Consider the following 50,383-nt stretch of genomic DNA (forward strand, 5'->3'; position numbering starts at 1 on the left):
GCCGATGGTACTGCACCCGGGAGGGTGTGGGAGAGTAGGACGCCGCCGGACAACCATTTGATTGAAGCCCACCCCACACGGGGTGGGCTTCAATCATTTCCAGACCCAGAACACACCCACACAGCCGGACCGGCTGCGCCGGCACCCAGAACACACCCGCACAGCCCGTCCCGGGATTCGTCGATCCAGGGAATACCCCCCAGGGGTTGTATGCTGGGTGGCGTGACGAGTTCTCCGACCCCGCCTCCGGTTCGTGGCTACACCGCGAGCAAGGACCAGCTGCTGGCGCGGTTGCGCCGGGTGGAGGGCCAGGTCCGCGGTGTCGAACGCATGGTCGACGACGACCGCTACTGCATCGACGTACTGACCCAGATCTCGGCGATCCAGGCCGCCCTGGACAAGGTGGCGCTGGGACTGCTCGACGGACACGCCCGGCACTGCATGCGCGAAGGCGCCGAGGCCGGCCGGGCCGAGGAGATGGCCGACGAGATGATGGGCGCCGTCGGGCGGCTCATGCGCCGCAGCTGACCCTGGCACCGGCCGAAGGTCGACATCATCCGCATGACCCCCGGTGCCCGGGGTACCTGCCTACAAGATCCGTTCAACCGGAAGGGCAGGAATGCAATGAGGATTGGCGTCATTGGTGCGGGAAACATCGGCGGGACGCTCACCCAGCGGCTGACAGCGCTGGGACACGAGGTGACCGTGGCGAACTCGCGTGGACCGGCAACCCTGACCGAGCTGGCGGAGCGGACCGGGGCGACCCCGGCCGGCGTGACCGACGCCGTCCGCCACGCCGAACTGGTTGTGCTGGCGGTGCCGCTGCGGGCCGTACCGGATCTGCCGGCGACGGACTTCGGGGGCCGCGTCGTGGTCGACGCCAACAACTACTACCCGGAACGCGACGGGGACCTGCCGGAGGTCGCCGACCGCAGCATCACCTCCAGCCGCTGGGTCGCCGACCATCTGCCTGGCGCGCGGGTCGTGAAGGCGTTCAACACCATCGCGGCGGAGCAGTTGCGCGACGGTGGCGTCCCGGCCGGCAGCCCGCAGCGCATCGCCGTGCCCGTCGCCGGCGACGATCCCGAGGCGACCCGTGTCGTACGCGACGTGGTGGAACAGCTCGGCTTCGACGCCGTGGAGGCCGGCACTCTCGACGAGAGCTGGCGGCAGCAGCCGCAGACCCCCGTCTACGGCACCGACCTGGACGCCGCGGGCGTACTCGCGGGACTGGGCGCCGCCCGGCCGTGAGCGCCAGCGCCGCCATGGCCCGTCGTGGCCAGTGCGCAGGTGGGAACGAGACAGGGGCCCTTCGGACGTGGCGTCCGGTGGGCCCCTGTCGGGTTGTGCGGGGTTCAGGACCTGGACTTGGGACGGCAGATGTAGCGGGGCTCGGCGTCGTAGGTCCAGCTGAACCGTTCCCGCTTCACCTCCTTGCCGTTCTGGACGAAGATGCGCCAGGCATCCTGGCTGAAGCCCTGGGTGCCGTTCGTCGCGAGGCAGGACGGGCCGTCCTCCAGGTGCACGGTCCTGGGATTGCTGATGTTGCGTTTCGGGCCCCACTCGGTGGTGACCTTGTCGTAGACCTTCGTGCCCCAGACCGTGACGGTGATCGAGCTGTCGTTGTACGAGGTGTCCAGCACGATGCCGTTCGGGGTGTTGTTGCGGAACTTGAAGTCCAGCGACGGGTAGAAGATGGTCGACTCGATCACCGACGGGTAGCGGCTGTACCAGTAGGAGTGCGGCTGGTGGAAGACGTCCTCGAGCCCGGCGTAGTAGATGGCGTTGAAGAGTGTGGTGGTGAACTGGGAAATGCCACCGCCGACCGCCGGGACGAGCTTGCCGTTGAGGATGACCGGGGCGTCCTTGTAGCCCTGGGCGTAGCCGCGCTCCCCGGTGAACCCGTTGAGGGAGAAGACCTCTCCGGGTTTGATCACGACGCCGTCCACGGTGTCGGCGACCACGGCGATGTTGTGGTTGCGCGGCAGCGCTATGCCACCGGTGAAGTAGGTGGTGAAGCCGGCGACCTTCTCCCGGATGCCGAGCTTCGCGACGTCCTTGGCGGTGGTCTTCGCCTGGACCGGGCGGAACCCGGCGGACACGGTGCGGTCGTCGGTGCGCGCCAGTACGGCGATCAGGTCGCCGGCCAGGGTGCTGACGTCGAGGCGCCGGCCGGCCCGGTCCGGGACCACCTTCGGTTTGCCGCCGGCGATGGTGACGGTGGCGTCCTTCGCCTCCCGTTCTACTTTGGGCAGTTCGTCGACGAGTGCGTCCCGCAGGCGCTTGGCGTCCACCTGGCCGGTCAGCCGGCGGGAGTCGTCAAGCGTGAAGGTCAGGCTCGCCGCGATCGCCCGCGGCGAGATGGTGATCTTGCCGCCGTCGGTCTTGACCGTGACCGGCGCGGCGACGGCGGGACGGGCCAGTCCTTCGGCCAGTTCGTCGACCTCGGCCCGGCTCATCTCCGGGTACTGCTCGACCAACGGCGCCTCCACCGGCCCTCGCGTCAGCCAGGAGTCCTGGATCTTCTGGGCGGTGGTGGCGGTGTCGAGGACCAGGCCCGGCTCGGGGTGGACAACCTTGACGGTGGTGCCGCGGTAGGAAATGGCCGGCTGGGTCATCGCCCGCCCCTGCTTGCGCGCCACGGGCTGCAGCAGGGCGTCGAGCTTCTCGGTGTCCAGGCGTACGACGGGAGGCACCTCGTGGGAGCCGAAGAGCCGGCCCAGCAGGGACGGCTCGGAGCCGGCGGCCTCGTCGACGGTGGCGGCGACGTCGATGTGCAGGCCGATCTCCTGTGGTGCGACGGTCACGTTGCCCTCGCCGATGCGTACGTCGATCGGGGCATTGAGCTCCGGGGCCCGGCGGGTCAGTTCCCCTTGCAGGGCCGCTTCGGCCGCGGCGCGGCTCTTGCCGCCGACCTCGACGCCGAGCACCTGTGTGCCGCGGGGAATGTCGCCGGAGTAGGCGTAGGAGCCGGCGCCGGCGATCCCGGCAACGACGACGGTGGTCACGGCCGCGGCGAGCACGGCGAGCCGCCGCCCCCGCCGGGCGGGCTGTGGTTCGGGTGGGGACGCCACCGCCGGCTGCGATTCGGTGCCGGGTGCGGGCTGCGGTTCGGCGCCGGGCGCGGCGACGGGCCATGTGACAGCGGTGATCTGCACCGTCGGACGATCGTCGGCGCCGGGCCGCTCTTCGCCGGGGAGACTCACAGGCAACCTCGCTCGGGGACATCGCGCGGATCGGCGCCTTCGCCGGCCGCACCAGCACGACTGTGACCGCCTACGGTAGCCAATGACGGGGCCGTCGATGCAGGGGCACACCGCCCGGCCCAACCGTTGATCACATGATTCCGGTCGATCGGGTGATTCGATGCCATCCGTCCGGAGGTGGGCAACGTCGGTTGTCGATCTGCCGAAACCTCTGGGTAATCTTCCGTTACCAAAACGTAATGATTCGGGTCGTGGTTACCTGCGGTTAAGTTTTGCAGACCTGCCGGGTTTTTTGACGAGTTCCACGCGCTCCCGGGCCTGGCTGAAGGTTAACCGAGGGTAACTTTCCTTGTGCTTTCGTAACGCTGCAGTTACCCGTCGGTAGCATTGCCGCTTGTGACCTGGGTCGCTTCGCGGGAGTATCCAGATGCTGCCTGCGTCCTACGTCACAGCCGACGACCGCCGCAGGAGCTTGTCGCTCCGAGCCGGATGGGTGCTCGGGAAATCGAGGAGGACCCCGTTGAAGGATTCTGAAGAGCGCGTGGTACGCGGCGGTACCCGCTGGCGTCGCTTCGCCGCGCTGATGGTGCCTGCTGCCGCTGCCGCCGGCGCCGTCGTCTTCGGCATGGCGAACGGTGCGATCGCCGCGTCGTTCAGTGTCTCCGGTCAGACGTTCAAGGTCTCCGCCAGTGAGCTGAACGGCACCGGCTTCACCCAGTACGGCGGGCAGGTCAAGGACAAGAACGGCAAGGTCACGCCGGTCGCGATCTCCGGGATCAAGAAGGCCGACCTGCACAACCTGTGCCAGTCGGTCCGCGTCCCCAACTCCGACATCGTGCTGACCATCAAGGCCGGCGGCGACGGCAACCCGGCGAAGGCGACCGACCTGCTGCTGGCGATGGACTCGCTGCAGGGCGACGCGACCTTCACCAACATCGCCATCGGCCGCGACGCCTCCGACATCGCGAGTTCGACCCCCTCGGACGGCTTCGGTGTCGGCCACGCCGCCCCCGGTTCGTTCGGCCAGAACTCCGACAAAGTCGACATCGTCGGCCTCAAGCAGGTAGCCCGGAGCACCACCGCCGGCACCTTCGCCCTGACCGGCCTGAACATGAGCCTGAACTTCTCGGGCCAGGAGTGCTTCTAGCACGCTGAACCGGGGCCCGGGAATGACCTTCCAGGGCCCCGGTTCCCCCCACCGTTGCGCGAGAGAACCGTTCTCCCGTGCTTCCGGAGACCCGCCAGGAGGAGTACGTGACAACCGCCAATCCGCAGCACGCCCGGGACGGGGGGCTCACCGGCGCGTGGCGCGGCTTTCGGCGCTGGCGGCGGCGCAGGCCCTTCTGGGGCGGGCTGCTGACAACCATCGCCGGCGCGGAAATCTTTCTCACCACCCAGGCCAGCCTCGGTGACCTCACCTTTCAGATGGGGCCCACCGGATACCTGTCCTGGCTGATCCCCGCCGTGCTCATCGCCTGCGGCATGCTGATGTGGTTCACCCCGCAGCAGCGCATGTTCTACGCGGTGGTCGCAGTGGTGACCGCCGTCTTCTCCCTGATCGGCGTGAACCTCGGCGGATTCTTCATCGGAATGCTGCTCGGTCTCGTCGGCGGTGCGCTCGGCTTTGCCTGGGTGCCCCCGAGAGTGGCCGAGATTCCGGTCGTCGACGAGGAAGCCGAGCCGGACGCCGCCGCACCGACGGCAGAGGACGACACCCTCGTCTCCGAGATCGTGGGCGAGGACGAGACCGGCCGGATCACGGCGGCGCCGCAGCCGCGCGACGAGCCGGCCGAACGGCCGGTACGGGCGGCGAACGCCTCCCACGACCCGCGGATGCTCGCGGGCGTACTGGTGCTCGGTCTTGCCGCCACCGCACTGCTGGCGCTGCCGGTCACGGCCCCGGCGCAGGCCGCGCCCGCTCCGGCGGCCGCCTGCCCCACCGCCAAGCCGTCGGAGCCGGCAGCACCCGCCGCGCCGGAGGAGAAGCCCGGGGACAAGCCGGAGAAGCCGGCGCCGAAGGACAGCGCCTTTCCGTCCCCGGCCGGGGACGAGGCGGCGGAGGAGGCCGACCCGACCCCGGAGCCGGAACGCACCCCGCGCACCATCATCGGGCGCATCATCGGCGGAATCGTCGACATCTTCACCCCGGACGAGAAGGAGGAGGCCGCACCGTCGTCCTCGCCGTCTCCCACCCCGACCCCGACACCCACCCCCACCGCGAAGCCGACCCCGAAGCCGGACTCCAGCGGGGCCACGCCGGCCCCGGCCGCGCCCGAGGCGACGCCCTCGGCCGGTCCCGACGACTGCAAGGTCGGCCGGAGCAAGCCCGGAGAGGCCGAGCCGGGGAAGCTGCTGGCCGAGATTGCCGCTGAACCGGGCCAGCCGCGGGTGGCGAAGAACCCGACGCTGCTGACCGCGTCCTCCATCACCCAGCGCAAGCTGCGCTTCGAGGGGATCGTCGACCTGCCGACGGTCGACGGCAGCATCAAGGTCCTGAAGTTCACCATGCAGCGAGCGGTGAACAAGAACTTCAAACTGCAGGAGATCGCACCCAACGGCACCACGTACACCGCGGACACGCTTACTGTCGAGGGCGTCGGCGACGGCCGGGTGAACTTCTACGCCGCCGAGTTCAGCGGCAAACTGCTCGGCATCCCGGTGACGCTGAAGCCGGACCTGCCCTTCCCGGACGGCATTCCGATCACCATCCCGATCGAGATCACCTTCACCGACGTGAAGATCCAGCTCGCCTTCATCGAGTGTGACCGGCTCACCGTCAACCCGAGCCTGAAGCTTCAGCTCACCTGAGCCGACCCCGTCGCACCAGCGCCAGTCACCGAATCGCCCGCGCCTCCCGAGGGATGCGCGGGCGATTCGTCGTACCGGGGGTGGCCGGCGGTGCCGCGGTCGGGGCGCCGGCGGCGGGTCAGAGCCGGGCCAGCGCCTTGCGCAGCGGATCCAGGCCCAGGGAGCCGAGGTCCAGCGCCTGCCGGTGGAACTCCTTGAGGTTGAAGTCGGCGCCCTTTCGGGCCCGCGCCTCGTCCCGGGCCTGCAGCCAGATCCGTTCGCCGACCTTGTACGACGGCGCCTGCCCCGGCCAGCCCAGGTAGCGGTTCAGCTCGAAACGCAGGTTCTCGTCCGGCACCCGGCAGTGCGCCCGCATGAACTCCCAGCCCAGCTCCGGCGTCCAGCGCTCACCCGGGTGGAAACCGAACGGGTTGCCCTTGGGGATCTCCAGCTCCAGGTGCATGCCGATGTCGACGATCACCCGGGCCGCCCGCAGCGCCTGCCCGTCGAGCATGCCGAGCTTGTCGCCGGGATCGGCCAGGTAACCCAGCTCGTCCATCAGATTCTCGGCGTAGAGCGCCCAGCCCTCGCCGTGCCCGGAACACCAGCAGAGCAGCCGCTGCCAGCGGTTGAGCAGCTCGGCGCGGACGGCGGTCTGCCCGACCTGAAGGTGATGGCCCGGCACGCCCTCGTGGTAGACGGTGGTGACCTCGCGCCAGGTGGAGAAGTCGGTGATGCCCTGCGGCACCGCCCACCACATCTGCCCCGGCCGGGAGAAGTCCTCGCTCGGGTCGGTGTAGTAGATGCTGCCGTCACTGGTCGGCGCCAGCCGGCACTCGATGCGCTGAATCTGCTCCGGGATGTCGAAGTGGGTGCCGTTCAGGTCGGCGATCGCCTGGTCGGCGAGCTGCTGCATCCAGTCCTGGAACGCCTCCTTGCCGGCGATGGTGCGCGCCGGGTCGGCATCCAGCGCCGCGACCGCGTCGTCGATGCTCGCGCCCGGGCCGACGATCCGGGCCGCCACCGCCCGCATCTCGCTCTCCAGCCGGGCCAGCTCCTCGAACCCCCACGCGTACGTCTCGTCCAGGTCGATTTTGGCGCCGAGGAAGTACTGGGAGGCAAGCTCGTACCGCTCGCGCCCGGCGGCTTGCTTCTCCCGGCCGCGTGGGGCGAGCTCCTCGCGGAGGAACTGCCCGAAGGTGGCCGTGGCGGCGGTGGCCGCGGCGGCTCCCCGGCGCAGGTCGGCGCCGAGCGTCCCGGTGGCGCCGAGCCGGTCGACGAGGCCGTGGAAGAAGTTGTCACCGGCGGGGTCGGTCCAGGTGTCGCACTGCTTGGCGACCTCGATCATCTGGGCCCGGGAGCTGACGTGGCCCGCGTCGGCGGCGGTGACCAGGGTGGTGCGGTAGTCGTCGAGGGCGCCGGCGAAGCGGTTGAGGCGGGCGGAGATGTTGGCGAGGGCCGCCTCGCCCTCGGTCGGCATCAGGTCGAAGACCTGGCGCATGTCGTGCAGCCCGCTGACGATCACGCTGATCTCGCTGGTCGTCTCACCGGTGTCGTAGCGGGCCAGCTCCAGGCCGAGCCGCTCCTGCATCGACTCCTTGGCGATGCGCTCCGCCTCGGTCTCCGGCTCGGTGAGGTCCAGCTCGGTCAGGGTCCGGCGGGTCAGCTCCGCGCGGGCTTCGAAACCGGCGACGGAGAGGTCGTCGAGCTGGTCGTCGCAGCCGCTGATGCCGGCGTACGTCGCGCCGACCGGGTTCAGCGGTGTCCACTCGGCGACGTAGCGGTTGGCGAGGTCATCGATTTGTCCCACGGGTCGACCCTACGTGACCAGTGCGGCAGCCAGTCCACCACGTTTCGCTCCGTGGGCAGGTCACCGGGAGTGGCCCGCGGCCCAGTCCCGTAGCCGGTCGGCGGGCCAGGTGTTGACGACGTCCTCGCCGGTGACGCCGCAGAGGGCGGCCCGCTCGCAGCCGTACACCTGCCAGTCGAGCTGGCCGGGGGCGTGCGCGTCGGTGTCGATGGCGAACCGGCAGCCGGCTTCCAGCGCGAGGCGGATCATCCGTTTCGGCGGGTCCTGCCGCTCCGGCCGGGAATTGATCTCCACGGCCTTGTCGTGTTCGGCGCAGGCGGCGAAGACCGCCTCGGCATCGAAGTCGCTCGGCGGCCGGGTGCGGGCCCGGTGCCGGGGTCCGGCGCCGGTGACGCCGGCCGGCCGGGAGGAGACCATCCGCCCGGTGGGGTGGCCGAGGATGTCCAGGTGCGGGTTGGCGACGGCGGCAACCATCCGCCGGGTCATCTTGGCCCGGTCGTCGTTGAGGCCGCTGTGGACGGAGCCGACCACCACGTCGAGGCGGGCCAGCAGCTCATCGGACTGGTCGAGGCGGCCGTCGGCGAGGATGTCGACCTCGATGCCGGTGAGGATGCGGAAACCCGCGGGTAGCGCGGCGTTGACGGCCGCCACGTGGTCGAGCTGCCGGCGCAGCCGCGCCGCGGTCAGGCCGCGGGCGACGGTCAGCCGTGGGGAGTGGTCGGTGAGCACCATGTACTCGTGGCCGAGCTCCACCGCGGCCAGCGCCATCTCCTCGATGGGTGAGCCGCCGTCGGACCAGTCGGAGTGGACGTGGCAGTCGCCGCGCAGCGCCGCGCGCAGCGCCGCCGCGGCGTCGGGCAGCGACACTCCCTCGGTGGCGAGCAGCCGGCGCAGATAGACCGGCTCCTCGCCGGCGAGCGATTCCGTCACGCAGCGCGCGGTCACCTCGCCGACGCCGGTCAGCTCGGTCAGCGTCCTGGCGTCGGCCCGCTGCGCCACCTCGTCACCGGACAGGCCGGCGAGCGTGGCGGCCGCCGAGCGGAACGCCTTGACCCGGTACGAGGCTTCGTTGGCACGCTCGAGCAGGAAGGCGATCCGGCGCAGGTCGGCGATCGGGTCCCGGGCTTCCATTCCATCGAACCTACTGGTTGCCGCGGTGTTCAGGGCGCCTTCGGGCAGCCGTTTTTCCGATGCCAGGCGGCGACCTCCCTGGCGGCCGACTTCTGCCCGCCGTCGCGCCACGAGTCGAGGTACGGCGCCGGCCAGACAACCCCGCGCCGGATCCACCATCCGTCCTTGCCGGCGCAGACCGGGGAGATGCCGAAGTGCAGGTGACAGACGTCGTTGGCGTTGCCGGTCCTGCCGACCGTGCCGATCTGCCGGCCGGCCTCGACCCGGGCGCCGGGCTCGACGCCGCGGGCCACCTCGGTGAGGTGGGAGCCGTAGTAGCGCACTCCGTCGTCGCCGAGGATGGAGACGAACTTGCCGCCGTTGTTCGGGCCGCGCGGTTCGTCCGGGTCGAAGTTGTCGACCCGGCTGACCTCGTGGACGGTCCCGTCGACCATCGCGAGCACCGGTGCGCCGCAGTCGGCGAAGATGTCGGTCGCCGGGTAGGAGTGCACCGGCTGGTAGGAGGCGTTGCCCTGGACCGGGAAGGCGAAGCGCGCCGGCCCGCGGGCCGGGGTCGGCTCCGCCGGTGCCGTCGTGGGTCCGGCCGTCGGCGCCGACGGTGTGCCCGGGCTGCCGGGTGTGGCGCCGGGGGCCGGTTCCCACGCGCCACCGACGTCCCGGCTCTCGGCGCACCCGGCTGCCAGGACGACGACGAGCAGCCCGGCGAGCAGCGGATACCGTCCTGTTTGTCCCAGTGGCATCGGGTCATATTGACAGACGACGGTGGGGCGGCCGTGCTCAGGGCGCGCTTCGCCGGTGCCGGCGCGGGCACCGGCGGTACGCTGCGGCCATGGCGCAACCCCCCGCATACCCGCCGGGTCCGCCCTGGCCCGGCCCGCACTTCCCGCCCGCCGGGCGGCCGCCCTCGGGGCTCTTCCCCGCGCCGCGGGCGGTGCGGCACCCGGTTTACCGCGAAGCCCATCCGGTACGCGCCGGAGCGGTCGCGGCCGGCGCCGGGGGCGCCGCCCTGTGGATGCTGCTCTTCGCTCTCGTCGGCGGGGACCTGAGCGGCTACGCCTGGTGGAGCACGGGCGCGGCGGTCGTTGCCTGGCTCGCCGCGCTGCTGCTGGTGTGGCGGGGCGACCGGGGGGTCGCGGTGGGGGTCGCCATCGCCACGGCGGGCGCCTGGAGCGTGGCCGTTGGGCTTGTTGTCTTCGTCTGGTCGGTCAGCGGTGAATGGCCGATGTGGTGAACGTGAATGACGGTCTGTGCCGTCCTGGCTGCGCAGCGAATCGTTGCTTGACGAACGTCCGTTAAGTCGGCACGCTCGCGTCATGGCTTGGACAGCGCAGCGGCTCGACCCCGACCGCAGCCGTCGCCGCATTCAGCTTCTCGCTCAGCTCGCCGGCACGAAGGCGCTCTGTGAGCAGCGGCCACGCCGGTTGCGTACCGAACAGCTGCGTCAGCTCATCGCGACCCGCCGCCGCATCGCCGGTTGACCCGCCACCGCATCGCCCTGCTGAGCCGTCACCGCTTCGGCTCCTACTTCCCGGCGATTCCCTTGCGCCTTCGGGGCGTTGCCTGAACGGCTGCCTGGGCAGCCGGTACCGTCACGCGTAGCAATCGGGCGGAGCGTGCGGCGCAGGTGCCGCGGGTAATGGGGGGAAGAGTGTCCTACTTCGCTGCGGCCGTGGCACGGGAGGCGTCCGGTTGGACGGCCGCCGAGCTGGACCTGACAGGTGTGGTCGAGCTCGACGACGTCGCCGAACGCCTGGGTGACCTGGAGCCGGACGCACAGACGTCGCTGCTCTTCGTCGAGGCCGACGACGCGTACCTGGTGATCATGCGGTTGGACGAGAGCGGTGACCTGCGGGTCTTCGGCTCCGACTCGGCCTATGCCGAGGAGTCGCGGCTGGGTCAGGTGCTGGTCGGTGACCTCAAGCCGGCCCCGACCGAGCTGGACGACGAGGAGAGCCCGGCGGCCCGCCGCTCCGGTGACGGTGACGACGAGGATGAGACCCCGGCCGCCGACCCGGACGCGGACCCGGTGGGCGACTCGGACCTCCTGGCCGACCTGGGGATCTCCGCGGCCCGGCTGCTGGAGCTCTGCGCCCACGACGGGCTGCTGCCCAGCGACGTCACCGCCGAACTCTGCGAGATCATCGGCTGTGGCGACGAGGTCGAGGAGCTGCGCGGGGTGTGACCGAGCCGACCGAGGGCCGTCTGGCCGGACCGGCGCCCTGGCCGGAGTCGGCCGGTGCCCACGCCGAGCTGGCCGAGCCCGGACCACTGGGCCGCCGGCAGCGCCACGAGCTCTGGATGCGGCGCGCCCTCCAGATCGCCGTCACCGGCCCGGAGTTGCCCGCCGAGCGGGACTCCGCTGCCGTCGCCGATCCGGCCGCCGGGTCCTTCGCCGGCCCTGAGGGCGCGGACATCCCGGTCGGGGCGGTGGTCTACGACCCGAACGGCGTGGAGCTGGCAACCGGCCGCAACGAGCGGGAGCTGACCGGGGACCCGACCGCGCACGCCGAGGTGCTGGCGCTGCGCCGGGCCGCTCAACGGCGTGGTGAGTGGCGGCTGGAGGACTGCACCCTGGTGGTGACCCTGGAGCCGTGCACGATGTGCGCGGGGGCGCTGGTGCTCGCCCGGATCGGCACGGTCGTCTTCGGCGCCTGGGAACCGAAGACCGGCGCCGTCGGGTCGCTCTGGGACGTCGTACGCGACCGCCGCCTCAACCACCGGCCCGAGGTGTACGGCGGGGTGCTCGCCACCGAGAGCGCCGCGGTGCTGCGCGCCTTCTTCCGCTGACCTGCCGGCCGCGTCAGGCCTGCGGGGCGAGCAGGGCGGTGGCGATCACGCGGGCCTCGTCGCTCCACGGCGTCGGGCGTCCGGTCGCCAGGTCGAAACGCACGTGCACCCGCCGCCCGTCCGCGTAGACCGTCTCGCCGTCGAGGGAGAGGAAGCGGAAGCCGTACGTGGCGCTGCTGCTGCCGAGCCGGTCGATCCAGAAGTGCAGGGCGATCGGGCCGGTGCCGGTGACCGGCCGGTGGTAGGTGATGGCGAACTCGCGTACCGCGTGGACCATGTCCGCGGAGGTGGGGCGCCCGCCGACGAACGAGTGGCCGCGGGCCGCCCAGTAGCGGGAGAGGCCCCGTTCGAGGAGCAGGGCGTACCGGGCGTTGTGCATGATGCCCATCGGGTCGAGGTCGTCGAAGTGCACGACGACCGCTTCGACGTGGCCGTGGCCGACGGCGGGCAGGTCGAGGGCGGGTTCGGTGAGGGTGCTCATCAGTCCTCCGGAAGCAGGGTCGGATCGGTGCTGAGGCCGCGCAGCCGGTCGAGCACCGCGCGCCGGGACCGGACGTACGCCTCGGGGGCCGAAGGCGGGTCTTTCAGTACGGCGACCAGCCCGAGCGCCTCGATCTCGTACGCGAGCTGGCGCGGATCGGCGTCGGCGCGCAGCTCGCCGGCGGCGACGGCCTCGGCGGCGAAGCGTTCGATCAGCGCGAGCCAGGCGAGGGAGTGCGCGGTGAGGCGGTCCTGGACCGGGCCGGGGCGGGCGTTGAACTCCAGCCGGGTCTTGCCGAAGAAGCAGACCCCGGGCAGCTCGGCGGTGGCGTAGTAGTCAAGGCGCGCCTCGTGCAGGGCCCAGAGCCGTCGTACGCCGCGGGGGGCCTGCCGGGCGCGGCCGATGACCTGCTCGGACCATTTGGCGGCGGCGTGGTCGATGGTGGCGAGCTGGAGCTCCTCCTTGGAGCGCCAGTGCGCGAAGAGGCCGGATTTGCTGACCTGGAGGGTGCCGGCGAGCTGGGTGAGGGAGAGCCCGTCCAGGCCGGCGGAGGTGGCCAGTGCCATGGCGGCGTCGAGGACGGCGGCGCGCGTGCGCTCGCCGCGGGCCATCCGTCCGTCGATCGTCATGCCGGGAGCGTAGCAAACAAAGCGACTGACCGGTCGTATTTATTTGCCTGGGCTCTCGGTGAGGCGACCGCGAGCGCCGCTGCTGCCGCACACTCGATCAGGGGTGCCTTTGGGCGGCACCGGATACGGCGAACGCCGGCCGCCCCCGTGGGCGGCCGGCGTTCCCGGTCGAGCTGTGCTTGTGGCAGGTCAGGCGATGATGGTGTCCAGGGCGACCTTGATCATCTCGCTGAAGGTCTCCTGGCGCTCCTGGGCGCTGGTCTTCTCGCCGGTCTTGATGTGGTCGGAGACCGTCAGCACCGTCAGCGCGCGGGCCTTGTAGCGGGCCGCGATCGTGTACAGCGCCGCCGACTCCATCTCCACGGCGAGCACGCCGTAGTCGGCGAGCAGGTCCGACAGGTCCGGGCGGTCGGTGTAGAAGGCGTCCGCGGCGAAGACCGGGCCGACCTTCATCTGGATGCCGTGCCGGGCGGCGGCGTCGACGGCCGTACGGAGCAGGCTGAAGTCCGCCACCGGGGCGTAGTCGATCAGGCCGTCGAAGCGCATCCGGTTCATCGCCGAGTCGGTCGACGAGCCGCTGGCGGCGATCACGTCACGCAGCTTCAGATCCTCCGACAGGGCGCCACAGGTGCCGACCCGGATCAGGCTCTTCACGCCGTACTCGGTGATCAGTTCATGGGTGTAGATGGAGGCCGAGGGCATCCCCATGCCGGAGCCCTGGACGGAGACGTCAACGCCGTTCCACTTGCCGGTGAAGCCGTACATGCCGCGGACCTCGGAGTAGCAGGTTGCGCCCTCGAGGAAGGTCTCCGCGATCCACTTGGCCCGCAGGGGGTCACCCGGCATCAGGACCCGTTCGGCGATCTCGCCCGGCTTCGCGCCGATGTGCGTACTCATGCCCCCGATCCTGCCAGGTCGACGGCGGTGATACCCCCGCGACGTCGCTGCCGGGCATCGGGTACCCTTCTCGGCGGTGGCGTGTCCGAGCGGCCTAAGGAGCACGCCTCGAAAGCGTGTGAGGGTTTACGCCCTCCGAGGGTTCAAATCCCTCCGCCACCGCTCGTGAGAACGCCCGGCAGATCCCCTGGATCGGCCGGGCGTTTCGCTTTGGGGCGCGGTCAGGCCAGGGCGTTGATCACCAGGGTCATCGTCTGCTGGACCGCCGTGCGGGACTCGTCGGTGTGGTCGAGCTGGTCGAAGGAGTGCCGGCCGTTCGGCACGTCGACGATCTCCAGGTTGGTGCCGGCAGCTTCGGCGGCGTCGGTGAAAGCCGCGACGGTGACCGCGATCTGCGGGGCTTCCCGGCCGACCCGGGTCAGCACGATCGGCAGCCGCCCGGATTCGGCGACGGCCAGGTCGGCGCGCCAGCGCTCCTCCAGCGGCCAGTCTGGCAGCTCACCGAGGAGCGGGTACGTCAGGCCGACGCAGCGCAGCCAGGACGGCGGGTTGCGGAGCCAGTCGCCGGCGAGCAGGCCGCCGCCGGAGAAGAACCAGAGTGCGATCCGGTCGGGGTCGACGCGCGGGTCGGCGCGGACCAGTTCCACGGCGGCGCCGATGTCGGCTGCCCCCACGGCCAGGTCGTGCGGCTCGTGGAAGCCGTGGTCGAGGGTCACCCCGAAGGCGCCCTGGTCGGCGGCGAGCGCCGCGTACCCCTGGAAGACGGGCCAGTCGCGAGGGCGGGGCGTCAGGGCGGCCGGCAGAGGGCCGCCGTGCACGAAGACGATCGCCGGGGCGGGGCCGGTGGCGACCGGTAGATAGAGGTCGACGCTGCCGATCCGCTCCACCGTCGCCGCCGGCACCGGCAGGACGAAGGGCTTCGTGAAATCGGGGGTTGTCATTGCCCGACCGTACCGATCGCAGGCAACCCTCGCGAGCCCACAGGGGCTGTCCACACCCTGTGGATAGAACATCTGTATGAACGTTCTCGGTCTATGGTGCGAGGATGCCGGGCATGCGTTCATCCGTCGCCGCCGTCCATGACCTCGTCTCCCGGCTCGTCCCTGCCGACGACCTCGAAGCCGTCCACCGGGCGGAGGCGCTGGGGTGGCTTGAGCGCACGGATGACGTCTTCCGCCGGGTCAAACCCGCGACCCCACCGCGGCACCTGGTGTCGTACGTGGTTCCGGTCGATCCGGCCGACGGCGCGGTGCTCCTGGTCGACCACGTCAACGCCGGGCTGTGGCTGCCGCCCGGCGGGCACGTCGAGCCGGATGAGCACCCGGCCGACACCGCCCGGCGCGAGGTGCGGGAAGAGCTGGGCGTCGACGGCGACGGCCTGGTGGGCGTACCGGCTTTCCTGACGATCACCGAGACCGTCGGCATCGGCGCCGGGCACACCGATGTCAGCCTCTGGTTTGTGCTGCCGCTGGCGGCGGGCACGGCGCTGACCCTGGACGAGAACGAGTTCCGGGGTGCGCGCTGGTGGTCGCGGGCCGAGGTGGCGGCGACCGATCCGGGGCGCTTCGACCCGCACCTCGGGCGGTTCCTGGCCAAGCTGGGCTAGTCGCCCCGCCCCGCTGTCAGGCGGCGGGCCAGCTGTGCAGGACCTCGACGTGGCGCAGGCCGCCGGAGGCGGAGATGTGCCGGAACCACTCGGCGCACTCCGGCACCGTGTTGATCGCCAGGGCGGCCGCCTCGGCTTCTTCCCGGCTGCGCCAGACGAGGACGTCCAGCCAGCTGCCGTCCTCCTCGCGGGTCAGGTACGCCGCCAGGCAGGCCGGGAAGCGTCGCCGGAGCGCCTCGATCATCGCGGGACGTTCGGCGAGCAACTTCTTCTCGGCGTCGTCGTGGATCTGGAAACGGGCCAGTTCGATCACCATCGTCACTCCCCGGACACTAACCCCCGTCGGCTGCCGGCTCTGCCGTTCCCGGTGGCTGTGACCAGTGACACCCGCCGCGAGGGCCGGCGACTCCCGCCCGCGGCGGTTTTGCCGACAGGGTGTCGGTATCGTTTACGACGGGCTGTAGGACATAACCGATGCTCGTCGAGGAGGACGGATGTTTCTGGCGTTGCGCGAACTACGTTTCGCGCGCTCGCGATTCGCGCTGATGGGTAGCGTGGTCGCTCTCATCGCGATTCTTGTGGTGCTGCTCTCAGGTCTGTCGTCGGGGCTTGTCCGCGACGGCGTCTCCGGCCTGCAGAAGATCGAGGTCACCCACTTCGCGTTCGACGAGGGTACCGAGATGAGCTCCGCCTTCTCCCGCAGCGTCGTCACCGACGAACAGGTGAGCACCTGGGCCGCGCAGCCCGGTGTGGAAGCCGCCGAGCCGTTCGGCAACACCCTCGTCAACGCCCGCAGCAACCGGGACGTCCCGGTGGACCTGGCGATGTTCGGCGTACGGCCGGACGGCTTCCTGGCGCCCACCCCGGTCGAGGGCGACGGGCTGGCCGGCAACCCGGACGGGATCGTGGTCTCGCAGACCCTCATCGACGCCGACCCGGGCCTGCAGGTCGGTGACGTCGTGACCATCGAGCAGCTCGGCACCGAGTTCACCGTCGTCGGCGTCCTCGACGAACAGCACACCTTCGGTCACGTGGACGTCGCGTACGTGTCGCTCGACGCCTGGCAGCGGCTGCGCGCCGGCGCCGGCCCGGGAGAGGAGCTGCGCGAAACCGAGTCCCAGAGCGCCACCGCGGTCGCCATCAAGGCGAACGACGACATCGACCTCGCCGCCGGGGACGCCGCCGCCGGCACCGAGACCGTCACGCGCGAAGCCTCCTACGACGCCTCGCCCGGCTACAGCGAAGAGACGCTGACCCTGTCGATGATCCAGTACTTCCTCTACGTCATCTCCGCGCTCGTCGTCGGTGCCTTCTTCACCGTCTGGACGATCAACCGCAAGCACGAGCTGGCCGTGCTGCGGGCCATGGGTGCCTCCAAGCCGTACCTGCTGCGCGACGGTCTGATCCAGGCCGTGGTGATCCTGGCGGCCTCCATCGGCCTCGGTCTCGCCGTCGGCGTCGGCCTGGGCGCGCTGATCAGCGGCTCGGCGATGCCGTTCGCGCTGGAAGCACCCGCGATCGCCGTCGCCACCTCGCTGCTGGCCCTGCTCGGCCTGATCGGCGCCGCCGCGGCAATCGTGCGCGTCGCCGCCATCGACCCGCTCGCCGCCCTGGGAGGACAGCGATGAGCACCACCGCGACCGACACCGAGGTACGTACCGGCCTCGCTCTGCAGGGTGTGACCCTGCGCCTGGGCGACGGCGATAACACCGTCACCGCCCTGGACAACGTCGACCTGATCGTGCGCCCGGGTGAGCTGGTGGCAGTGGTCGGCCCGTCCGGCGCCGGCAAGTCGAGCCTGCTCGCCGTGGCCGGCGCGCTGACCACCCCCGACGAGGGGATCGTCACCATCGACGGCCGGGACATCGGACGGCTCAGCGCCAAACAGCGGGCGCAGCACCGGCGCGACCACATCGGTTTCGTCTTCCAGAGCGGCAACCTGCTGCCGTCGCTGACCGCGGTCGACCAGCTCCGGCTGGTCTCCAACATCAGCAAGAAGCGGACCGAGAAGCGCGACCCGAAGGAACTGCTCGCCGAGGTCGGCATGGCACACAAGGCCGACCGCCGCCCGCACCAGCTCTCCGGTGGCGAACGCCAGCGCGTCGGCATCGCCCGCGCCCTGGTCGGCCGCCCGTCACTGCTGCTGGTCGATGAGCCGACCGCGGCCCTGGACCGCGCCCGCAGCCATGAGGTCGTGCAGCTGCTGGCCCAGGAGACCAAGCAGTGGCAGGTCGCTACCGTCATGGTCACCCACGACCATGACGTGATCGAGCACTGCGACCGGGTCATGGAGATGATTGACGGGCAGCTGTCACCGGCCAAGTGAGCCGGTAGCGAGAGAGGAGGGTCCGCCATGCCGCGGATCACCGCACCCACCGTGGCGCAGCACCGCGCCGAACGGCACCGGGCCCTCCTCGACGCCGCCCAGGCACTTCTCGCCGAGGACCCCGGCCAGGCGCCCTCGCTCGCCGCCGTCGCGGCCCGCGCCGGCCTGGCCCGCTCCTCGGTGTACGAGTACTTCCGCTCCCAGCACGACCTGCTCGTCGCGCTCGTCCGTGAAGTGCTGCCCCGCTGGTCGCGCCGGGTCGCCGAGGCGATGGCCGCGGCCGGCACCCCCGGCGAGAAGGTGCTGGCGTACGTCGGCGCCAACCTGCAACTGGTCAGCGAGGGCGAACACGCCGTCGCCACCGCGCTCGCCCAGCACGTCCCCGGCGAGGAGCTGCACAGCAGCAGCCACGAGATGCACGAGGGGATGCGCGCCCCGCTGATCGCGGCGCTGACCGCGCTGGAACTCCCCGATCCGGCCGCCACCGCCGGCCTCGTCAGCGCCGTCGTCTACCACGCCGCCCGCATGATCGAGGAAGGTGCCGACCCCGCCGCCACCGAGCAGCGGGTACGCGAACTCCTCGCCCCGTTCCTGCTCGCCGCTCCGTCCTGACCTCGGCGTAGGCTGATTTCGTGATCAACGAACGGCGGCTTCTGTCAGTGGCCGGAACGTCCGCACAACGCGCCGTCCAGACGGGCATCGGGCTCTTCTTCGTCGCGGTCGGCATGTCGGTCGTGCTGCTGCCGCTGATCGCCGACGGCTACCTGCTCCGGGTCATCGGCGAAGAGAACGAGTGCACGATCTCCGGCGACATCCCGCCCGGTTCACTCCCGCCCGAGTTGCAGGAGTGCCTGGCGCAGGGCAGCTGGTCGGACCTCGGCGGTCTCGGTCCGGCCCGGTTCATCGGGCTGCTCGGCCTGCCGTTCGCGCTGCTCGGCCTCTATCTGACGCTGCGGGCGCTGCGCGCCGGCGCCTGGCTGCAGGGGAACACGCTCGGCGTCCGCGGCGCTTTCCGCACCCGCACCGTGGACCTCTCCCGGGCCGAGGTCACCGTCGGCGCGATGACCCCGCCCGGCCCCGCCACCCGCTCGCTCCCCACCCTGGTCGCCCGGGACCCCGGTACGGGCCGGCGGATCACCCTGCCGCTGCACAGCCCCAACCTGGCGCCCCTGCCCCCGGCGGAGCTGCGGGCGCTCGCCGACGCGATGACAACCGGCCGTACGGACGGCGACGCCGACGTGCAGACGATCGCCCGGCAGCTGCGCACCATGTCGGAGAACCCGCTGCGTCTCTGAGCAGTCCCGGCGCTCATATGATGATCTTCATGGGACCTGATCATCGGATAGTGGCGCTCGCCGCCGTGGTGGGAGGTTTCCTGCTCGGATTCCTCGACTTCGTGTGGATCACGTCGGTGCCGTACCCCTTCGCCGAACTCGGCAACTCCATCGCCACGTGGGCGGTCGCCGCCTTCGCCTTCGGGTACTGGGTCCGGTCGGGTCAGGTGCGCGCGGCGCTGGGCGCCACCGTCCTGCTCGTCGTGGCCGTGCCGAGCTACTACCTGGCGGCAATGCTCCTCCAGGGCGACGATCTCGCCACGATCTGGGCACCGGCGTCGCTGGTCTGGATGGGCTTCGGCGTACTCGCCGGGGTGGTCTTCGGCATCGGCGGCACCTGGGCACGGGAGACGGGCCGGCGACAGATCGTCGGGACGGCGCTCCCGGCTGCGGTGTTCTTCGCGGAAGCGGCAGGGTTCGTCCGCAAGGCCGCGGGTCCCAACGACGGTTCGGAAGTCCTGTGGAACGTCGCCATCGACGTCGTGCTCGGCGTCCTGGTCGTCGTGCTGATCGGGCGGACGGCTCGACAGCGAGTGCTTGCACTTGCTGCGGCCCTGCCCCTGGCCGCGCTCATCTTCGTCGCATTCGCGCTGGCCGGCGGCCGCTAGCGCCCGCGTTACGCCGGACGACAGCGACAGGGAAGCGCGGCGACCAGGGAAACGCAGCGACCAGGGAAACGACGTAGGGCCGGTCCCGATGGGACCGGCCCTACGCTGCTCAGAGAGCGGAGGATACGAGATTCGAACTCGTGAGGGTGTAAACCCAACACGCTTTCCAAGCGTGCGCCCTAGGCCACTAGGCGAATCCTCCGCGAGCCAGAATACAGGTCCCCGCCGCATCGATCACCCCCCCACCCCTGAAGATCGACCAGAGCTGGGGGTAGACTGTCGGTACCCCTCGTGCGGCGTGTATCTCGTGAACCTCCCCAGGGCCGGAAGGCAGCAAGGATAAGCGGGCTCTGGCGGGTGCACGAGGGGCCTTTCTGTATCCGGCCTGTGGTCGGACCCCCGAGACAAACGTCCCACCCGGTGGCTACCGTCCACAGGGCGACTGGTCGCCCGGGGCAGACCGGCGGAGAATGGCCCGGTCGAGAGGAGGCGGAGCGGGTGGCACTCGCGCTCTACCGCAAGTACCGGCCGAGGACGTTCGCCGAGATCATCGGCCAGGACCACGTCACCGAGCCGCTGTCGCAGGCGCTGCGCAGCGGGCGGCTCAACCACGCGTACCTCTTCTCCGGTCCGCGCGGCTGCGGCAAGACCTCCAGCGCCCGGATCCTGGCCCGCTCCCTCAACTGCGAGCAGGGCCCCACCCCGGAACCCTGCGGCACCTGTGACTCCTGCCGGGCGCTGGTCACCGACGGCGGCTCGATCGACGTGATGGAGATCGACGCGGCCAGCCACGGCGGCGTCGACGACGCCCGTGAGCTGCGCGAAAAGGCCGTCTTCGCCCCCGTGCAGAGCCGCTTCAAGATCTATGTCATCGACGAGGCGCACATGGTCTCGTCGGCCGGCTTCAACGCGCTGCTCAAGCTCGTCGAGGAGCCGCCGGAGTACGTCAAGTTCATCTTCGCCACCACCGAGCCGGAGAAGGTCCTCGGCACGATCAAGTCGCGAACCCACCACTACCCGTTCCGGCTGATCCCGCCGAGCGTGCTGCGGCCGTACCTGGAGCAGCTCTGCGAGGCCGAAGGGGTCAAGGTCGAACCGGCGGTCTTCCCGCTGGTGGTGCGGGCCGGCGGCGGCAGCGCCCGGGACAGCCTCTCCGTGCTCGACCAGCTCATGGCCGGCGCCGGCCCGGAGGGCGTCACCTACGCCCGCGCCGCCGCGCTGCTCGGCGTCACCGACGCGGCGCTGATCGACGAGATGTGCGACGCGCTCGCCGCCGGTGACGGCGCCGCCGCCTACAGCACCGTCAACCGGGTCGCCGAGGCCGGGCACGACGCCCGCCGCTTCGCCTCCGACCTGCTCGAACGGCTCCGTGACCTGATCGTCCTGCAGCAGGTCCCCGACGCCGCCGCCAAGGGGCTGATCGACGGCCCGGCCGACCAGATCGAACGGATGGCCGCCCAGGCCCAGCGGCTCGGCCCGGCGACCCTGTCGCGCTGCGCCGACATCGTGCACGAGGGCCTGGTCGAGATGCGCGGCACCACCGCCCCCCGGTTGCTGCTGGAGCTGATCACCGCCCGGATGCTGCTCCCCGGTGCCTCCGAGGCCGGCCTGCTGCAGCGCCTGGAGCGGATGGAGCGGCGGCTCACCGTCGGCGGCGTGGAGCTCTCCGTCCCGGCGTCCGCCACCGCGGCCCCCGAGGTCCGGCCGGTCTCCCCGCCGGTGCCCGCCAACCCGCAGCCGTCCGTGTCCCCGACTCCGGCCGCACCGACCGGCCCCGCCGCACCGACCGGCCCCGCCGCGTCGGCTGGGCCGGCCGAGACGAACGGGTCGGCCGCGCCGGTGGCGTCGTCGGCTCAGCCGATCCGCCCGGCGGTCCCGCCGGAAGCGGTGATGCCCGACCCGGCCACCCCGCCGCCGCCGCGACCCGGCGCCGCCGCCACCGGAAGGCTCGACGCCGCCGCCGTACGCCGGGTCTGGCCCGACGTGATCGCCATGGTCAACCGCACCAACAAGCGCGCCGCCGCCCTGATGCGCGACGCAGTCGTGCGCGACCTCGACGGCAACACTCTCGTGGTGACCGTCAAGTCGCCCGCGCTGGTCAGGATGATGGCCACGCACGCCGAGGTGATGACCGCCGCGCTCTACGAGGAGTTCGGCGGGCGCTGGGAGATCCGCTGCGAGGTCGCCGGTGAACGCGGTGGCGTGGCACGCTCCGGCCCGCCGCAGCCGCCCCGTACCGACCCGCAGCCGGGCACCACGCCGCCGGCGGCGCCATCCCCGGCCGCCGCCACGCCACCGCCGGCCGCACCGCAGCCTGCCCAGGTGCCGACTGCGCCGTCCGCGTCGCCGCCGCACTCCGGTGGCGTCGCGCGGCCCGTGGCACCGTCGCCGGCCGACGACGACTGGCCCGAAGCGGCCCGCCCGGGTGGCGCCGCGAACGCCTCCGCGACGGCGACGCCGGACGGCGGCGAGGACTGGCCGGAGACCGCCCAGCTCGGCGGGGCACCGGCGACCACCACCACCGCCACCACCACCGCACCCCGGCCCGCGACCCCGGCTGCCACCCCGGCCCGGAACGCGACCGAGCCCGCGGCCCGTCCGGCGGTCCCGGCCCAGCCGGGTACGGCCACGGCCCCGGCCGCCACCCGGGCGGTCGGCGGCGGGCTCGCCGCGGCCCGCGCGGCCGCCGCCGGCCGGGGAACGCGCACCGCGGTGAAGACCGCCGACGCCGACTGGGCCGGTGAACCCCCCTACGACCCGGAGTACGACGGCCCGTCGAAGGCGCCGGTCGCCGCGTACGAGGGCTTCGACCCCGGCGACGAGCCGCTCGACATGGCCGTCGACGAGGGGACCGCCCGCCAGTCCAGCGAGGAGCAGGCGTTGCGTCTGCTCAGTGCCGGGCTCGGCGCCGAGAAGATCGACGAGATCGACGTCCGATAGCGGCACCGGCCCGAGCGACTAGGCTGGGCACGGCCGAACAGCGAGTACGAGAAGGAGCCATCCCGTGCGCCCAGGTGGACAGCCGAACATGCAGCAGATGCTGAAGCAGGCGCAGAAGATGCAGCAGCAGATCGCCGCGGCGCAGGAGGAACTCGCCGCCGCCGAGGTCACCGGCACGGCCGGCGGTGAGCTGGTCACCGCCACGGTCTCCGGCACCGGCGAGCTCAAGAGCATCAAGATCGACCCGAAGGTGGTCGACGCCGACGACGTCGAGACCCTCGAGGACCTCGTCGTCGCCGCCATCCGCAACGCCAACGAGGCCGCGCGGGTGCTGACCGAGCAGAAGATGGGCCCGGTCACCGGCGGCATGGGCGGCCTCGGCCTGCCCGGATTCTGAGCCGCCGGACATGTACGAAGGTGCCATCCAGGACCTGATCGACGAGCTGGGACGCCTGCCGGGCGTCGGCCCGAAGAGCGCCCAGCGGATCGCGTTCCACATCCTCTCGGCCGACACCGCCGACGTGGCCCGGCTCGCCGGCGCGCTGCGCAAGGTCAAGGAACAGGTCCGGTTCTGCACCACCTGCTTCAACGTGGCCGAAGCCGAGCAGTGCCGGATCTGCCGCGACCCACGCCGTACCGACGAGGTGCTCTGCGTGGTGGAGGAGTCCAAGGACGTGGTGGCGATCGAGCGGACCGGTGAGTTCCGCGGTCGCTACCACGTGCTCGGCGGGGCGATCAACCCGCTGGAGGGGATCGGCCCCGACAACCTGCGCATCCGCGAACTGCTCGGCCGGCTCGCCGCCGGCACGGTCAAGGAGCTGATCCTGGCGACCGACCCGAACACCGAGGGCGAGGCGACCGCCACGTACCTCGCGCTGATGATCAAGCCGATGGGGATCTCGGTGACCCGGCTCGCCAGCGGGCTGCCCGTCGGCGGGGACCTCGAGTACGCCGACGAGATCACCCTCGGCCGGGCCTTCGAGGGCCGCCGGGCCGTCTGATCCGCGCCCCGGCCGGTCGGCCGGGGGTACACAGTGGCGTTACAGCGTCGTCGATCAGACGACAGGGCACTGTAATGACACGATCCGATACCAACCGGATCGACACGTGTTCCGGCATCGATGCGCGCCCGCTAAGGTCACCGCAATCGGTGACCTCCGTCACCGCTGTCCGTATCCCCTAGGACGAGGTGAAGCACGATGCGTGCATCCAGGCCCAAGGTCGCCATCGCGGCCGTGGCGGTCGCGGCGCTTGCGGCCGCCGGCTGTGCCGAGAGCGGCCGCGACGGCAGCTCCGGAAACAACAAGGACACCCTGGTCTTCGGCGTCGCCGGTGACCCGAAGGTCCTCGACCCGACCTTCGCCAGTGACGGTGAGTCGTTCCGTGTCTCCCGGCAGATCTTCGAGACCCTGGTGCGCGCCGAGGAGGGGGGCACCAAGATTGTCCCCGGCCTGGCCGAGAGCTGGGAGCCCGACGCCGCCGGCACCACCTGGACCTTCAAGCTCCGCAGTGGAGTGAAGTTCCACGACGGCGAGGCGTTCAACGCCGAGTCGGTTTGCGTCAACTTCAACCGCTGGTACAACTCCACCGGTCTGATGCAGAGCCCGGATGTCACCCCGTACTGGCAGGACATCATGGGTGGCTTCGCCAAGAACGAGGACCCGGAGCTGGGCGAGAGCCTCTTCAAGTCCTGCACCGCCAAGGACGAGCTGACCGTCGACCTCGCGTTCAACCGGGTCTCCAGCAAGGTCCCGTCGGCGCTGCTGCTGCCGGCGTTCTCCATGCACAGCCCGAAGGCGCTCGAGCAGTACGACGCCAGCACCGTCGCCGGCACCGCCACCGACATCAAGTACCCCTCGTACGCGATGGAGCACCCCACCGGCACCGGCCCGTTCAAGTTCAAGACCTGGGACATCTCGAACAAGAGCCTCACCATCGAGCGCAACGATGACTACTGGGGCGACAAGGCCAAGCTGAAGACGCTGATCTTCAAGACCATCTCGGACGAGAACGCCCGCAAGCAGGCGCTGCGCTCCGGTGACATCCAGGGCTACGACCTGGTCGGCCCGGCCGACGTCGAGCCGCTCGCCGCGGAGGGCTTCAACGTCCTGACCCGCCCGGCCTTCAACGTCCTCTACCTGGCGATCAACCAGAAGGGGAACCCGAAGCTGGCCGACGTCCGGGTCCGGCAGGCCATCGCGCACGCCCTGAACCGTCCGGCCCTGGTCGACTCGAAGCTGCCCCCGGGCGCGAAGGTCGCCACCCAGTTCATCCCGGACACCGTGGAGGGCTGGAGTGACTCGGTCCCGACGTACGAGTACGACGTCGACAAGGCCAAGAAGCTCCTCGCCGAGGCCGGTGCCACCGACCTGACGCTGCGCTTCCACTACCCCACCGAGGTGACCCGCCCGTACATGCCGAGCCCGAAGGACCTCTTCGAGCTCCTCTCGGCGGACCTGCAGGCGGTCGGCATCAAGGTCGAGGCGATCCCGCTCAAGTGGAGCCCGGACTACCTCAACGCCACCACCTCCGGCAGCGAGCACGACCTGCACTTCCTCGGCTGGACCGGTGACTACGGCGACGCCTACAACTTCATCGGCACCTTCTTCGACCGGCCGAAGGACGAGTGGGGCTACAACAACAAGGAGCTCTTCGACCTCTTCGCCAAGGCCGACACCACGCCGGACATGGCCGAGCGGGCCGAGATCTACAAGGAACTGAACAAGAAGATCATGGAGTTCCTGCCGGGTGTGCCGATCTCGCACTCCCCGCCGGCGATCGTGCTCGGCAAGGACGTGATCGGGGTGACGGCCAGCCCGCTCACCGACGAGCGCTTCTTCACCGCCGAGTTCAAGTCCTGATCTGACAGCAGAACGCGGGCGGGCGCCCCACCCCGGGCGCCCGCCCGTCACCCTCTCCACCCGTCGAGGCCGCCGTGTTCCGGTTCATCGTCAGACGCCTGCTGCAGCTGATACCCACGCTGCTCGGGCTCTCCATCCTTCTGTTCATCTGGCTCCGCAGACTCCCGGGCGGTCCCGAGACCGCGATCCTCGGTGAGCGCGGCACCCCCGAGAGCCGGGCGGCGATCCGCCGCAACCTCGGCCTCGACGAGCCGATCCTGATCCAGTACGGCCGCTTCATGAAGCGGATGCTGCGGCTGGACCTGGGCGTGTCGACCTCCACCAGGCGGGAGGTCACCACCGAATTCCTGCAGCGCTTCCCGGGCACCGTCGAACTGACGGTGACGGCGCTGATCATCGCGATCGGCGTCGGTATCCCGCTCGGCTATCTCGCCGCCCGCAAGCGTGGCCGGTTCCTGGACCACGCCTCGGTCGGCGGTTCGCTGATCGGCATCTGCATCCCGGTCTTCTTCCTCGCGTACGTCCTCAAGGCGATCTTCGCCGAGAACCTCAACTGGTTCCCCTCCAGCGGGCGGCAGGATCCGACGATCGGCGCGACGCGGGTTACCAACTTCTTCGTCCTGGACGGACTGCTAACCCGGGAGTGGGACGCCGCGTTCGACGCGATCTGGCACCTGGTGCTGCCCGGAATCGCGCTCGCCAGCATCCCGCTCGCGATCATCGTGCGGATCACCCGCGCCAGCGTCCTGGAGGTGCTCGGTGAGGATTACGTCCGTACCGCCGAGTCCAAGGGCCTGACCGAGTCGGTGGTCCGCCGCCGGCACGTGCTGCGCAACGCGCTGCTGCCGGTGGCGACCTCCATCGGCCTGCTCGCCGGCAGCCTCCTCTCCGGGGCGGTGCTCACCGAGACCGTCTTCGCCTTCAACGGCATCGGCGCCTTCGTCGCCGAATCGATCAGCAACCGGGACTACCCGGTACTGATGGGCTTCATCATGATCATCGCGTTGGTCTACGTGCTGGTGAACCTGCTCGTCGACCTCTCCTACAGCTTCATCGACCCGAGAGTGAGGGTGCGATGACCATCACCGGCGGCAAGAAGCGCGAAAAGCTCGACCGGCTCGCCGAACTTTCGGTCCGCGACGACGAGCGCGGCGCCAGCCTCTGGCAGGAGGCGTTCCGGCAACTGCGGCGCAACCCCGCCGCGATCATCGGCGCCGTCATCCTGACGATCTTTGTGCTGGTGGCGGTGATCGGGCCGTTCCTCGTCCCGTACGGCCCGACCGACACGATCGGCATCCGGGAAGGAGTGGTCAAGTCCGGGCAGGGCATCATCCCCGGCATCTCCGGCGAGCACTGGCTCGGCTACGACCACCAGGGCCGGGACGTCTTCAGCCGAATGATCGTGGGCGCCCGGCAGACGCTGCTCGTCGGGGTGGTTGCCACCATGATCGGCCTGGCGATCGGCACCCTCATCGGCGGGATCGCCGGTGCGGCTGCCGGCCTCGGCGGCCGCTGGGGGCGCTGGGTGGACAGCGCCCTGATGCGCTTCATCGACATGCTCCTGGCGATGCCGAGCCTGCTGCTCGCGGTCAGCATCGCCGCGCTGCTCGGCGCCAGCCTCACCACCGTCATGATCGCCGTCGGCATGGTCTCGGTGCCGGTCTTCGCCCGCCTGCTTCGCGGGTCGATGATCGCCCAGTCCGGCAGCGACTACGTGACGGCGGCGGTCTCGCTCGGCGTCTCCAAGCGCAAGATCGCACTGGGGCACGTCCTGCCGAACTCGCTGGCGCCGGTGATCGTCCAGGCCACCCTGACGCTCGCCACCGCGATCATCGAGGCGGCGGCGCTGTCATTCCTGGGCCTGGGCAACCCCGACTCGGCGACGCCCGAGTGGGGCGTGATGCTGGCCGACGCGCAGTCGTACCTGGGGATCCGGCCCGGTCTGGCGATCTACCCGGCGCTCGGGATCATCATCACCGCGCTCGGCTTCACCCTGCTCGGTGAAGCGATGCGCGAGGCCCTCGACCCCAAGCTGCGAAAGTGAGGCCGGGGACCGTGGCAGGCAACAGGCCGGGAAACCCGGCAGACGCGAGCGGAGGCACCCGCTGATGGCACTGCTCGAAGTGGACAACCTCTCCGTCACCTTCACCCGGCGCGGGCAGCGTCCCGTGCACGCCGTGGACGGAGTCTCCTTCTCCGTCGATGCAGGCGAAGTGGTCGGCCTGGTCGGCGAGTCCGGCTGCGGCAAGAGCGTCACCTCGCTGGCGATCATGGGGCTGCTGCCGAAGCAGCGCGGGCTGCGCATCGGTGGCAAGGCCGTCTTCGACGGCACCGACCTGCTCCAGCTCGACGACCGGTCGCGGCGCGACATCCGCGGCCGGGAAATCGCGATGATCTTCCAGGACCCGCTCTCCTCGCTGAACCCGGTCGTCCCGATCGGACGCCAGGTCACCGAGGTCCTCGCCCGGCACCGGGGGATGAAAGGGGAAAAGGCGCGCCGCGAGGCGGCGAGTCTGCTGGAGCGGGTCGGGATTCCGGATCCCACCCGGCGGCTCAAGGAGTATCCGCATCAGCTCTCCGGCGGCATGCGGCAGCGGGCACTGATCGCGATGGCGGTCGCCTGCCAACCCCGGGTGCTGATCGCCGACGAGCCGACCACCGCCCTCGACGTCACCATCCAGGCCCAGATCCTGGAGCTGCTCAAGGAGATGGTGCGCGAGTCCGACACCGCCCTGGTCATGATCACTCACGACCTCGGGGTGGTCGCCGGACTCTGCGACACCATCAACGTGCTCTACGCCGGTCGGGTCGTCGAGACCGCGTACCGCCGGCCGCTCTTTGCGAACCCGCGGCACCCGTACACGGTGGGGTTGCTGGGGTCGATTCCGCGGCTGGACGCCGGGCGCGGCGAGCGGCTCACACCGATCCCCGGCTCGGTGCGCGACCTGCTGCCCTGGGCCGACGGGTGCGCCTTCGCGCCCCGCTGTGAACGGCAGATCGACGCCTGCCTCGGCGAACCCCCGGCGTTGGTACCGGGGGCGGGCGGGCACGCGTACCGCTGCGTCAACCCCGCGCCCACGCCGGGAAGCGTGCCGGCACCGAGGGCTGCGGCGGCGGACACCGACGCCGTGCCGAGCCCTGATCCGGTGGGCACCGAGGTGCCCAGTCCTGTCCCGGCGGAGACCGACGTCCCGGCGGAGACCGACGCCGCGCCGGGCCCCGGCCCGGTGGGCGCCGACGGCAAGGAGGGACCGGCGTGACCGGCAACGACAACCTCGTCGAGGTCCGCGACCTCAAGGTGCACTTCCCGATCACCCGGGGGGTGGTCTTCGACCGCGTCGTCGGTCACGTCAAGGCCGTCGACGGAGTGGACCTCGCCATTCCCCGAGGCAAGACGTACGGGCTGGTGGGGGAGTCCGGCTGCGGCAAGTCGACGCTGGGCCGGGCGATTCTGCGGCTGACCGAACCGACCAGCGGTGAGGTCTTCTTCGACGGCGCCGAGGTGACGGGGATGCGGGCGCGGCCGCTGCGGGCGCTGCGCCGGCGGATGCAGATGATCTTCCAGGATCCGATGTCGAGCCTGGACCCCCGTCAGAACGTCGAGTCGATCCTCACCGAGGGACTGCAGACCCACGGCATCGGCACCAGCCGGGACGACCGGCGGCGCATCATCGGCGAGACGCTGGACGCCGTCGGGCTGCCCCGCTGGGCGCTCTCCCGGTACCCGCACGAGTTCTCCGGGGGCCAGCGGCAGCGCATCGGCATCGCCCGTGCGGTCGTCCTCGGGCCGGAGCTGATCGTCGCCGACGAGCCGGTCTCCGCGCTGGACGTCTCCATCCAGGCACAGGTCGTCAACCTCCTCGACGAGCTCCAGGAGAGCCTGGGGCTGACGTACCTGGTGATCGCGCACGACCTGGCGGTGGTCCGGCACATCTCCGACATCGTCGGCGTGATGTACCTGGGGGCGCTGGTCGAGGAGGCGCCGAGCGACCGGCTCTACCGCGAGCCGCTGCACCCCTACACCCGGGCGCTGATGTCGGCGGTGCCGGTGCCGGACCCGGAGATCGAGGACCGCCGGGAACGCATCCTGCTCGCCGGTGACCTGCCCTCGCCGGCGAACCCGCCTTCGGGCTGCCGGTTCCACACCCGCTGCCCGTGGGCGCAGCCCACCCGCTGCGCCGACGAACGGCCGGCGCTGCGCCCGATCGGCGAGAGCCGGGTCGCCTGCCACTGGGCCGAGCAGATCGCCGCCGGTGAACTGCGCCCGCACCAGGTCGACCCGAAGCTGACCCGGCCCGACGGAGAGGGCCTCAACCCCGCCGTCGTCTCGGCCCCGTCGGAGCCCGGTTCGTTCGTGTAGACCGGGTCGGGGCGGAGCGCAGGGTTCGTCCCTCCACCGGGTTCGGCCCCTGCGCCGGGGGCGTCCCTGCGGCAGGCGTGACACGCAGACCGGCCACCGGAGTGATCCGGTGGCCGGTGTCGTCTGTGGGGCCAGAGGTGCCGTACGCCGCGGGTGGGCGCTGGATCTCGCGGATCAGCCTTCGGGGCGGTCGAGCAGCCCGACGGCGATCTGGTGCACCGCGTCCAGCGCGGCGGGGTCGGCCAGCGGGGCACTGCCGCCGGTGACGGCGTACCACTCGTCGGCGTCCTTGTACTGCACCTTCACCACGACCCGGTCGCCGTCGAGTTCGGTGCGCAGCGTCAGGTCACCGGTGACGACGCCGACCTCGTCGGTCATCACCCCACCGGGGCCGGGCACGATGTCGGTGTTCCGCGCCGACGTCGCCTCGCCGGCGGCGGGTTCGCCCGCAGCGGCCGGCTCCCCGGCAGCGGCGGCCGGCGCCGCGGCAGTATCCGGGTCGCCGGCGACGGCCTCGGCCGGTGCGGCGTCGGCACCGGGGTCGGTCACGGCGCGCTCGTCCATGTGCAGTCCTCCAGCATCCCGGTCAGCGCCGTCTTCTCGGCGGCGGTCACCGACAGCTTCCAGTGGTGCTTGACGGCTACCCAGTCCCCAGCGTACTGACACCAGTACTCACGGTTCGCCGGCTTCCACTGCGAGGGGTCCTGGTCACCCTTGGAACGGTTCGAGCTGGCCGAGACCGCGAAGAGCTGCGGCCGGTCCAGGTCGTTGGCGAAGTCACTGCGGTCCTTGTCGTTCCACTCGTCAGCCCCGGAACGCCACGCGTTGGCAAGCGGCACCATGTGGTCGATGTCCACCTGCAACGGCTCGGAGAGGGTCTTGTTGTCGTAGACGCTCACCCAGGTGCCGCCGACGACGTTGCAGCCGGAAAGCTCGATGTTCTTGCCGTCGCGCTCCAGGACCGTGTCCCGGACGTCGCAGTTCTTACCGGTGCTGCGCCAGTGGGAGAACTTGTTGCGGCTGTAGCCCTTCATCGGACGGGCGTCGGCGACGGTCAGCTCACCCAGCAGTTTGCTGGCGTTGCCGTTGCCGTTCCCGCCGCCGGCGGTATCCGGGTCGGGCTCGAGGGGCGGCACGCAGGCGGTGGTGGCGAGGAGCGCGAGCGCCGAGACGGTGACCGTCGCGGCGGCGGCGCGGGACTTCAGTCGAGCAAACAAAGGGGGCACCAGCCAAGCTTGAGGGGCGGCCGCGTTCGGCGCATCTTCCAGGACAGTCTCGGCGTTTCGCGGGCAACCGGTCCGCCGAGGACGCTCCCGCGCGGTGGGCGATCCATCACGAGGGCGCGCCGTGCACATGGTACGCAGCACCGCCGACCGTCGCCGGAAAGGCGGTTCACCGCGATGCGACCAGCTCGACGACCCGGATCCGGTGGAACTGCGCTACTCGCGCCACGACGAAGCGGTCCCGCAGCGCCGCCCCGCGCGCCCCGTCGACCCGGCGCAGCGGATCGGTGCCGCCCTGGGTGGTGACCAGCCAGACCCGGCGTACGTCGCCAAGGCACTCGGCCGGCTTGCGGCACTCCGCGGCGGCGTAGCTGCCCCGTTCCTGCGCCGGCTGGGCGAGCAGCACGTCGACCGGCCGGGGATCGGCGTCGCGCAGTTCGTAGGCCATCGCCCGGCGCAGGTGGCGGTAGCCGTCGAAGACGATGCCGTCGCCCGGGGCGGCCTGCGCGGCGACGAAGGCACCGGCGTCACGGAAGCCGTGCTCGTCCTCCACCAGGTCGCTGCGGAACATCTGCTGTCGCGGCAGGCCGAGCACGGCGACGGTGATCAGCACTACCGCCACCGCCGCGGCCCGGGCCGGGGCCCGCCCACCGCCGACGGCGCGGGCGACCCGCAGGGTCCCGGCTGCGGCCAGCAGCACCCAGGCCGGCACCGTGTAGAGCAGGTAGCGGAAGAAGAAGAGCTGGAACTGGTCGAAGGTGGCCAGGGCCAGCAGCGGGCCGGTCAGTACCCAGGCCCCGAGCAGCAGCGCCGGCCACCGGCCGGCGGTCACCCCGATCAGCGCCAGCACCAGCAGCACCGCGGCCACCGCCACACCGCCGGCGAGGTTCGCCGGCAGCTTCAGCACGCCCGCCCAGGTCGGCTCGTCGATCCAGGAGATCTGCCCCGACTGCCGGCTGCCCAGGTACGCCATCGGCGCGACCATGACCAGCCCGGCCCCGGTCGCCGCGGCCCAGGGCGCGGCGCGGCGCAGCACCTCGCGGTGCGGCAGCCGGCGGGTCTCCCGCAGCACCGGCACGGCGTGCGCCACCAGCACCGTCAGCGCCACCAGGTGGCTGAGTCCGGTCGCCGCCACCGCCAGCGCGTACGCCACCCAGCGCAGCCGCGACGGCCGCTCCAGCGCGCGCAGCAGCAGCAGGGAGGAGGCCGTGGTCAGTGCGATTACCTGGGCGTAGGGGCGGGCTTCGGCGGCGTACCGGGAGACGATCGGCAGCAGGGCGAAGAGCAGGCCCGCGGTCAGCCCGGTCGGCGCACCGTAGAGGCGCCGGCCCAGGAGCGCGACCAGCGCCGCGGCTGCCGCCATCCAGAGCAGCGACGGCAGACGCAGGGCCGGCGCCGACTCACCGAAGACGGCAGTCCAGAGATGCAGGCCGCCGTAGTACGGCGCGAAGACGACATCCCGCGACCGCAGCAGCTCGATCAGGTCGGGGTAGGACAGCCTCGCCGCCCACCAGCTCGCGTGTTCGTCGCGCCACAGCTGCCGGCCGCCGAGACCGATGCCGGCGACGAGGAGCGTGAGCAGGGCGGGCAGTCCGGCGATCACCGGCGTCGAGGTGAGCCGCGGATCGTTCCACCGGTGGAGCCGGGCCGTCCGGGACATCGGCTCCGTCGGAGTCCCGGACGGGAGCGTGACAGCTGACAAGGCCGACACCTGCCCTTCCATCGTGGAATGCCAATCAATCGCCACGATATAGACAGCGCGGCCGCGATCGGGTGAGGATCGCGGCCGCGCCGGGCAGGTGTCGCGCAGGTGGCGACGGTCGGGTCAGCGGGTGCGGTTGACCGCCGAGGTGATCGCCTTCATCGAGGCGGTGACGATGTCCGGGTCCAGGCCCGCACCCCAGACCGTACGGCCGTCGACCTCGCACTCGACGTACGCGGCGGCGCGGGCGTCCTCGCCGGAGGACATCGCGTGCTCGTGGTAGTCCAGCACCCGGGCGTGCACGTCGAGCGACTCCAGCGCGTTGACGTACGCGTCGATCGGGCCGTTGCCGACGGCGTGCAGGGTGTGCCGCTCGCCGCCGTGGCCGACCTCGACCTCGATCTCGACCTTGCCCTCGCTGCTGCGGGTCGTGTACGCGCCCAGCGTGACCGCCGGCTGCGGCTGGTGCTCGACCAGGTAGTGCGTGGCGAAGATGTCCCACATCTGGCCGGGCTCGACCTCGCCGCCGGAGTGGTCGGTGACCTGCTGCACCACGCCGGAGAACTCGATCTGCAGTCGGCGCGGCAGGTCCAGCTGGTGCTCGGCCTTCATGATGTACGCGACGCCGCCCTTGCCGGACTGCGAGTTGACCCGGATGACCGCCTCGTAGTTGCGGCCCAGGTCCTTCGGGTCGATCGGCAGGTACGGCACGCCCCAGGTGTACGCGTCGACCGGCACACCGGCCGCTTCGGCGTCGGCGGCCAGCGCGTCGAAGCCCTTCTTGATGGCGTCCTGGTGGGAGCCGGAGAAGGCGGTGTAGACCAGGTCGCCGGCGTACGGGTGGCGCTCGTGCACGGGCAGCTGGTTGCAGTACTCGACGGCGCGTTTGATCTCGTCGATGTTGCTGAAGTCGATCATCGGGTCGATGCCCTGGGAGAAGAGGTTCAGCCCCAGCGTCACCAGGTCGACGTTGCCGGTGCGTTCGCCGTTGCCGAAGAGGCAGCCCTCGACCCGGTCGGCGCCGGCCAGCAGCCCCAGCTCGGCGGCGGCCACGCCGGTGCCGCGGTCGTTGTGCGGGTGCAGGCTCAGGATCACCGAGTCGCGCCGCGGCAGCCGCCGGTGCATCCACTCGATCGAATCGGCGTAGACGTTCGGGGTCGCCATCTCCACCGTCGCCGGCAGGTTGATGATCAGCGGCCGGTCCGGCGTCGGGTCGATGACGTCGATGACGGCGCTGCAGACCTCCAGCGCGTACTCCAGTTCGGTGCCGGTGTACGACTCCGGCGAGTACTCGTAGTGGATCTCGGTGTCCGGGGTGTGGATCTCGGCGTACTTCTGGCAGAGCCGGGCGCCGGTGGTGGCGATGTCGGTGATGCCGTCGCGGTCCAGCCCGAAGACCACCCGGCGCTGCAGGGTGGAGGTGGAGTTGTAGAAGTGCACGATGGCCCGCTTGGCCCCGCGCAGCGACTCGTAGGTGCGCTCGATCAGGTGCTCACGGCACTGGGTCAGCACCTGGATGGTGACGTCGTCGGGGATCAGGTCCTGCTCGATGAGCTGGCGGACGAAGTCGAAGTCGGTCTGGCTCGCCGACGGGAAACCGACCTCGATCTCCTTGTAGCCCATCTGCACCAGCAGCTGGAACATCCGCCGCTTGCGCTCCGGCGACATCGGGTCGATGAGGGCCTGGTTGCCGTCGCGCAGGTCGACCGCGCACCAGCGGGGGGCGGTCTCGACCCGCCGGGCCGGCCACTGCCGGTCGGGTACGTCCACGGCGAACTGGCGGTGGTACGGCTCGTACCGCCCGAAGGGCATGCCGCTGGGCCGCTGCGGGCCGTAGGCGTACGGGTCGGTGGTGCTGCCGGCGGTTTCACGCATGCTGGAGGCTCCCGTGCTGGTCATGTGGCGTCGGCCCGGAGGGCGAGGGTCGCGTCCGAGGAAGATTTCGACGCCGGGTCGAAGTCGGCGGAGGCGGTCGACCGGAGTCGACCGAAGAGCTGGTCGGCGCGCGCTCAACCCCGCGGCGAGGTGCCGGCCGTAGAGGCCTCGCCGCGGCAGCGAAGGAGCATGACCTGCCACATGACATCAGTGACACTACGTTGTCGGCCTCGCGGAGAACATCGTTCTTCCAGGTTCTGGGATCTCCGCCACTGCGGTCAGGAGTCGGCGGCGTCCTGCTGTGACGGCGACGGCGTGGGGGTCGGCGGTGCCGCGCTGCCGAGCGGTTCGCCCGGCACGACCGCCCCCGGCAGCGGGGCCGTGGCGGGCGCCGGGCCGGGCGGGCCGGCGAGCAGTAGCGAACCGAAACCGGACCGGGCGCCGGTGAGCGTCCCGGCCTCGTCGAAGCAGTAGGTGCCCACATCCACCATCGCCTCGAGCGAGGCCGAGGTCGACTCGATCGCGAAGCAGGTGCCGGCCGCGCCGGGCAGCAGGTCGGCGGCGGTCACCGAGACGGCGGGCTGGCGGCTGGTGAAGATCGGCAGCCAGTCGCTGAACGGGTGCTGCAGTCGCGGGTCGACATCGGCCGGCACCTTGCCGTCGGCGTCGGCCACGCGTACGCAGGTGGCCGCGACGGGGTTGGCGGCCGAGGGCAGGGCGCACTGGAAGATGCCGTCGCTGTTGCCGGCCATGGCGATGTCGGCGTCGCCGCCGAGCGCCCAGCCGGGGATGTCGACCCGCCAGGTGCCGTCGGTCGCCCGGGTCACCTCCACGGTCCGGTCCGGGCGGCCCTTGCTGCGCAGCGTGTACCGGGCGGTGAAGTGCCGGTCGAGCCCGGCGGCGGCGAGGGCGGCGAGCTGGTCGCGGGCCTCGGTCGTGACCGGCAGCGGGGCGGTGGTGGCGGGTGGGTCGTCGGGCGGCGGCTCGCCGGAGCAGCCGGCGGCGACGAAGAGCGCGCAGGCGAGTGGGGCCGCGACGCGGCGGGCGGCGGGTCGGAAGCGGACACCGAGGGGCACGGGGCCATTCTGATCTGTCGGGCCCGGTCTTTGTGCATCGCTGCCCGCGTGCCGCTCCCGGCGTGTCGCGCCGGCCGGGGGATCGCCGGAGGTGGCGGGGGCCACGGCCGGATGCTGGGAAGTGCTGCTCTCTCCTCGGGAACCGACCGATACCCTGAACGCGTCTGACAAGCGCCGCCGGCTTTTGCCACCCGGCGGCGTCGGCACGCTCGCCGGCCGCTGAGAGGGAGGTGCACCGTCGTGGGACTGGTGGTGCAGAAGTACGGCGGGTCTTCCGTCTCGGACGCGGAACGCATCAAGCGGGTCGCCGAGCGCATCGTCGCCGCACGCAAAGCCGGTGACGACGTCGTGGTGGTGGTCTCCGCGATGGGTGACACCACCGACGAGCTGCTCGACCTGGCCAACCAGGTCAGCCCGGTCCCGCCGGGGCGCGAACTGGACATGCTGCTGACCGCCGGCGAGCGCATCTCGATGGCGCTGCTGGCGATGGCGATCCACAACCTCGGGTACGAGGCGCGCTCCTTCACCGGCTCGCAGGCCGGGGTGCTGACCACGTCGGCGCACGGACGGGCCCGGATCATCGACGTCACGCCGGGGCGGCTGCAGGGCGCGATCGACGAGGGCTCGGTGGTGATCGTCGCCGGTTTCCAGGGGGTCTCCCAGGACACCAAGGACATCACCACGCTCGGCCGGGGCGGCTCGGACACCACCGCGGTGGCGCTCGCCGCGGCGCTGCACGCCGATGTCTGCGAGATCTACACCGACGTCGACGGCATCTACAGCGCCGACCCGCGGATCGTGCCGAACGCCCGCCACATCAAGCAGATCACCTACGAGGAGATGCTGGAACTGGCGGCCTGCGGGGCCAAGGTGCTGCACCTGCGCAGCGTCGAGTACGCCCGCCGGGCCAACCTGCCGATCCACGTCCGCTCGTCTTATTCCCAGAACACCGGCACGATGGTCACCGGATCGATGGAGGACCTTCCCGTGGAGCAAGCACTGATCACCGGCGTCGCGCACGACCGGAGCGAAGCGAAGATCACGATTGTCGGGGTGCCGGACGAGCCGGGCGCCGCGGCGGAGATCTTCAACACCGTCGCGGGCGCCGAGATCAACATCGACATGATCGTGCAGAACGTCTCCACCGAGGGGACCGGCCGCACCGACATCTCGTTCACGCTGCCCAAGGCTGACGGCCCCACGGCGATGACGGCGCTGAACAAGATCCAGGAGACGGTCAAGTTCAAGGGCCTGCTCTATGACGACCACGTCGGCAAGGTCTCGCTGATCGGGGCAGGCATGCGCTCGCACCCGGGCGTGGCCGCCGGCTTCTTCGCCGCGCTCGGCGCGGCCGGCGTGAACATCGAGATGATCTCCACGTCGGAGATCCGGGTCTCGGTGGTCTGCCGCGACACCGACCTCGACGCGGCGGTACGCGCCATCCACGACGCCTTCGAACTCGGTGGCGACACCGAGGCGGTCGTCTACGCCGGCACCGGGAGGTAGGCCGTGGCGCGGCTGCCCACCCTCGCTGTCGTCGGCGCCACGGGCGCGGTGGGCACCGTGATGTGTGAAATCCTCTCCGCCCGCAAGAACGTCTGGGGCGAGATCCGCCTGATCGCCTCGGCCCGCTCGGCCGGGCGTACGGTGCTCTGCCGCGGTGAGCACCTCCCCGTCCGGGAACTCACCCCGGAGGTCTTCGACGGCGTCGACGTGGCGATGTTCGACGTCCCCGACGAGGTCTCGGCGAAGTGGGCGCCGCTGGCGGTGGAGCGCGGCGCCGTGGTCGTCGACAACTCCGGCGCGTTCCGGATGGACGACCGGGTGCCGCTGATCGTGCCGGAGATCAACGCCGAGTGGATCCGGCACCACCCGAAGGGCATCATCGCCAACGCCAACTGCACCACCATGGCGATGATCGTGGCGATCGCCCCGCTGCACGACGAGTACGGCCTGCGTGAACTCGTCCTCGCCTCGTACCAGTCGGCCTCCGGCGCCGGACAGGCCGGCGTCGCCGCCCTGCACAGCCAGCTCACCAAGGTCGCCGGGTCCCATGCGCTCGGCTCCCGCCCCGGTGACGTACGCGGCGCCGTCGGCGACGACCTCGGACCGTTCCCGGCCCCGCTGGCGCTCAACGTGGTGCCCTGGGCGGGTTCGCTCCTCGACGACGGCTGGTCGTCGGAGGAGATGAAGATGCGCAACGAGACGCGCAAGATCCTCGGCCTGCCGGATCTGAAGGTCTCCGCCACCGCCGTACGGGTGCCGGTCGTCACCGGCCACTCGGTCGCCGTGCACGCCGTCTTCGGCGTCGAGGTGACCGCCGAGGCGGCCCGGGCGGTGCTCAAGAACGCCCCCGGCGTGATCGTCGTCGACGACCCCGCGACCGGCGAGTTCCCGATGCCGATCGACGCCGTCGGCACCGACCCGTCCTGGGTCGGCCGGCTGCGCCGTGCGGTCGACGACCCGCGCGCGCTGGACTTCTTCGTCACCGGCGACAACCTGCGCAAGGGAGCCGCGCTCAACACCGCGCAGATCGCCGAACTGCTCGCCGCCGAGTTCAGCCGCCGCTGACCCGTTTCACCCCCGGTCCGCTACCGGCTTCAGCCGCCGCTGACCCGCTTCACCCCGGTCCGTTCCCGGTTCAGCCGCCGCCGACCGGCTCCTTGTCGCCGGCCGGGTCGTTGTCGCCGCCCGGTTCCTTGCCGCCCGGCTCCTGGTCGTCACCGGCGGCCCGTTGCCGGGGCAGTGGGGCGTCCGGCGTCGCCGGGGTGAGCGCGACACCGTCGCGGCCGTTGCGTTTCACCGTGTAGAGGGCCTCGTCGGCGCGGCGCAGCGTCTCCTGGGGCGACTCGTCACCGTCGGCCAGCGCGACCCCGACGCTGATGGTCCGCCCGGTCTGCCGGGCCGCGCCCACCAGCCGCTCGGCGATGCGTACCGCCTCGTCGGCGCGCGCCACGTCGATCACCGCGACGAACTCGTCGCCGCCGGTGCGGTAGAGCTCGTCGCCGGCGCGCAGCGCCCCCTCCAGAGCGCGGGCCAGCCCGACCAGCACCCGGTCACCGGCCTGGTGGCCGAAGGTGTCGTTGACCTCTTTGAAGTTGTCGACGTCGATGGCGAGCAGGGCGGTGCGCCCCGGTGTCGTACGGCGCATCCGGCGGCCGAAGGGCCCGGTGTGCGGCAGCCCGGTCAGCGGGTCGGAGCTGGCCTGCTCGCGCAGCCGGATCAGGGTGCGGAGCCGGTCCAGGCAGGTCCAGGCCTGCGCGGCGAGCAGCTCCATCAGGTTCACCGTGGTCGGGTCGGGGCGGATCAGCTCCTCGTCGGCGACCAGCAGCACACCCCCGGACTCGGGGGTACCGAACGGCACCGCCACCAGGGTCCGGACCCCGGCGTCGATCAGCGGCCGGTGTGCGCCGACGGCCGGGTGGCCCGGCTCGCCGAGAGTGTAGGAGGCGCCGTACCGGTGGGCGTGTGAGATCAGCTGACGCAGCGGCGCCGGACCCGCCGAGTCCAGCTCCGCGCGGATTCGCGTCTCCAGCGGGCTGGGTGTGCCGGTGCGGCGGTTGAGCTGCGGACCGTCGGGTCGGGTCGCGATGAGTACGGCGACGTCGAGTCCGGAGACGTCCCGGGCGGCGACGAGCGCCGCCACCGTCAGGTCCCGCTCGGTGGGGGCCGCGGCGAAGGCAGCCGCGTGCCGCAGCAGTTTCTCGCTGCGGCTCTCCGCTGGCGGTCCGCCGAGCATCGCGATGCGGCTGCCGAGCAGTCCGGCGATCCGCTCGGCGACGTCGCGCCACTGCTCGAGATCCGCCGGTTCGTTCCACTGCAGGTCCAGCACGCCGATCGGCCGGCCGGCCGAGAGGATCGGCACGCAGATCTCGGAACGTACGTCCGGGCGGATCGGCAGGTAGTCCGGGTCGGCGGCGACCGACGGGACGACGGCGGGCAGACCCGATGCGTGGACCCGGCCGACGATGCCGCTCTTGGGAGGCACGGTCGAGAAGACCTGCCAGGAGCCGGTGGCGGCGATGCAGCGCAGGCGGTCGGAGACCTGCAGCAGGACCGAGATGGTGGCGGGGGCGTACTCGCCGAGGGCGTTGACCGCCCCCTGGCAGGCGGCGCGCACCGTCGTGGCCACCGGCAGGCGCACGGCCACGTCTCGGATGACTCGCTGCTGATCCACCGTCGTCCCCGCTCGAAGGCAGCTCAGCGGCGCTGAGCCCTGCGACCAGCGTACTCAGGGCGGGCGTCCCCTGCCCTGGCAAGATCACCGAACGTGTCGGGGACCGCACAGGCCGGGTCCGCGGTCGCGGACCCGGCCTGCGCCGGAGTGCGGTTACCGCGTGGCGCGGTGCCCGTGCCCGTGGCCGTGGCCCTTGCCATGGCCCTTGCCCTTGTGCTTGCCGTGTCCCTTGCCCTTGCCGGGTCCGGCGGGTTCGCCGTTGACCGCGGAGGTGTCGTAGGCGAACGTGATCACCGCGGTGGCGATGGCGTCCGAGTTGACGTCCAGGGCGTGCACGTTGATGTTGCCCCGCAGGTCGTACGCGCGGTTGAGCTGCGCGTAGATCGCGGCGTCGCCACCGTCGGCGACGGGGGTCATGCTGTCGCAGGCCGCGTGGTAGCACGGGTCGTACGCCGCACCGGCGACGCCGCCGAACTGGGCCGCCTCCTCGGCGGTCTTGAGCCCTTCGGCGCCGGTGAAGAGGCCGCCGGCCGGGATGCCGATCGCGATGAACGGCCCGTAGTCGGAGCGGCCGGTGAAGTCGGCGGCGGCGGTGGCCTTGCCGCGAGCGGTGAAGAACCGCTCGAAGACGGTCTCGATCGCCGCCGAGCCCTGCGGTCCCGGACCCTCACCCTCCTGGGCGGAGTCGTCGCCGTCGTAGACGCCGAAGACGTAGTTCGGCGAGGCGACCATGTCGAAGTTCAGGTAGAGCGCGATGTCGTCGGCGGCGGATTCGGTCAGCTGGCCGACGTAGTACTCGGCGCCGAGTAGACCGTTCTCCTCCGCACCCCACCAGGCGAAGCGCACCGCGTTGTGCGGCTTGACCTTCGCCATCTGCAGGGCGACCTCCAGCAGCGCGGCGCTGCCGCTGCCGTTGTCGTTGACGCCCGGACCGGCCAGGTCCGAGTCCAGGTGGGCGCCGGCCATCACGACGTTGTCGGTACGGCCGTGCCGGGTCTGGGCGATCACGTTGGAGGTGCTGCGGGTCTCGATCGTGGTCTGCGCCTCCAGGCGCAGGACCACCCCGGGGGTCTGGGCCAGGTCGACACCGAGGCCGTACGTGGTGGCGAAGGTCGGGATGCCGATCGGCACCCCGAGCGTGCCGGCGTAGATCTCGTGCCGGGACGGGTCGGTGCCGTTGCCCTGGTTCATGATGATCGCGCCCGCCGCACCGGCGGCCTCGGCGTTCGCCGCCTTGTCCCCGAAGGCGCAGGTGCCGCGCTGCATCAGGGCGATCTTGCCGGTGACGTCGACGCCGTCGAAGTCGCTCGCCTCGCAGCCGGAGGTGGTGGCGGCCTGGTCGGTCAGGTTCAGGTCGATCGCGACGACCGCCGACTCCACCGCGCCGGAGCCGGAGTACTCCATCAGGTCGAAGTCGACGCCGTCGACGAAGTCGCGCGGGGCCGGCCCGGTCTGCGTGAAGAGCCAGTGCTCCTCCTCGTAGAACGGGAAGTCGAACTGCTGGCGGGTGACCTGGTAACCGGCCTTGGTCAGCAGGCGCTGCACGTAGTCGGCGCTGGCGTCGTAGCCGGGGGTGCCGGAGGCCCGGGTGCCGTCGTTGGCGTCGGCGATGCGCTGGAAGGCGTCGATGTGCTTGAGGACGCCCTTGGCGGTGACCGCCTTGGTGAGCTTGGCGGCGGAGTTGTTATTCGGTGCGGCCTGGGCCGGATTGGTCAGTGCGAAAGATCCGACGAGCGCGCCGGCGGCGAGACCCGCGAGCACCCGTCGGGTGGGAAAGGACACCACTATGTGCCACATCCTTCCTGGGAAGGGAGAGGCCGGCGCTGATGTGCCGGTTGTTCCGCAATGTAGACGTCAGCCCGCGGAATGTGAAGACATGCGAATGCGTGACTGATTCGAGAGTTTCGCCTTTGAATCGATGGGAATCCATTCATTTACGGGCGGGAGGTGCGCTGTCCGACGGCGCACCGCCGGCCGGTCGAAACCGGTCAGAAGCGCAGCTGGTCGCGGAGGTTGCGGGCCACCCGGGCCATCACCGCCTCCGCGCCCGGCTGGCTGCCGGCCGCCACCCGCGACTCGGTGAGCGCGGCGACGGCGAAGGTCTGCCCGTCGGCGTGCTCGACGACACCCACCTCGTGCCGCAGGTTGAGCAGCGTCCCGGTCTTGGACGACCAGCGGGACGCATCGGAACTGAAGTCCGGGGTGAGGCGCTGCCGGATCAGGTTGGCCGCCATCAGCTCCCGGACCCGGGCGGCCGGCGCCGGCCGGATCGCCGACGGGCGCCACAACCCCTGCAACAGCTCCACGAAGGCCCGGGCCGATCCGGAGTTGGCGCGGGTGACGTCGAGCTGCGGCAGCGGATGCCCGTGCCCCGCGGTCGCCGCGGTGATCGCGATCGAGTGGGCGAGGTGCAGCTGGTCGGGCGGGAGCTTCTCCGCCGGGGTGTCGATCAGGGCGGCGGTCCGGTGGCGTACGGCGATGCCCTCGAAGCCGAGCCGGCGCAGTTCGGCGGCGACCGCGGTGGGCGGGGTGAGGGCGAAGAGCGCGTCGGCCGCGGTCTCGTCGCTGAGCGAGGTGCTCAGGTAGAGCAGGTCGTCCAGGGCGACCGTCGCCGGGTGACGGAATCGGCTCAGCCCGGTCGGTCCCGCCGTGGTGGCCCGGCCGGGGGCGACCACTATCGGGGTGGCGGCGTCGAGTTCGCCCCGGTCGATGCGTTCCAGGGTGGCGAGGGCGAGCGGCACCTTCACCAGGGACGCCACCGGAAACTCGATGTCCGGGTCGATGCCGAGCTCGTCTGCGGAGTCGAGGTCCCGGACCAGGAACGACCCGCGCAGCCCTGCCTCGTCCAGCGCCTCCCGGGCGGCGCCGAGAACCCTGGTGACACTCACCGCGCGACCTCCTCCACGCCGCCGAGACATCGGCGTACGGCGGCGTGCAGCAGCGTACGCACCGCGTCGGCGTCCTCGCGCCGGCCGGCAGCGATCCGGTAGCCGCGCGCGGCCGTCGCCAGCTCACCGACCGGGCGCCAGTGCAGCCCCAGCTCCGCGGCCTGCAACTGGGAGCAGAGCAGCAGGTCCGCCGAGCCGAGCACCTCCGCGGCGGCGGCGACCAGCGAGGCCGCCACCCGCACCTGCCCCGGCCGCAGGCCGAGCGCGTCGCGCAGCCGCATGACCGGGTCGCGGACGTGCGGCACGTCGTCCTCGGGCTGTATCCACACCCGACGGGCCGGCGCCTCGCCGTCGGCGCGCCCCACCCGCAGGGTCTCCAGGTAGAGCGCGGGAAGTGCAGGTTCCGCCCGCCCGGCGAGCCCGAGCGGCACCCGCCAGGTCGCCTCGGCCGGTGGGACGGCGACCAGGGCGGCGCGGACCTCCAGCACACGGGCTAGCTCGGCCCGTTCGGCGGGCTCGGCCGGGTGCGCCTCCAGCAGCAGTTCGTGCCGGCGCGCCTGCGCGACGAGCCGGGCGAGCGCCCGCGGCGCGCAGACCGCCGGGACGGCCAGCCGGAATGGGCGCAGCCGGGCCCGAACGGCGGCGTGCTCCATCGCCTCGGCGAGGTCGACGAGGCGCCGCGCCGACGGCAGCATGTCCCGGCCGAACGGGGTGAGCGTGACCGTACGGGTGGAGCGGTCGAAGAGCCGGGCGCCGAAGTGCCGCTCCAGGGCGGCGATGCGCCGGCTGGCGACGGACTGCGGGATCTGCGCCGCGGCCGCGCCGGCGGTGAAGCTGGCATACCCGCTGACGGCGACGAAGGCCCGGCAGGCCGCGACGAGATCCACGGCCAGGGAGTATGCCGTAATCGCATCAGTTGGCGCGTTTCCGTCTTTGAACGCATCAACGGTCGCTGGCACCGTCATCGATGTCACGGCAGGCGAGGGGACCGGCCGGGCAGATCGACAAGGAGTCATCGATGTCAGTTGCTCTTTCGAGGCGCGCGAGGATCGCGGCGGTCGCGGCGTTCCTGCTGCTCCCGGCCGCCGGCTGCGCCACCGGACCGAACCCGGGCGCCGCGCCGTCGGCGAGCGCCTCCGCCGCGAGTACCGCACCGTCGGCGGCGCCCGCCGACTTCGCCCGGCTGGAGACCGAGTTCGGAGCCCGGCTCGGCGTGTACGCCATCGACACCGGAACCGGACGCGTCGTGGCCCACCGCGCCGACGAGCGCTTCGCGTACGCCTCGACCTTCAAGGCGCTCGCCGCCGCGGCGGTGCTGGACCGGACCACGACGGCGGAGCTGAACAAGGTTGTCCGCTACACGGAGGCGGACCTGGTGCCGTACTCGCCGGAGACGGAGAAGCACGTCAAGACCGGCATGCCGCTGCGGGACGTCGCCGTGGCGGCGGTGACCCTCAGCGACAACACCGCGGGCAACCTGCTGCTGAAGCAGCTCGGTGGCCCGGAGGGGTTCGCGGCGGCGCTGCGGGAGATCGGCGACGACACCACCCGCCCGGCGCGCTGGGAGGTCGACCTGAACGAGGCCACCCCGGGCGACATCCGGGACACCAGTACCCCGCAGGCGCTCGCCGCGAGCCTGCGGGCGTACGTGCTGGGGGATGCCCTCGACGCCGAGGACCGGGAGCTGCTGACCCAGTGGCTGAAGGCGAACACCACCGGCGACAAGACCATCCGGGCCGGCGTGCCGGACGGGTGGACCGTCGGCGACAAGACCGGCTCCGGCGGGTACGGCACCCGCAATGACATCGCCGTCATCTGGCCGGCCGAGGGCGCCCCGATCGTGCTGGCGGTCATGTCCAGCAAGGACGCCGAGGACGCCGAACGTGACGACGCACTGCTGGCCCGGGCGACCGAGGTGGTCGTGGCGGAACTGCGGGGCTGAGTAAGGGGTCAGCCGTACGCACATGCCACTCGTCACGCTTGAGATTGCCGAGCGTGACGGTGGGTAGGAGGAGCTCCGAACTCACAAGGAGGATCTTCTGTGCGTACGGCTTCCCGACTCTGCGCCGCCACCGTCGGATTGGCGCTGCTGGCCTCACCCGCTGTGGCGAACGCGAACCCCGCGACGGCGCCGACGACCGGCGCCCCGACCTGCGTGGTGCAGTCGACGCAGAGTGAGCAGCAGCGGCTGGTTGCCCTGACCGACGTCGGCACCCTTGCCGGGATCGAGGACGCCCGGGCCCGGGTCGTCGAGATCAACGAGCTGCTCGCCGCGCGCGGTGACAACCGCGGCACCTTCTCGCTGGTCTACAAGGAGATCCTCGACAAGACCATCCCGGCGCTGACCGACGGCACGTTCCGGGACCCGCGCTGGGCGCGGAACCTCTCGGTCGACTTCGTCACCCGGTACCTGGAGAACTTCCACGCCCACCTCACCGGCGGCACGCCGACGCCGTACTGGCAGTCATTCTTCGACCTGGCCGCCGACTGCGACCGCAGCCCCGCCCGGGTCGTCGGCGAAGGCATCTCCACCCACCTGGTCGTCGACTTCCCCGACTCGCTGATCGCCGTCGACACCCGCACCCGCCACCTGCGCGATTACACCGTGTACGGCGAGGCTCTCGTCGAGGCGGCGCCGGGCATCGTCGAGCGGATGCGCGAGTACTACGGCGTCGACATGCGGCCCTTCTTCCAGCTCTGGCTCGTCGGCGAGGTCTTCGGCGAGACCACCGCGACCACCGCGCTCTTCCAGTCCGTACGCGCCGTCGCCTGGACCAACGCGATGGGTCTGCGGCTGCACGAACGGCACGCCCGTACGAAGATCGACCGCACCTGGCGGGCCGCCGGTGTGGTGCTCGACGGCCTGGAGAAGACCGGAAAGATCTGACGCGGCGAGCCGATATCGGCGGGGGTGTCGGGGGTCGGTGGCATGGTGTTGGCCATGGCATCGGAGTCCCGGCACCTCAGCGCCTCCCCGAACCTCAGCGTCTCCCGGCACCTCAGCGCCTCCCCGAACCTCAGCGTCTCCCGGCACCCCAGCGTTTCCCGGCACTTCAGCGTCTGCATCGACCGGCCCGCGGGGGCGGTCTACGCGTACGTCTCGAATCCCGCGAACCTCATTAAGTGGGCCCCGGGCCTCGGCAGCGCGGTCGCCCGGCGCGACGGTGACTGGTACGTCGAAACACCGGACGGCCAGGTGAAGATTGAATTCGTCCCGCCGAACCCGCACGGAGTCCTCGATCACGACGTGACGATGCCCTCCGGGGAGGTCGTCTACAACCCGATGCGGGTCATCGCGGACGGCGACGGCTGCGAGGTGGTCTTCACCCTGCGCCGTCGGCCGGGCATGACCGACGAGGAGTGGGCCCGCGACGCCGACCTCGTGGCCGGCGACCTCGCCCGGCTGGCCCGAGTCCAAGGTGGCTGAGCAGCCGGATCTGCCCTCGTCGAGCGGTTTCCTCCTTCTCAGCTCTTGAACATCCAGTAGCGCCCTTGTCGGCTGGTCACCTTGAGGGTGGCGGGGGGCGCGGCGGGGGCCGGCCAGATCTGCAGCAGGTACTCGTCGACGACGTCGTCGTATTTCAGGTCAGGGTTTCTCGTCTCGTCCATTCCCCTGCAGTGGTAGCGGATCCGATACGCGCCGGGGCCCGCCGGCAGTGGCGGCAGCGCATGTGGCGCCACGCCGTCAAACAGGAACAGCTTCAACTCGGCCGCCACCGCCTCGAACGGCACCTCCACGACGTCCTCGTACGCATCGAGTTCAGCGCCGGGGTCGGCTTCGTCGATCGTGATCGAGAGTTCGACGAGGCCCGTATGGCGACTCGTGATGAAGAAGACTTCACCTGGCGCGGTGGCGATGAGACCCGGCGGGCGTCTGCCGAAGAACTCCTGGGACCAATCGGTGCGGCCCTCCGACCGGATATCAGCGAGCCTGAGAGAGCCGTAGTGCACGTCGACCAGCGCCGGAAAATCCCCCATCCGGCGACACTAGACCCGTGAACCCGCCGCCGGGGATCGGGCATGAACGGGTGTGAACGAACTACGCTCGCCGCCGGTGCAGACCGCAGACGACGTCCTGATCCGTGAGTCGATTCGGGAGCCGGAGCGGTTCGCGCCGCTCTTCGACCGGCACGCGGACGCCGTCCACCGGTACCTGGCGCGCCGGATCGGTGAATCCGCCGACGACCTGCTCGCCGAGACCTTCCTGGTGGCGTTCCGCCGCCGGGCCGCGTACCAGCCGACGCAGCTGGACGTACGGCCGTGGTTGTTCGGCATCGCCACCAACGTGCTGCGCCGCCACGTCCGCCAGGAGGGCCGTCGCTACCGGGCGCTCGCCCGGGCGGGCTGGTCCGAACCTGGCGCGTACGCAGACGACCCGCCCGACGACCGGCTCGACGCCCAGGCGCTGCGGGCCGAACTCGCCGCGGCGCTGGCCGCGCTCAAGCCCGCCGACCGCGACGTGCTGCTGCTGCTGGCCTGGGCCCAACTCTCGTACGCGGAGATCGCCGCCACGCTCGACATCCCGATCGGGACCGTGCGCTCGCGGCTGAACCGGGCCCGCCGCCTGACCCGCGCCGCACTGACCTCGCTGGAGGAGGACCGATGAACGAGATCAAGATCCTGGAAACGTACGGTCCGGACGGCCCGTCCCTCTCCGACGAGGCACGGCAGGCAGCTCGCAGCCGCCTCCTCGCCGAGATCACGGCAGTCACGGCGTACGCCGATCGGCCGGCGCTACCGGTCACCCGGCGCGTCGCGTCCGGGCTGCTGCGGCTGCCGCCCCTGGTGCGGATGGCCCTGGCCGGGGCGGCGGTGACGGCGATGGCGGTTCTGGCGGTCACGGTCCTGCCGCAGCCGCCGGAGGCCACCCAGGGCCCGCCTGTCGCCGGCGGCGAGGAGCCACCCCCGGTCCTGCCGTCCACCGGTCCGGTCAAGCTGGTCGCCGCGACCGCCCTCGAGTTCCCGTACGCCCTGCCGCTGCTCGGCGAGCCGTCGTTCACCAGTGGGCCAGCGGACGTCATCGCCGTCTACAAGTCGGCCGACGCCATGAACGACGTGCTCCTCTGGCCCGAGGCAAACCCTGACGAGTCGTACTTTCCGACCCGCGACATCAGCGTGGACGGCCGTCCGGGACACATCAGTTTCTATCACGACGACACGTCCGACATGGCAAGTCTCACCTGGGAGCGCCGGCCCGGCGAGTGGGTGACCATCGTCGGCAACGGCCGGTACGGCAGCGAGGAAGCGGTACTGCAACTCGCCCGGCAGGTGGTGGACCAGCCCCAACGCGTCCCCTTCCAGATCGCCATCGGTCTGGTGCCGGACGGCTGGGAGCTACGGGGGTTCAAAATGGACGGCGCGATCGTCAGCTATCGCGACCCGGCCCCTCCCCACCTGAGCCTGGCCGTGCAATGGAAGCCAACGCCCGATTGGCACCCGGACTCCGATGTAGATGGCTTCGAGGCGGGGCAGGACGTCACGGTCGACGGGCGGCATGCCCGTCTCGTCCGGACCAGGGAGACCTGGATGCTGACCACCACACTCCCCGACGGATCCGGCTTCACTCTGCAGGTGCCGCGCTCCTTCACCCCAGACCAGGTGATCGCCGTCGCCGAAAGCGTCCGGCGGGGCGATTCTTAGACGCCTTACCGCAGCGGGCCAGGTGAACCGATCTCCCACCTGGCCCGCTGTCTCGGCTCGTGGTCAGGCGTCCTTCTGCTGTGACATGTCGCTTTCCTGGCAACAGCCGCGGCTCTCCTCGTCCCACAGTCAGAGGTGCAACAGGATTAGCGTGACGGTATGAGCACTCGCGACGCGCCCGCGCAGATCGGCGACCTTCCCCCGATCGGACGACCGGCCAACAGCGCTTTCCTGGAAGCCGGAATCACCACGCTTGTACAGGTGGCCACCCACAGCCGGCGGGAGTTGCTGGCCATGCACGGGGTCGGACCGAGAGCGATCCGGATTCTCGCCACCGCGCTGGCCGAGCGGGGTCTTGACTTCGCCGACTGACAGCGAAGGTCATCGGGCACCCACCGGGTGCCAACGGGTGGCACGGTTTGGTCGTAGCTGGCTCTTAAGATGACCGGCCATGACCCGCACCACGCCACCGCGGCCGGTCGATATCACCGCCGTCTTCCCCGAGTTGCCCGAGCACTCGACGACGGCGACGCGTCTACATCCGCGGCGCGGCCGTCCGACAACTGCCGAGAGCTCGGTCGGGGGACCCCTGCTCTGGCCGGCTGACGAGCCATGGCCGGTGTGCGGCGACGGCGACGCTCACGAGATCTCCGAACTCGAGACGCCGGCGAGTGTCCGCCGTCGCCGGGAGATTTACGAGGCGGCGAAGGCGCGGGCAGCCGCGACCGGCACCCCCTACCAGTTGACCGACGACGAGCGGGCGGAGCTGCGGCACTCGGAGTTCTCCGTGCCGTACGACCTGGTGGAGCAGCCGATCCCGATGGTCGCCGTGGCGCAGCTCTACCGCCGGAACATTCCCGACTTCGTCGGCCCGGACGGCGCCGACCTGCTGCAGGTGCTGTGGTGCCCGCTGGATCACCCTGATGAGGGCTACAACCCGCGCGTACGGCTGCGCTGGCGGCGTAGCAGCGACGTCGCCGACCCTTTGGCGGCGGCTCCCGAACCGCCAGTGGTGGTCGGCTCCTATCTGCCGACGCCGTGCGTAATTCATCCGGAGCAGGTCCGCGAGTACCAGTACGGCGGCCTGCTACCCGAGGAACTGGCGGATCGGATCACCGCCTGGGAGGAGGGCGATGAGGATGATGACGAAGCCGAGGTCAGCTATCAGTACGACCTGTCACTGGCGCCCGGCTGGAAGGTGGGCGGCTTCGCGAACTGGTCGCTCAGCGATCCGCATCCGATGGAGTGCGCCGACTGTGGCACCACGATGACGCTGCTCTTCACCGCCGACTCCGCCGAGTGGAGCGGCCCCGGATGCAGCTGGCGGCCGGTGGAGGATCCACCGGAGGCTGCGCTTGACCCCACAGACATCTGTATCGGCAGGGGTTACGCCTTGTACGTCTTTCGCTGCCCGGTTTCCTTTGCGCACCCGCCGGCTGTCGCCATGCAGTGACTTCTCCAAACAGTGGGGCCTCGCCGGCAAGCCAACAGTCCACCGACGCCCGTGGTAGTCCGTGATTGCACGCCCTGGTGGTGACCCAACTCGTCACTCACTACCGGGCGGGTGTTCGCGTCGCAGGCGTGCATGTTCAGCGGTCGCCCTCATCGCCCTCGTCGTCGCCGTAGACGTCCAGCCATAGATCGCCCGGCAATTTGAGCAACCGATGGAGAAGGTCACGGTCAAGTTCGACGGCATGTTCTGTGGCGTGGGAGCCGAGGAAACAAAACCAATTCGCCCAGTAGCCCGCTTCGACGAGCTGCCATAGCCGGTCCGCCACCGGCTCTAGAATGTCGAGCAGGCTCCCCAACTGCTCGACAAGTTCGACGTCGCTCTCGGGACTCTCCGCACTTCTGAGCGACCAACCGCACTCCTCATGCCGCGTCGCACTTCGGGAGCCGACCGGTGTGCCCGCCTCGAACACGTCGCTCGGTTGAATGCCCAGGAGCTGCGTCACATGCGCAGTGGGCCTGCCCCGCTTTGACGGACATCCGAGATCAGGGGACCTGGGGTCTCCGGGAGGATGTCCATCATCATGGAG

The 50,383-nt window shown here is 71.1% G+C and carries 50 protein-coding genes, 2 tRNA genes, 1 other RNA gene and 1 pseudogene; 33 read left to right on the plus strand and 21 right to left on the minus strand.

Annotated features, from left to right (window positions below):
- Nucleotides 1-222 precede the first annotated feature (222 nt).
- Together ACK8GG_RS20955 and ACK8GG_RS20960 are read left to right on the plus strand one after the other, a co-directional pair.
- Nucleotides 223-528, plus strand: coding sequence for a metal-sensitive transcriptional regulator (locus ACK8GG_RS20955; RefSeq protein ID WP_440349235.1), 306 nt, complete (start codon nt 223-225; stop codon nt 526-528).
- A gap of 33 nt (nt 529-561) precedes the next feature.
- Nucleotides 562-1,251 (plus strand): NADPH-dependent F420 reductase, encoded by a 690-nt coding sequence (locus ACK8GG_RS20960; RefSeq protein WP_440352277.1) that lies wholly within the window; start codon nt 562-564, stop codon nt 1,249-1,251.
- Between the two features lie 104 nt (nt 1,252-1,355).
- Here the strand turns inward: ACK8GG_RS20960 and ACK8GG_RS20965 are convergent, their stop codons facing one another.
- Nucleotides 1,356-3,212 (minus strand): VanW family protein, encoded by a 1,857-nt coding sequence (locus ACK8GG_RS20965; protein WP_440357071.1) that lies wholly within the window; start codon nt 3,210-3,212, stop codon nt 1,356-1,358.
- A 577-nt stretch (nt 3,213-3,789) separates the two neighbouring features.
- Between ACK8GG_RS20965 and ACK8GG_RS20970 the strand changes: the two genes are divergently transcribed.
- Together ACK8GG_RS20970 and ACK8GG_RS20975 are read left to right on the plus strand one after the other, a co-directional pair.
- Complete coding sequence (locus tag ACK8GG_RS20970; RefSeq protein WP_440349784.1) at nt 3,790-4,353, plus strand: DUF6230 family protein; 564 nt, start codon at nt 3,790-3,792, stop codon at nt 4,351-4,353.
- Nucleotides 4,354-4,460: 107 nt separating this feature from the next.
- Nucleotides 4,461-6,014, plus strand: a complete 1,554-nt coding sequence (locus tag ACK8GG_RS20975; RefSeq protein WP_440357093.1) for a DUF6114 domain-containing protein — start codon at nt 4,461-4,463, stop codon at nt 6,012-6,014.
- Nucleotides 6,015-6,132: 118 nt separating this feature from the next.
- Here the strand turns inward: ACK8GG_RS20975 and ACK8GG_RS20980 are convergent, their stop codons facing one another.
- From ACK8GG_RS20980 to ACK8GG_RS20990, 3 genes are read right to left on the minus strand one after another with little or no spacing between them, the layout of a single operon-like run.
- Nucleotides 6,133-7,803, minus strand: a complete 1,671-nt coding sequence (locus ACK8GG_RS20980) for a DUF885 domain-containing protein (protein ID WP_440349238.1) — start codon at nt 7,801-7,803, stop codon at nt 6,133-6,135.
- 60 nt (nt 7,804-7,863) lie between these two features.
- Nucleotides 7,864-8,934 (minus strand): PHP domain-containing protein, encoded by a 1,071-nt coding sequence (locus tag ACK8GG_RS20985; RefSeq protein WP_440352279.1) that lies wholly within the window; start codon nt 8,932-8,934, stop codon nt 7,864-7,866.
- A 29-nt stretch (nt 8,935-8,963) separates the two neighbouring features.
- Nucleotides 8,964-9,782 (minus strand): M23 family metallopeptidase, encoded by an 819-nt coding sequence (locus ACK8GG_RS20990; protein ID WP_440357072.1) that lies wholly within the window; start codon nt 9,780-9,782, stop codon nt 8,964-8,966.
- On the opposite strand from ACK8GG_RS20990, the gene ACK8GG_RS20995 reads away from it, so the two are divergent.
- The 4 genes from ACK8GG_RS20995 to ACK8GG_RS21010 all read left to right on the plus strand — a co-directional run bounded on the left by ACK8GG_RS20995 (nt 9,764) and on the right by ACK8GG_RS21010 (nt 11,721).
- Nucleotides 9,764-10,165, plus strand: coding sequence for a hypothetical protein (locus tag ACK8GG_RS20995; protein WP_440352281.1), 402 nt, complete (start codon nt 9,764-9,766; stop codon nt 10,163-10,165). The two genes, ACK8GG_RS20990 and ACK8GG_RS20995, sit on opposite strands and share 19 nt — an antisense overlap.
- Before the next feature lie 82 nt (nt 10,166-10,247).
- Nucleotides 10,248-10,412 (plus strand): hypothetical protein, encoded by a 165-nt coding sequence (locus ACK8GG_RS21000; protein WP_440349242.1) that lies wholly within the window; start codon nt 10,248-10,250, stop codon nt 10,410-10,412.
- Nucleotides 10,413-10,582: 170 nt separating this feature from the next.
- Nucleotides 10,583-11,116, plus strand: coding sequence for a tRNA adenosine deaminase-associated protein (locus ACK8GG_RS21005; RefSeq protein ID WP_440352282.1), 534 nt, complete (start codon nt 10,583-10,585; stop codon nt 11,114-11,116).
- Nucleotides 11,117-11,232: 116 nt separating this feature from the next.
- Nucleotides 11,233-11,721, plus strand: a complete 489-nt coding sequence (locus tag ACK8GG_RS21010) for a nucleoside deaminase (RefSeq protein WP_440353309.1) — start codon at nt 11,233-11,235, stop codon at nt 11,719-11,721.
- 13 nt (nt 11,722-11,734) lie between these two features.
- Here the strand turns inward: ACK8GG_RS21010 and ACK8GG_RS21015 are convergent, their stop codons facing one another.
- The 3 genes from ACK8GG_RS21015 to deoD all read right to left on the minus strand — a co-directional run bounded on the left by ACK8GG_RS21015 (nt 11,735) and on the right by deoD (nt 13,728).
- Nucleotides 11,735-12,202 carry an acyl-CoA thioesterase gene (locus tag ACK8GG_RS21015; protein ID WP_440352283.1) on the minus strand — a complete coding sequence of 156 codons (468 nt, stop codon included), beginning with the start codon at nt 12,200-12,202 and terminating at the stop codon, nt 11,735-11,737.
- Complete coding sequence (locus ACK8GG_RS21020) at nt 12,202-12,831, minus strand: TetR/AcrR family transcriptional regulator (protein WP_440357073.1); 630 nt, start codon at nt 12,829-12,831, stop codon at nt 12,202-12,204. Before ACK8GG_RS21020 ends, ACK8GG_RS21015 begins: the two co-directional genes overlap by 1 nt.
- 189 nt (nt 12,832-13,020) lie before the next feature.
- Entirely contained in the window at nt 13,021-13,728 is a 708-nt protein-coding gene (deoD, locus tag ACK8GG_RS21025; RefSeq protein WP_440349245.1) for a purine-nucleoside phosphorylase, read from the minus strand.
- Nucleotides 13,729-13,803: 75 nt separating this feature from the next.
- Here deoD and ACK8GG_RS21030 point away from each other — a divergent pair.
- Nucleotides 13,804-13,890 (plus strand) — tRNA-Ser (locus ACK8GG_RS21030).
- Nucleotides 13,891-13,949: 59 nt separating this feature from the next.
- Here the strand turns inward: ACK8GG_RS21030 and ACK8GG_RS21035 are convergent.
- Nucleotides 13,950-14,669: an alpha/beta hydrolase family protein gene (locus ACK8GG_RS21035; protein ID WP_440357074.1), complete on the minus strand. Its 720-nt coding sequence runs from the start codon at nt 14,667-14,669 to the stop codon at nt 13,950-13,952.
- Nucleotides 14,670-14,782: 113 nt separating this feature from the next.
- Here ACK8GG_RS21035 and ACK8GG_RS21040 point away from each other — a divergent pair, with 113 nt between their 5' ends.
- Nucleotides 14,783-15,334 (plus strand): NUDIX hydrolase, encoded by a 552-nt coding sequence (locus tag ACK8GG_RS21040; RefSeq protein WP_440357075.1) that lies wholly within the window; start codon nt 14,783-14,785, stop codon nt 15,332-15,334.
- A gap of 16 nt (nt 15,335-15,350) precedes the next feature.
- On the opposite strand, the gene ACK8GG_RS21045 is transcribed toward ACK8GG_RS21040, so the two are convergent.
- On the minus strand, nt 15,351-15,650 hold the full coding sequence (locus ACK8GG_RS21045) for an antibiotic biosynthesis monooxygenase (protein ID WP_440357094.1): 300 nt from the start codon (nt 15,648-15,650) through the stop codon (nt 15,351-15,353).
- 178 nt (nt 15,651-15,828) lie between these two features.
- On the opposite strand from ACK8GG_RS21045, the gene ACK8GG_RS21050 reads away from it, so the two are divergent.
- The 5 genes from ACK8GG_RS21050 to ACK8GG_RS21070 are packed head-to-tail and all read left to right on the plus strand — an operon-like array spanning nt 15,829 to nt 19,602.
- A complete protein-coding gene (locus ACK8GG_RS21050; protein ID WP_440357076.1) occupies nt 15,829-16,962 on the plus strand; it encodes an ABC transporter permease in 1,134 nt (377 codons plus the stop codon).
- Complete coding sequence (locus tag ACK8GG_RS21055; RefSeq protein ID WP_440352291.1) at nt 16,959-17,660, plus strand: ABC transporter ATP-binding protein; 702 nt, start codon at nt 16,959-16,961, stop codon at nt 17,658-17,660. Before ACK8GG_RS21050 ends, ACK8GG_RS21055 begins: the two co-directional genes overlap by 4 nt.
- A 27-nt stretch (nt 17,661-17,687) precedes the next feature.
- On the plus strand, nt 17,688-18,272 hold the full coding sequence (locus tag ACK8GG_RS21060) for a TetR/AcrR family transcriptional regulator (RefSeq protein ID WP_440349255.1): 585 nt from the start codon (nt 17,688-17,690) through the stop codon (nt 18,270-18,272).
- Nucleotides 18,273-18,292: 20 nt separating this feature from the next.
- Nucleotides 18,293-18,955, plus strand: a complete 663-nt coding sequence (locus ACK8GG_RS21065) for a hypothetical protein (RefSeq protein WP_440357077.1) — start codon at nt 18,293-18,295, stop codon at nt 18,953-18,955.
- A gap of 29 nt (nt 18,956-18,984) precedes the next feature.
- On the plus strand, nt 18,985-19,602 hold the full coding sequence (locus ACK8GG_RS21070; protein ID WP_440357078.1) for a DUF6518 family protein: 618 nt from the start codon (nt 18,985-18,987) through the stop codon (nt 19,600-19,602).
- 117 nt (nt 19,603-19,719) lie between these two features.
- On the opposite strand, the gene ACK8GG_RS21075 is transcribed toward ACK8GG_RS21070, so the two are convergent.
- Nucleotides 19,720-19,804, minus strand: a tRNA-Ser gene (locus ACK8GG_RS21075).
- Between the two features lie 81 nt (nt 19,805-19,885).
- Here ACK8GG_RS21075 and ffs point away from each other — a divergent pair.
- From ffs to ACK8GG_RS21120, 9 genes are all read left to right on the plus strand, one after another.
- An RNA gene (ffs, locus tag ACK8GG_RS21080) (signal recognition particle sRNA small type) lies at nt 19,886-19,976 on the plus strand.
- Between the two features lie 124 nt (nt 19,977-20,100).
- Complete coding sequence (locus ACK8GG_RS21085) at nt 20,101-22,542, plus strand: DNA polymerase III subunit gamma and tau (RefSeq protein ID WP_440357079.1); 2,442 nt, start codon at nt 20,101-20,103, stop codon at nt 22,540-22,542.
- Between the two features lie 88 nt (nt 22,543-22,630).
- Nucleotides 22,631-22,939, plus strand: a complete 309-nt coding sequence (locus ACK8GG_RS21090) for a YbaB/EbfC family nucleoid-associated protein (protein WP_440349789.1) — start codon at nt 22,631-22,633, stop codon at nt 22,937-22,939.
- A gap of 10 nt (nt 22,940-22,949) precedes the next feature.
- On the plus strand, nt 22,950-23,543 hold the full coding sequence (gene recR, locus ACK8GG_RS21095; RefSeq protein ID WP_440349259.1) for a recombination mediator RecR: 594 nt from the start codon (nt 22,950-22,952) through the stop codon (nt 23,541-23,543).
- Nucleotides 23,544-23,741: 198 nt separating this feature from the next.
- The gene (locus ACK8GG_RS21100; protein WP_440357080.1) at nt 23,742-25,403 is read left to right on the plus strand and encodes an ABC transporter substrate-binding protein; all 1,662 of its coding nucleotides are present in this window, start codon (nt 23,742-23,744) and stop codon (nt 25,401-25,403) included.
- Nucleotides 25,404-25,477: 74 nt separating this feature from the next.
- Complete coding sequence (locus tag ACK8GG_RS21105) at nt 25,478-26,482, plus strand: ABC transporter permease (protein WP_440352295.1); 1,005 nt, start codon at nt 25,478-25,480, stop codon at nt 26,480-26,482.
- Nucleotides 26,479-27,447 (plus strand): ABC transporter permease, encoded by a 969-nt coding sequence (locus ACK8GG_RS21110; protein WP_440352296.1) that lies wholly within the window; start codon nt 26,479-26,481, stop codon nt 27,445-27,447. The genes ACK8GG_RS21105 and ACK8GG_RS21110 overlap by 4 nt, the downstream gene beginning before the upstream one ends.
- Before the next feature lie 64 nt (nt 27,448-27,511).
- Complete coding sequence (locus tag ACK8GG_RS21115; RefSeq protein WP_440349263.1) at nt 27,512-28,663, plus strand: ABC transporter ATP-binding protein; 1,152 nt, start codon at nt 27,512-27,514, stop codon at nt 28,661-28,663.
- Nucleotides 28,660-29,763 carry an ABC transporter ATP-binding protein gene (locus ACK8GG_RS21120; protein WP_440352298.1) on the plus strand — a complete coding sequence of 368 codons (1,104 nt, stop codon included), beginning with the start codon at nt 28,660-28,662 and terminating at the stop codon, nt 29,761-29,763. Before ACK8GG_RS21115 ends, ACK8GG_RS21120 begins: the two co-directional genes overlap by 4 nt.
- 174 nt (nt 29,764-29,937) lie before the next feature.
- On the opposite strand, the gene ACK8GG_RS21125 is transcribed toward ACK8GG_RS21120, so the two are convergent.
- From ACK8GG_RS21125 to ACK8GG_RS21145, 5 genes are all read right to left on the minus strand, one after another.
- Complete coding sequence (locus ACK8GG_RS21125; RefSeq protein WP_440352299.1) at nt 29,938-30,327, minus strand: hypothetical protein; 390 nt, start codon at nt 30,325-30,327, stop codon at nt 29,938-29,940.
- Nucleotides 30,309-30,980: an HNH endonuclease family protein gene (locus ACK8GG_RS21130; protein ID WP_440349790.1), complete on the minus strand. Its 672-nt coding sequence runs from the start codon at nt 30,978-30,980 to the stop codon at nt 30,309-30,311. Before ACK8GG_RS21130 ends, ACK8GG_RS21125 begins: the two co-directional genes overlap by 19 nt.
- A gap of 175 nt (nt 30,981-31,155) precedes the next feature.
- Entirely contained in the window at nt 31,156-32,646 is a 1,491-nt protein-coding gene (locus ACK8GG_RS21135) for a glycosyltransferase family 39 protein (RefSeq protein ID WP_440357081.1), read from the minus strand.
- A 165-nt stretch (nt 32,647-32,811) separates the two neighbouring features.
- On the minus strand, nt 32,812-34,563 hold the full coding sequence (gene leuA / locus ACK8GG_RS21140; protein ID WP_440349267.1) for a 2-isopropylmalate synthase: 1,752 nt from the start codon (nt 34,561-34,563) through the stop codon (nt 32,812-32,814).
- Nucleotides 34,564-34,841: 278 nt separating this feature from the next.
- Nucleotides 34,842-35,639 carry a hypothetical protein gene (locus tag ACK8GG_RS21145; RefSeq protein WP_440349268.1) on the minus strand — a complete coding sequence of 266 codons (798 nt, stop codon included), beginning with the start codon at nt 35,637-35,639 and terminating at the stop codon, nt 34,842-34,844.
- 240 nt (nt 35,640-35,879) lie between these two features.
- On the opposite strand from ACK8GG_RS21145, the gene ACK8GG_RS21150 reads away from it, so the two are divergent.
- Both ACK8GG_RS21150 and ACK8GG_RS21155 read left to right on the plus strand, forming a co-directional pair.
- Nucleotides 35,880-37,145 carry an aspartate kinase gene (locus ACK8GG_RS21150; protein ID WP_440349269.1) on the plus strand — a complete coding sequence of 422 codons (1,266 nt, stop codon included), beginning with the start codon at nt 35,880-35,882 and terminating at the stop codon, nt 37,143-37,145.
- A gap of 3 nt (nt 37,146-37,148) precedes the next feature.
- Nucleotides 37,149-38,210 (plus strand): aspartate-semialdehyde dehydrogenase, encoded by a 1,062-nt coding sequence (locus ACK8GG_RS21155; RefSeq protein WP_440352302.1) that lies wholly within the window; start codon nt 37,149-37,151, stop codon nt 38,208-38,210.
- 190 nt (nt 38,211-38,400) lie between these two features.
- Here ACK8GG_RS21155 and ACK8GG_RS21160 read toward each other — a convergent pair.
- The 4 genes and pseudogenes from ACK8GG_RS21160 to ACK8GG_RS21175 all read right to left on the minus strand — a co-directional run.
- Nucleotides 38,401-39,816, minus strand: a pseudogene (locus ACK8GG_RS21160) (GGDEF domain-containing protein); the annotation flags it as partial.
- Nucleotides 39,817-39,969: 153 nt separating this feature from the next.
- Nucleotides 39,970-41,598, minus strand: a complete 1,629-nt coding sequence (locus ACK8GG_RS21165; RefSeq protein WP_440357082.1) for a M28 family peptidase — start codon at nt 41,596-41,598, stop codon at nt 39,970-39,972.
- Nucleotides 41,599-41,804: 206 nt separating this feature from the next.
- On the minus strand, nt 41,805-42,704 hold the full coding sequence (locus ACK8GG_RS21170) for a serine hydrolase (RefSeq protein ID WP_440357083.1): 900 nt from the start codon (nt 42,702-42,704) through the stop codon (nt 41,805-41,807).
- On the minus strand, nt 42,701-43,591 hold the full coding sequence (locus tag ACK8GG_RS21175; protein WP_440357084.1) for a LysR family transcriptional regulator: 891 nt from the start codon (nt 43,589-43,591) through the stop codon (nt 42,701-42,703). Before ACK8GG_RS21175 ends, ACK8GG_RS21170 begins: the two co-directional genes overlap by 4 nt.
- 131 nt (nt 43,592-43,722) lie before the next feature.
- Here ACK8GG_RS21175 and bla point away from each other — a divergent pair, with 131 nt between their 5' ends.
- The 3 genes from bla (at nt 43,723) to ACK8GG_RS21190 (ending at nt 46,131) form a co-directional block, all read left to right on the plus strand.
- Nucleotides 43,723-44,646 (plus strand): class A beta-lactamase, encoded by a 924-nt coding sequence (gene bla, locus ACK8GG_RS21180; protein WP_440357085.1) that lies wholly within the window; start codon nt 43,723-43,725, stop codon nt 44,644-44,646.
- Nucleotides 44,647-44,745: 99 nt separating this feature from the next.
- The gene (locus tag ACK8GG_RS21185; RefSeq protein ID WP_440357086.1) at nt 44,746-45,591 is read left to right on the plus strand and encodes a DUF5995 family protein; all 846 of its coding nucleotides are present in this window, start codon (nt 44,746-44,748) and stop codon (nt 45,589-45,591) included.
- A gap of 54 nt (nt 45,592-45,645) precedes the next feature.
- Nucleotides 45,646-46,131: an SRPBCC family protein gene (locus ACK8GG_RS21190; RefSeq protein WP_440357087.1), complete on the plus strand. Its 486-nt coding sequence runs from the start codon at nt 45,646-45,648 to the stop codon at nt 46,129-46,131.
- Between the two features lie 38 nt (nt 46,132-46,169).
- Here the strand turns inward: ACK8GG_RS21190 and ACK8GG_RS21195 are convergent, their stop codons facing one another.
- Nucleotides 46,170-46,682: a hypothetical protein gene (locus tag ACK8GG_RS21195; protein WP_440357088.1), complete on the minus strand. Its 513-nt coding sequence runs from the start codon at nt 46,680-46,682 to the stop codon at nt 46,170-46,172.
- A 76-nt stretch (nt 46,683-46,758) separates the two neighbouring features.
- Here ACK8GG_RS21195 and ACK8GG_RS21200 point away from each other — a divergent pair, with 76 nt between their 5' ends.
- The 4 genes from ACK8GG_RS21200 to ACK8GG_RS21215 all read left to right on the plus strand — a co-directional run bounded on the left by ACK8GG_RS21200 (nt 46,759) and on the right by ACK8GG_RS21215 (nt 49,797).
- Nucleotides 46,759-47,310, plus strand: coding sequence for an RNA polymerase sigma factor (locus tag ACK8GG_RS21200; protein WP_440357089.1), 552 nt, complete (start codon nt 46,759-46,761; stop codon nt 47,308-47,310).
- Nucleotides 47,307-48,344: a hypothetical protein gene (locus ACK8GG_RS21205; RefSeq protein ID WP_440357090.1), complete on the plus strand. Its 1,038-nt coding sequence runs from the start codon at nt 47,307-47,309 to the stop codon at nt 48,342-48,344. The genes ACK8GG_RS21200 and ACK8GG_RS21205 overlap by 4 nt, the downstream gene beginning before the upstream one ends.
- 159 nt (nt 48,345-48,503) lie before the next feature.
- Complete coding sequence (locus tag ACK8GG_RS21210; protein ID WP_440357091.1) at nt 48,504-48,716, plus strand: helix-hairpin-helix domain-containing protein; 213 nt, start codon at nt 48,504-48,506, stop codon at nt 48,714-48,716.
- 79 nt (nt 48,717-48,795) lie between these two features.
- Entirely contained in the window at nt 48,796-49,797 is a 1,002-nt protein-coding gene (locus ACK8GG_RS21215) for a hypothetical protein (RefSeq protein ID WP_440349282.1), read from the plus strand.
- Between the two features lie 136 nt (nt 49,798-49,933).
- Here the strand turns inward: ACK8GG_RS21215 and ACK8GG_RS21220 are convergent, their stop codons facing one another.
- Entirely contained in the window at nt 49,934-50,299 is a 366-nt protein-coding gene (locus tag ACK8GG_RS21220; RefSeq protein WP_440357092.1) for a DUF4279 domain-containing protein, read from the minus strand.
- Between the last annotated feature and the right edge of the window lie 84 nt (nt 50,300-50,383).

The sequence above is a fragment of the Melissospora conviva genome (genome assembly GCF_049523535.1).
In the GTDB taxonomy this organism is placed as follows: domain Bacteria; phylum Actinomycetota; class Actinomycetes; order Mycobacteriales; family Micromonosporaceae; genus Melissospora; species Melissospora conviva.

What these genes read in the sequence shown, in the direction of transcription:
- ACK8GG_RS20960 (WP_440352277.1), top strand. Translation starts at nt 562, where the DNA reads ATGACCCCCGGTGCCCGGGGTACCTGCCTACAAGATCCGTTCAACCGG.
- ACK8GG_RS20970 (WP_440349784.1), top strand. Translation starts at nt 3,790, where the DNA reads ATGGTGCCTGCTGCCGCTGCCGCCGGCGCCGTCGTCTTCGGCATGGCG.
- ACK8GG_RS20985 (WP_440352279.1), bottom strand. Translation starts at nt 8,934, where the DNA reads ATGGAAGCCCGGGACCCGATCGCCGACCTGCGCCGGATCGCCTTCCTG.
- ACK8GG_RS20995 (WP_440352281.1), top strand. Translation starts at nt 9,764, where the DNA reads ATGGCGCAACCCCCCGCATACCCGCCGGGTCCGCCCTGGCCCGGCCCG.
- ACK8GG_RS20990 (WP_440357072.1), bottom strand. Translation starts at nt 9,782, where the DNA reads ATGCGGGGGGTTGCGCCATGGCCGCAGCGTACCGCCGGTGCCCGCGCC.
- ACK8GG_RS21000 (WP_440349242.1), top strand. Translation starts at nt 10,248, where the DNA reads ATGGCTTGGACAGCGCAGCGGCTCGACCCCGACCGCAGCCGTCGCCGC.
- ACK8GG_RS21010 (WP_440353309.1), top strand. Translation starts at nt 11,233, where the DNA reads ATGCGGCGCGCCCTCCAGATCGCCGTCACCGGCCCGGAGTTGCCCGCC.
- ACK8GG_RS21015 (WP_440352283.1), bottom strand. Translation starts at nt 12,202, where the DNA reads ATGAGCACCCTCACCGAACCCGCCCTCGACCTGCCCGCCGTCGGCCAC.
- ACK8GG_RS21020 (WP_440357073.1), bottom strand. Translation starts at nt 12,831, where the DNA reads ATGACGATCGACGGACGGATGGCCCGCGGCGAGCGCACGCGCGCCGCC.
- deoD (WP_440349245.1), bottom strand. Translation starts at nt 13,728, where the DNA reads ATGAGTACGCACATCGGCGCGAAGCCGGGCGAGATCGCCGAACGGGTC.
- ACK8GG_RS21035 (WP_440357074.1), bottom strand. Translation starts at nt 14,669, where the DNA reads ATGACAACCCCCGATTTCACGAAGCCCTTCGTCCTGCCGGTGCCGGCG.
- ACK8GG_RS21040 (WP_440357075.1), top strand. Translation starts at nt 14,783, where the DNA reads ATGCGTTCATCCGTCGCCGCCGTCCATGACCTCGTCTCCCGGCTCGTC.
- ACK8GG_RS21045 (WP_440357094.1), bottom strand. Translation starts at nt 15,650, where the DNA reads ATGGTGATCGAACTGGCCCGTTTCCAGATCCACGACGACGCCGAGAAG.
- ACK8GG_RS21050 (WP_440357076.1), top strand. Translation starts at nt 15,829, where the DNA reads ATGTTTCTGGCGTTGCGCGAACTACGTTTCGCGCGCTCGCGATTCGCG.
- ACK8GG_RS21055 (WP_440352291.1), top strand. Translation starts at nt 16,959, where the DNA reads ATGAGCACCACCGCGACCGACACCGAGGTACGTACCGGCCTCGCTCTG.
- ACK8GG_RS21060 (WP_440349255.1), top strand. Translation starts at nt 17,688, where the DNA reads ATGCCGCGGATCACCGCACCCACCGTGGCGCAGCACCGCGCCGAACGG.
- ACK8GG_RS21070 (WP_440357078.1), top strand. Translation starts at nt 18,985, where the DNA reads ATGGGACCTGATCATCGGATAGTGGCGCTCGCCGCCGTGGTGGGAGGT.
- ACK8GG_RS21090 (WP_440349789.1), top strand. Translation starts at nt 22,631, where the DNA reads ATGCAGCAGATGCTGAAGCAGGCGCAGAAGATGCAGCAGCAGATCGCC.
- recR (WP_440349259.1), top strand. Translation starts at nt 22,950, where the DNA reads ATGTACGAAGGTGCCATCCAGGACCTGATCGACGAGCTGGGACGCCTG.
- ACK8GG_RS21100 (WP_440357080.1), top strand. Translation starts at nt 23,742, where the DNA reads ATGCGTGCATCCAGGCCCAAGGTCGCCATCGCGGCCGTGGCGGTCGCG.
- ACK8GG_RS21110 (WP_440352296.1), top strand. Translation starts at nt 26,479, where the DNA reads ATGACCATCACCGGCGGCAAGAAGCGCGAAAAGCTCGACCGGCTCGCC.
- ACK8GG_RS21115 (WP_440349263.1), top strand. Translation starts at nt 27,512, where the DNA reads ATGGCACTGCTCGAAGTGGACAACCTCTCCGTCACCTTCACCCGGCGC.
- ACK8GG_RS21125 (WP_440352299.1), bottom strand. Translation starts at nt 30,327, where the DNA reads ATGGACGAGCGCGCCGTGACCGACCCCGGTGCCGACGCCGCACCGGCC.
- ACK8GG_RS21135 (WP_440357081.1), bottom strand. Translation starts at nt 32,646, where the DNA reads ATGTCCCGGACGGCCCGGCTCCACCGGTGGAACGATCCGCGGCTCACC.
- leuA (WP_440349267.1), bottom strand. Translation starts at nt 34,563, where the DNA reads ATGCGTGAAACCGCCGGCAGCACCACCGACCCGTACGCCTACGGCCCG.
- bla (WP_440357085.1), top strand. Translation starts at nt 43,723, where the DNA reads ATGTCAGTTGCTCTTTCGAGGCGCGCGAGGATCGCGGCGGTCGCGGCG.
- ACK8GG_RS21190 (WP_440357087.1), top strand. Translation starts at nt 45,646, where the DNA reads ATGGCATCGGAGTCCCGGCACCTCAGCGCCTCCCCGAACCTCAGCGTC.
- ACK8GG_RS21195 (WP_440357088.1), bottom strand. Translation starts at nt 46,682, where the DNA reads ATGGGGGATTTTCCGGCGCTGGTCGACGTGCACTACGGCTCTCTCAGG.
- ACK8GG_RS21205 (WP_440357090.1), top strand. Translation starts at nt 47,307, where the DNA reads ATGAACGAGATCAAGATCCTGGAAACGTACGGTCCGGACGGCCCGTCC.
- ACK8GG_RS21210 (WP_440357091.1), top strand. Translation starts at nt 48,504, where the DNA reads ATGAGCACTCGCGACGCGCCCGCGCAGATCGGCGACCTTCCCCCGATC.
- ACK8GG_RS21215 (WP_440349282.1), top strand. Translation starts at nt 48,796, where the DNA reads ATGACCCGCACCACGCCACCGCGGCCGGTCGATATCACCGCCGTCTTC.